Origin of the sequence: Mesorhizobium sp. B2-5-4, assembly GCF_006441095.1 — a bacterium.
GTDB classification, from domain to species: domain Bacteria; phylum Pseudomonadota; class Alphaproteobacteria; order Rhizobiales; family Rhizobiaceae; genus Mesorhizobium; species Mesorhizobium salmacidum.
Map to the genome: position 1 here is coordinate 227339 of NZ_VFUR01000001.1, position 55250 is coordinate 282588.

General features: G+C 62.1%; 61 protein-coding genes, 2 tRNA genes and 1 pseudogene (2 of these 64 running past the window's edge). 57 read left to right on the forward strand and 7 right to left on the reverse strand.

What is annotated here, in order from left to right; all coding sequences use genetic code 11:
* On the forward strand, positions 1–688 hold the 3' portion of the coding sequence (locus FJ492_RS01115; protein ID WP_140768106.1) for a xanthine dehydrogenase family protein subunit M. It extends 335 nt beyond the left edge of the window; 688 of the gene's 1023 nt are visible here — the last part of the coding sequence; its start codon lies off the left edge, out of view; it ends in the stop codon at positions 686–688.
* Between the two features lie 3 nt (positions 689–691).
* Positions 692–2971 carry a xanthine dehydrogenase family protein molybdopterin-binding subunit gene (locus FJ492_RS01120; RefSeq protein WP_140768108.1) on the forward strand — a complete coding sequence of 760 codons (2280 nt, stop codon included), beginning with the start codon at positions 692–694 and terminating at the stop codon, positions 2969–2971.
* Between the two features lie 126 nt (positions 2972–3097).
* On the opposite strand, the gene FJ492_RS01125 is transcribed toward FJ492_RS01120, so the two are convergent.
* Together FJ492_RS01125 and FJ492_RS01130 are read right to left on the reverse strand one after the other, a co-directional pair.
* Positions 3098–3517, reverse strand: coding sequence for a GNAT family N-acetyltransferase (locus FJ492_RS01125; protein WP_140508865.1), 420 nt, complete (start codon positions 3515–3517; stop codon positions 3098–3100).
* 70 nt (positions 3518–3587) lie between these two features.
* A complete protein-coding gene (locus FJ492_RS01130; RefSeq protein ID WP_140508867.1) occupies positions 3588–4217 on the reverse strand; it encodes a LysE family translocator in 630 nt (209 codons plus the stop codon).
* A gap of 175 nt (positions 4218–4392) precedes the next feature.
* On the opposite strand from FJ492_RS01130, the gene FJ492_RS01135 reads away from it, so the two are divergent.
* Positions 4393–4466, forward strand: a tRNA-Gly gene (locus tag FJ492_RS01135).
* 78 nt (positions 4467–4544) lie between these two features.
* On the opposite strand, the gene FJ492_RS01140 is transcribed toward FJ492_RS01135, so the two are convergent.
* Complete coding sequence (locus FJ492_RS01140) at positions 4545–5009, reverse strand: YidB family protein (protein ID WP_027146890.1); 465 nt, start codon at positions 5007–5009, stop codon at positions 4545–4547.
* 131 nt (positions 5010–5140) lie between these two features.
* Between FJ492_RS01140 and FJ492_RS01145 the strand changes: the two genes are divergently transcribed.
* Positions 5141–5398, forward strand: coding sequence for a GlsB/YeaQ/YmgE family stress response membrane protein (locus FJ492_RS01145; RefSeq protein ID WP_140768110.1), 258 nt, complete (start codon positions 5141–5143; stop codon positions 5396–5398).
* Between the two features lie 110 nt (positions 5399–5508).
* Here the strand turns inward: FJ492_RS01145 and FJ492_RS01150 are convergent, their stop codons facing one another.
* Positions 5509–6396 (reverse strand): DMT family transporter, encoded by an 888-nt coding sequence (locus tag FJ492_RS01150; protein ID WP_140768112.1) that lies wholly within the window; start codon positions 6394–6396, stop codon positions 5509–5511.
* A 292-nt stretch (positions 6397–6688) separates the two neighbouring features.
* Here FJ492_RS01150 and tuf (FJ492_RS01155) point away from each other — a divergent pair, with 292 nt between their 5' ends.
* The 13 genes and pseudogenes from tuf (FJ492_RS01155) (at position 6689) to FJ492_RS01215 (ending at position 23829) form a co-directional block, all read left to right on the forward strand.
* On the forward strand, positions 6689–7864 hold the full coding sequence (gene tuf / locus FJ492_RS01155) for an elongation factor Tu (protein ID WP_013895701.1): 1176 nt from the start codon (positions 6689–6691) through the stop codon (positions 7862–7864).
* A 161-nt stretch (positions 7865–8025) separates the two neighbouring features.
* Complete coding sequence (locus FJ492_RS01160) at positions 8026–9678, forward strand: hypothetical protein (protein WP_140768114.1); 1653 nt, start codon at positions 8026–8028, stop codon at positions 9676–9678.
* 93 nt (positions 9679–9771) lie between these two features.
* Positions 9772–10254, forward strand: coding sequence for a group II truncated hemoglobin (locus tag FJ492_RS01165; protein ID WP_140711502.1), 483 nt, complete (start codon positions 9772–9774; stop codon positions 10252–10254).
* A 239-nt stretch (positions 10255–10493) separates the two neighbouring features.
* Positions 10494–10569 (forward strand) — tRNA-Trp (locus tag FJ492_RS01170).
* Positions 10570–10926: 357 nt separating this feature from the next.
* Entirely contained in the window at positions 10927–11130 is a 204-nt protein-coding gene (secE, locus tag FJ492_RS01175) for a preprotein translocase subunit SecE (protein ID WP_027146633.1), read from the forward strand.
* A 27-nt stretch (positions 11131–11157) separates the two neighbouring features.
* The gene (gene nusG / locus FJ492_RS01180) at positions 11158–11685 is read left to right on the forward strand and encodes a transcription termination/antitermination protein NusG (protein WP_015317996.1); all 528 of its coding nucleotides are present in this window, start codon (positions 11158–11160) and stop codon (positions 11683–11685) included.
* Between the two features lie 175 nt (positions 11686–11860).
* Positions 11861–12289, forward strand: coding sequence for a 50S ribosomal protein L11 (gene rplK, locus FJ492_RS01185; protein WP_010909262.1), 429 nt, complete (start codon positions 11861–11863; stop codon positions 12287–12289).
* 4 nt (positions 12290–12293) lie between these two features.
* The gene (gene rplA, locus FJ492_RS01190; RefSeq protein WP_027146632.1) at positions 12294–12992 is read left to right on the forward strand and encodes a 50S ribosomal protein L1; all 699 of its coding nucleotides are present in this window, start codon (positions 12294–12296) and stop codon (positions 12990–12992) included.
* A gap of 411 nt (positions 12993–13403) precedes the next feature.
* The gene (gene rplJ / locus FJ492_RS01195; RefSeq protein ID WP_027146631.1) at positions 13404–13922 is read left to right on the forward strand and encodes a 50S ribosomal protein L10; all 519 of its coding nucleotides are present in this window, start codon (positions 13404–13406) and stop codon (positions 13920–13922) included.
* A gap of 54 nt (positions 13923–13976) precedes the next feature.
* Positions 13977–14354, forward strand: coding sequence for a 50S ribosomal protein L7/L12 (gene rplL / locus FJ492_RS01200; protein ID WP_027146630.1), 378 nt, complete (start codon positions 13977–13979; stop codon positions 14352–14354).
* 264 nt (positions 14355–14618) lie between these two features.
* Positions 14619–18755, forward strand: a complete 4137-nt coding sequence (rpoB, locus tag FJ492_RS01205; protein WP_027146629.1) for a DNA-directed RNA polymerase subunit beta — start codon at positions 14619–14621, stop codon at positions 18753–18755.
* 130 nt (positions 18756–18885) lie between these two features.
* Entirely contained in the window at positions 18886–23082 is a 4197-nt protein-coding gene (gene rpoC / locus FJ492_RS01210) for a DNA-directed RNA polymerase subunit beta' (RefSeq protein WP_027146628.1), read from the forward strand.
* A gap of 82 nt (positions 23083–23164) precedes the next feature.
* A pseudogene (locus FJ492_RS01215) lies at positions 23165–23829 on the forward strand (O-methyltransferase).
* A gap of 21 nt (positions 23830–23850) precedes the next feature.
* Here the strand turns inward: FJ492_RS01215 and FJ492_RS01220 are convergent.
* Complete coding sequence (locus tag FJ492_RS01220) at positions 23851–24774, reverse strand: Gfo/Idh/MocA family oxidoreductase (protein ID WP_181166562.1); 924 nt, start codon at positions 24772–24774, stop codon at positions 23851–23853.
* 144 nt (positions 24775–24918) lie between these two features.
* On the reverse strand, positions 24919–25200 hold the full coding sequence (locus FJ492_RS01225) for a transcriptional regulator (RefSeq protein WP_127277968.1): 282 nt from the start codon (positions 25198–25200) through the stop codon (positions 24919–24921).
* A gap of 465 nt (positions 25201–25665) precedes the next feature.
* Here FJ492_RS01225 and rpsL point away from each other — a divergent pair, with 465 nt between their 5' ends.
* The 40 genes from rpsL to FJ492_RS01430 all read left to right on the forward strand — a co-directional run bounded on the left by rpsL (position 25666) and on the right by FJ492_RS01430 (position 55169).
* Entirely contained in the window at positions 25666–26037 is a 372-nt protein-coding gene (gene rpsL / locus FJ492_RS01230) for a 30S ribosomal protein S12 (protein WP_006333356.1), read from the forward strand.
* A gap of 73 nt (positions 26038–26110) precedes the next feature.
* Entirely contained in the window at positions 26111–26581 is a 471-nt protein-coding gene (gene rpsG, locus FJ492_RS01235) for a 30S ribosomal protein S7 (protein WP_008875664.1), read from the forward strand.
* 29 nt (positions 26582–26610) lie between these two features.
* Positions 26611–28701 (forward strand): elongation factor G, encoded by a 2091-nt coding sequence (gene fusA / locus FJ492_RS01240; protein WP_027146624.1) that lies wholly within the window; start codon positions 26611–26613, stop codon positions 28699–28701.
* Positions 28702–28767: 66 nt separating this feature from the next.
* Positions 28768–29943, forward strand: coding sequence for an elongation factor Tu (gene tuf / locus FJ492_RS01245; RefSeq protein ID WP_013895701.1), 1176 nt, complete (start codon positions 28768–28770; stop codon positions 29941–29943).
* A gap of 69 nt (positions 29944–30012) precedes the next feature.
* Positions 30013–30321: a 30S ribosomal protein S10 gene (gene rpsJ, locus FJ492_RS01250; protein WP_010909272.1), complete on the forward strand. Its 309-nt coding sequence runs from the start codon at positions 30013–30015 to the stop codon at positions 30319–30321.
* A 61-nt stretch (positions 30322–30382) separates the two neighbouring features.
* Positions 30383–31105, forward strand: coding sequence for a 50S ribosomal protein L3 (gene rplC / locus FJ492_RS01255; protein ID WP_023757978.1), 723 nt, complete (start codon positions 30383–30385; stop codon positions 31103–31105).
* Positions 31105–31725 (forward strand): 50S ribosomal protein L4, encoded by a 621-nt coding sequence (gene rplD / locus FJ492_RS01260; RefSeq protein ID WP_015317984.1) that lies wholly within the window; start codon positions 31105–31107, stop codon positions 31723–31725. The genes rplC and rplD overlap by 1 nt, the downstream gene beginning before the upstream one ends.
* Positions 31722–32015: a 50S ribosomal protein L23 gene (locus FJ492_RS01265; RefSeq protein WP_010909275.1), complete on the forward strand. Its 294-nt coding sequence runs from the start codon at positions 31722–31724 to the stop codon at positions 32013–32015. Before rplD ends, FJ492_RS01265 begins: the two co-directional genes overlap by 4 nt.
* A 22-nt stretch (positions 32016–32037) precedes the next feature.
* Positions 32038–32871: a 50S ribosomal protein L2 gene (rplB, locus tag FJ492_RS01270; protein WP_140505210.1), complete on the forward strand. Its 834-nt coding sequence runs from the start codon at positions 32038–32040 to the stop codon at positions 32869–32871.
* Positions 32872–32887: 16 nt separating this feature from the next.
* The gene (gene rpsS, locus FJ492_RS01275; protein ID WP_006205463.1) at positions 32888–33166 is read left to right on the forward strand and encodes a 30S ribosomal protein S19; all 279 of its coding nucleotides are present in this window, start codon (positions 32888–32890) and stop codon (positions 33164–33166) included.
* Between the two features lie 2 nt (positions 33167–33168).
* Positions 33169–33558: a 50S ribosomal protein L22 gene (gene rplV, locus FJ492_RS01280; protein WP_006205462.1), complete on the forward strand. Its 390-nt coding sequence runs from the start codon at positions 33169–33171 to the stop codon at positions 33556–33558.
* A complete protein-coding gene (gene rpsC, locus FJ492_RS01285) occupies positions 33558–34283 on the forward strand; it encodes a 30S ribosomal protein S3 (RefSeq protein ID WP_013895697.1) in 726 nt (241 codons plus the stop codon). Before rplV ends, rpsC begins: the two co-directional genes overlap by 1 nt.
* Positions 34284–34310: 27 nt before the next feature.
* Positions 34311–34724, forward strand: coding sequence for a 50S ribosomal protein L16 (rplP, locus tag FJ492_RS01290; protein WP_006205460.1), 414 nt, complete (start codon positions 34311–34313; stop codon positions 34722–34724).
* Between the two features lie 13 nt (positions 34725–34737).
* Positions 34738–34938: a 50S ribosomal protein L29 gene (gene rpmC / locus FJ492_RS01295; RefSeq protein ID WP_006205459.1), complete on the forward strand. Its 201-nt coding sequence runs from the start codon at positions 34738–34740 to the stop codon at positions 34936–34938.
* Between the two features lie 11 nt (positions 34939–34949).
* Positions 34950–35189 (forward strand): 30S ribosomal protein S17, encoded by a 240-nt coding sequence (rpsQ, locus tag FJ492_RS01300; RefSeq protein WP_010909280.1) that lies wholly within the window; start codon positions 34950–34952, stop codon positions 35187–35189.
* 84 nt (positions 35190–35273) lie between these two features.
* Positions 35274–35642: a 50S ribosomal protein L14 gene (gene rplN / locus FJ492_RS01305; protein ID WP_006205457.1), complete on the forward strand. Its 369-nt coding sequence runs from the start codon at positions 35274–35276 to the stop codon at positions 35640–35642.
* Between the two features lie 12 nt (positions 35643–35654).
* Positions 35655–35969: a 50S ribosomal protein L24 gene (gene rplX, locus FJ492_RS01310; protein ID WP_006205456.1), complete on the forward strand. Its 315-nt coding sequence runs from the start codon at positions 35655–35657 to the stop codon at positions 35967–35969.
* Entirely contained in the window at positions 35962–36540 is a 579-nt protein-coding gene (rplE, locus tag FJ492_RS01315) for a 50S ribosomal protein L5 (RefSeq protein ID WP_032935916.1), read from the forward strand. The genes rplX and rplE overlap by 8 nt, the downstream gene beginning before the upstream one ends.
* 27 nt (positions 36541–36567) lie before the next feature.
* Positions 36568–36873 (forward strand): 30S ribosomal protein S14, encoded by a 306-nt coding sequence (rpsN, locus tag FJ492_RS01320; RefSeq protein ID WP_010909282.1) that lies wholly within the window; start codon positions 36568–36570, stop codon positions 36871–36873.
* Positions 36874–36885: 12 nt separating this feature from the next.
* The gene (rpsH, locus tag FJ492_RS01325; RefSeq protein ID WP_013531431.1) at positions 36886–37284 is read left to right on the forward strand and encodes a 30S ribosomal protein S8; all 399 of its coding nucleotides are present in this window, start codon (positions 36886–36888) and stop codon (positions 37282–37284) included.
* Positions 37285–37372: 88 nt separating this feature from the next.
* Complete coding sequence (rplF, locus tag FJ492_RS01330) at positions 37373–37906, forward strand: 50S ribosomal protein L6 (RefSeq protein ID WP_013895694.1); 534 nt, start codon at positions 37373–37375, stop codon at positions 37904–37906.
* Positions 37907–38045: 139 nt separating this feature from the next.
* Positions 38046–38405 carry a 50S ribosomal protein L18 gene (gene rplR / locus FJ492_RS01335; RefSeq protein WP_140505212.1) on the forward strand — a complete coding sequence of 120 codons (360 nt, stop codon included), beginning with the start codon at positions 38046–38048 and terminating at the stop codon, positions 38403–38405.
* A 128-nt stretch (positions 38406–38533) separates the two neighbouring features.
* Positions 38534–39097 (forward strand): 30S ribosomal protein S5, encoded by a 564-nt coding sequence (rpsE, locus tag FJ492_RS01340; protein ID WP_032933400.1) that lies wholly within the window; start codon positions 38534–38536, stop codon positions 39095–39097.
* A gap of 24 nt (positions 39098–39121) precedes the next feature.
* Positions 39122–39319, forward strand: a complete 198-nt coding sequence (gene rpmD, locus FJ492_RS01345; RefSeq protein WP_006205449.1) for a 50S ribosomal protein L30 — start codon at positions 39122–39124, stop codon at positions 39317–39319.
* Positions 39320–39341: 22 nt separating this feature from the next.
* The gene (gene rplO / locus FJ492_RS01350) at positions 39342–39815 is read left to right on the forward strand and encodes a 50S ribosomal protein L15 (RefSeq protein ID WP_140505214.1); all 474 of its coding nucleotides are present in this window, start codon (positions 39342–39344) and stop codon (positions 39813–39815) included.
* Between the two features lie 194 nt (positions 39816–40009).
* Complete coding sequence (gene secY, locus FJ492_RS01355) at positions 40010–41350, forward strand: preprotein translocase subunit SecY (protein ID WP_027145578.1); 1341 nt, start codon at positions 40010–40012, stop codon at positions 41348–41350.
* The gene (locus FJ492_RS01360; protein ID WP_140768119.1) at positions 41347–41943 is read left to right on the forward strand and encodes an adenylate kinase; all 597 of its coding nucleotides are present in this window, start codon (positions 41347–41349) and stop codon (positions 41941–41943) included. Before secY ends, FJ492_RS01360 begins: the two co-directional genes overlap by 4 nt.
* A 216-nt stretch (positions 41944–42159) precedes the next feature.
* On the forward strand, positions 42160–42528 hold the full coding sequence (gene rpsM, locus FJ492_RS01365) for a 30S ribosomal protein S13 (RefSeq protein ID WP_006205445.1): 369 nt from the start codon (positions 42160–42162) through the stop codon (positions 42526–42528).
* Between the two features lie 143 nt (positions 42529–42671).
* Positions 42672–43061, forward strand: coding sequence for a 30S ribosomal protein S11 (gene rpsK / locus FJ492_RS01370; protein WP_006205444.1), 390 nt, complete (start codon positions 42672–42674; stop codon positions 43059–43061).
* A gap of 102 nt (positions 43062–43163) precedes the next feature.
* Positions 43164–44174, forward strand: coding sequence for a DNA-directed RNA polymerase subunit alpha (locus tag FJ492_RS01375; RefSeq protein WP_006205443.1), 1011 nt, complete (start codon positions 43164–43166; stop codon positions 44172–44174).
* A gap of 101 nt (positions 44175–44275) precedes the next feature.
* On the forward strand, positions 44276–44704 hold the full coding sequence (rplQ, locus tag FJ492_RS01380; protein WP_027145580.1) for a 50S ribosomal protein L17: 429 nt from the start codon (positions 44276–44278) through the stop codon (positions 44702–44704).
* A 176-nt stretch (positions 44705–44880) separates the two neighbouring features.
* Positions 44881–46374, forward strand: coding sequence for a DegQ family serine endoprotease (locus FJ492_RS01385; RefSeq protein ID WP_140711506.1), 1494 nt, complete (start codon positions 44881–44883; stop codon positions 46372–46374).
* 146 nt (positions 46375–46520) lie between these two features.
* Positions 46521–47828, forward strand: a complete 1308-nt coding sequence (locus FJ492_RS01390; RefSeq protein WP_140752473.1) for a replication-associated recombination protein A — start codon at positions 46521–46523, stop codon at positions 47826–47828.
* A 107-nt stretch (positions 47829–47935) separates the two neighbouring features.
* Positions 47936–48397 (forward strand): DUF930 domain-containing protein, encoded by a 462-nt coding sequence (locus FJ492_RS29040; protein WP_246675848.1) that lies wholly within the window; start codon positions 47936–47938, stop codon positions 48395–48397.
* A 272-nt stretch (positions 48398–48669) separates the two neighbouring features.
* On the forward strand, positions 48670–49491 hold the full coding sequence (locus tag FJ492_RS01400) for an aspartyl/asparaginyl beta-hydroxylase domain-containing protein (protein ID WP_181166124.1): 822 nt from the start codon (positions 48670–48672) through the stop codon (positions 49489–49491).
* A 421-nt stretch (positions 49492–49912) separates the two neighbouring features.
* On the forward strand, positions 49913–50287 hold the full coding sequence (gene crcB / locus FJ492_RS01410; RefSeq protein ID WP_140768121.1) for a fluoride efflux transporter CrcB: 375 nt from the start codon (positions 49913–49915) through the stop codon (positions 50285–50287).
* A 103-nt stretch (positions 50288–50390) separates the two neighbouring features.
* Positions 50391–51371 (forward strand): RluA family pseudouridine synthase, encoded by a 981-nt coding sequence (locus FJ492_RS01415; protein ID WP_140768123.1) that lies wholly within the window; start codon positions 50391–50393, stop codon positions 51369–51371.
* 47 nt (positions 51372–51418) lie between these two features.
* On the forward strand, positions 51419–52291 hold the full coding sequence (locus FJ492_RS01420) for a DMT family transporter (protein WP_181166563.1): 873 nt from the start codon (positions 51419–51421) through the stop codon (positions 52289–52291).
* A 12-nt stretch (positions 52292–52303) separates the two neighbouring features.
* Positions 52304–53095 (forward strand): ATP12 family chaperone protein, encoded by a 792-nt coding sequence (locus FJ492_RS01425; protein ID WP_140768127.1) that lies wholly within the window; start codon positions 52304–52306, stop codon positions 53093–53095.
* A 184-nt stretch (positions 53096–53279) separates the two neighbouring features.
* Positions 53280–55169: an MFS transporter gene (locus FJ492_RS01430; RefSeq protein ID WP_140505228.1), complete on the forward strand. Its 1890-nt coding sequence runs from the start codon at positions 53280–53282 to the stop codon at positions 55167–55169.
* A gap of 79 nt (positions 55170–55248) precedes the next feature.
* On the opposite strand, the gene FJ492_RS01435 is transcribed toward FJ492_RS01430, so the two are convergent.
* Positions 55249–55250: a 2-nt sliver of a DUF2735 domain-containing protein gene (locus FJ492_RS01435; protein WP_140505229.1), read on the reverse strand. It continues 193 nt past the right edge of the window; only 2 of the gene's 195 nt are visible here; its start codon lies off the right edge, out of view — the gene reads right to left on this strand; its stop codon straddles the right edge of the window (only 2 of its three bases are visible, at positions 55249–55250).

Here is a 55250-nt window from a genome sequence, read left to right on the forward strand (position 1 = left end):
CCAGCTTCGCAATATGGCCAGCCTAGCCGGCAATATCCTGCAGCGAACGCGGTGCGAGTATTTTCGCGAAACCTCCTGGCCGTGCAACAAGCGGGAGCCCGGCTCCGGCTGTGCGGCGATGGAAGGGGTAAACCGCCAACATGCCGTGCTCGGCGTCAGCGATGCCTGCATCGCTACCTATCACGGTGATTTCGCGCAGGCGCTGATTGCGCTCGACGCGGTCGTTGAAGTGGAAGGGCGGCGTGGCCAGCGCAAGATCCCGATCGCCGAGCTGCATCGGCTTCCCGATGACACGCCCAACATCGAGACGGATCTGGCCGCCGATGAAGTCATCGTCGCCATCGATGTTCCGCTTGGCGCATGGAGCCGTCGCTCGCGCTACCTGAAGATACGCGACCGCGAATCCTACGCATTCGCGCTGGCTTCGGCGGCGGTTGCGCTGGAGATGGATGGAAACACGGTCGGGCAAGCGCGCATCGCGCTCGGCGGCGTCGCGACGGTGCCGTGGCGCGCGAGGGCGGCGGAGGATGCGCTGCGCGGCAATGCCCTTGACGACAAGACCGCGGCAGCTGCGGCCGAAGCCGCATTCGCCGATGCCAGGCCACGAGAACACAACGCATTCAAGATACCGCTGGGAAAGCGCACGCTGGTGCGAGCGCTGCTCGAAACCCGTGACATGAAGGTCTGAGCCATGAATCAAGCCGCGCCAGTTCCAAAAGAAAACCAAGGCCAACCGGTTGTCCGCATCGACGGCAGGCTGAAGGTTACCGGACAAGCCAGCTATCCGGCCGACATCGCCACGGCCAATGTCGCTTATGGCGCTCTTGCCACCAGCAGCATCGCTCGGGGCAAGGTTTCCAAACTCCATACCGATGATGCCAGGGCCGTGCCCGGAGTGCTGGACATCATCACCTATGGCGACATGGATCAGACGGACACTCCGAAATTTGGCAACACCGGTGCGAGCTCTATCGCACCCCTGCATGACAAGACGATTTTCCACGACGGCCAGATCATCGCTCTGGTCGTTGCCGAGACATTCGAGGCGGCGGAGGAAGCGTCGATGTTGATCCGCGCCGACTACGAAGACGAACCGCCCAGCGCCAGCTTCGATTCCAAAGGCGTGAAAGTGGAACCGGCGGCCGGCAAAAGCCCGATGTTGCAGGAGGATGTCAAAGCAGGCGACTTCGACGCTGCCTATGCATCCGCTGCCGTCAAGATCGACCAAAAATACTCCACGCCGACCCAGCATCACAATCCGATCGAACTGTTCTCGACCACGGCGATGTGGCAAGGCGATCAACTCATCGTCCATGAGCCAAGCCAGAATGTCACCGGCTGGAAAATCGAACTTGCCCGGCAGTTGAAGGTCGACCCTGCCAATGTGCGGATTGTCAGCCCTTATGTCGGGGGCGCCTTTGGTTCCAAGGGACCGATGACGGCTCGCACGGCAATTGTCGCGGTTGCCGCGCGTCGTGTTGGGCGGCCGGTACGCTGCGTCGTCAGCCGCATGCAGGCCTTCAACACCCAAACCTATCGCGCCGAGACCAGGCATCGAATTCGCATAGGCGCCAGCAAGGACGGCCGCATCACGGCGTTCGGACATGAGGGCTGGGAGGTGACGTCACGCCCTGACCCTTATGTCGTCGGCGGCACGTCCGCCACCGGCCGCATGTACAATTACGGTTCGGTGCTCACTCATGTTTCGGTCGTCCATGCCGACCGCAACACACCGGGCTACATGCGCTCACCGCCGGAGACGCCCTACGTCTACGCGCTTGAGAACGCCATGGACGAAATGGCTGTGGCGCTCGGCATGGATCCCGTCGAGTTTCGGCGCATCAACGAGCCTGAAAGAGAGCCTATCGGCGGCAAGCCATTCTCCAGCCGGTCGCTGGTCAAATGCTACGACCAGGCTGCGGAGGCCTTCGGCTGGTCGAAGCGTAATGCGGCGGTCGGATCGATGCGGGAGGGCGACTGGCTGGTCGGCATGGGGTGCGCGACCGCAATCTATCCCACGGCAAGCGCGCCATGCGCGGCCCGTGTTCGCCTGACCGCCGATGGACAAGTTCGCGTTCAGTGCGGCTCGCATGAGATCGGCACTGGTGTGCGCACCATCGCCGGGCAGATGGCCGCCGAACGTCTGGGGATAGGGATGGACAAGATCAGCGTCGAGATGGGCGACAGCGCCCTGCCGCCGGCGCCGGTCTCGGGCGGCTCGATTTCGACAGCGAGCGTCTGCTCGGCGGTTCTGAAGGCCTGTGACGCGGTGCGTGCCAAACTTTTCGCGGCAGCCGTCGCTGGAGACGGGCCGCTGGCCGGTTCCGGCAATGCCAAGCTGGAGATGGAGCAGGAGAAGATCGTGGCAAGCGGCGGCAAATCCGCCAAGCTGTCGGATGTCTTCAAGGCGATGCAGATCGGCGCGATAGAGGAGTACGCCGAGTTTGCGCCAAAGGGTTCGACCCCGGAAGCACTGAAGAAGCTCTATGCCGGGCAAGCGGAGTTCCACGGCGGCGATCAGGACAAGGACTCTGTGAAATATGCCTTTGGCGCTGAATTCGTCGAAGTGCGCGTCAACAGCTACACACGCGAAATCCGGGTGCCGCGCGTGGTCGGTGCCTTTGCGGCGGGACGCATCATGAACACGCGCACCGCGCGCAGCCAACTGATGGGCGGCATGATCTGGGGTATCGGCCAAGCCCTTCACGAGGCGACGGAAATCGACCGACGCAACGCCCGTTACGTCAATCGTGATTTGCAGGACTATCTGGTGCCGGTCAACGCCGACATCAAACAGGTCGACGTCATCCTCGTTCCCGAGGTCGACCTGGACGTCAATCCGGCCGGCGTCAAAGGCTTGGGGGAGCTCGGCAATGTCGGGACCGCGGCGGCGGTGGCGAGCGCCGTGTACCATGCCACGGGCAAGCGCATTCGAGACTTGCCGATCAGGATAGACGATTTGATAAGCTGACGATCACAGGTCGCGACAGGGGGGTGGCTGACGCGTAGGCGCAAAGATCCTGCGGTTTTTCAAGAGCAACCCTCGTCGCGCGACCATGCCTGCCGATCAGGGGTATCGCGGCTTCTTGCGCCAGCATCAGAGGGTTTTGCGCAGGAAGATGCGGGCAGTGCCCTGAAGGCCGAACTCAACCCTGCCAAATTCCTCGTAGCCGTGGCGGACATAGAAGCCGGGCGCCTGGAAGCTGCTGGTCTCGACCACCGCACGTTGGCAACCGCGCTTCCTCGCTTCCGCTTCCACGGCAGCGAGCAGGCGGCTGCCATGTGATCTGCCCCGAATGCTTTCAGGCACGAAGAACATATCGAGGAACAGCAAGCCGAGTTCGGTCCTGCCCCACAGGCCGCCAAGGATGTTTCCCGAGGTGTCGCGCAATACGGCGCCGATCGGCACGCGGTCGTCAACGCCGGTTTTGGCCACATTGTAGCGATAGAGGGCGGCGCCCGCCTCCGCCTTGGCGCGCCCATTCCCCCTGACCAGCTGAACGTGGATGTCTGGCATTTGGTGTTCCGTGGCCGCAGCCTCGAGACCGATGTCGGATCTGATCCTGTTCTCTCTTGAAAGGTCCGTGCTATTTACCGCCTCCGACGGCCATCCGGACGCCAAGACCGACGATGCAGCAGCCAGCTATCCGTTGCTGCCAAAGCCTGATGCCCGGCCGCCGCATGATCCATTCACCCAGTGTGCCGGATGCGACCGCATAGGTTCCCAGAACCAGTACGCCGGTCAGTTTCTGGGTCGCGCCAAGCAACAGCATCTGCAGCCAGACCGAGCCGCGGGTCGGATCGACGAACTGAGGCAGAAAGGCGATCATGAAGGTCATGGGCCAGGGATTTATGAGATTGGCGATCATGCCTTCGCGCATCGCGGCGAGCGGCCCCACGCGCCTGATCTGATCGACCTCCAGGTCCTCCTTCGTCCCGGACAGTAAACGTATGCCCAACCAGACCAGATAGGCTGCTCCGGCCCAGCGGAGCGCATCGAACGCCAGTGGTGATGCACGCAACAGCGAGGAGACACCCAGGGCGATTAGAGGCAATTGCACCAACCCGGCGCCCAATGTCATTCCCACGACCGTAAACAGCGCCGTGCCACGCCCTTGCCCGATGCCACGGGCCATCACAAGCATGCTGTCGGGCCCAGGTGGCATCTGCAACAGGATCACGGTACCGACAAAGGCAAACCAGAGATGGGTATCCATTCTCGTTCCTCCGCCTTGAACCTAGCTTACTTTTCAACCTTCGGGCTCTGCTCCCATGCTTTTTTGCAGGGAATGTTGATCGGACAATGAGGTCGAGCCTGGCCTGCAATTTCGGCGGGGTCGCGAGAGGCTCCTTGACCTTGGGAACCTTGTCGAATAGCTAGGGCATGCGTGCGCGGGTATGGTGAAATGGTATCACATGAGCCTTCCAAGCTCTTGGTGCGGGTTCGATTCCCGCTACCCGCTCCAGGTTTCCAGCGACACCGTCGGCAAGCCGAAACACTGCGCGGCAAGCGCGCAGCGCTTCAGGCTTCGGTGTGCGCCGCGCTAGCTGTTGAACGCTGACGCGACCTGGTGCTGTTGCGGCATCTGGCCGTTCGGCGTCAGCTTGTCGACGATGCCGGGTAGGGCCGCGGATAGTTGCTTGAGCAGTTCCTGCTCGTCGAGCCCTGTCCGTTGGGCGATCTCGCGAATGACCTGCGGTCCGATCGCGTTGCCCAGCTCATTGGCGTTGATCGACTGGTTCTGCCCTGTGCCGACCCAGGAGTCGGCGACATTGCCATGGCCGGCGTTCTTGAGCTTGTCGAGCAGGCCGCCCAGTCCGCCGAGCAGGCCGCCGTCACCGGACGCGGTTCCGACGGGTGTAGGATCGGCCGGCGCGGGAGCTTGAGGCTGCTCCGGCTGTTCGGCACTTCTGCCGCTCAGCATCTTTCCGACCAGCAGGGCACCGAGCGCGATCATCAGCGGTTTGGTGATGTTGCCGCCGGGAACGGCGTTGTCAAAAAGTCCCATAGTGGATCCCTCCATCTGGCCAAGCCCGGCCCATCTTCAACAATGACGCAATCGGGCGGAATTTCAACCTGGCTTGTGGTTTTGACATTCATATGAAAATGTCCGGTTGGCGGAGGAATGGAGAGGAAAAAATGGGTATCATCAGCTGGATCATTCTCGGCGTCATCGCCGGCTTCATCGGCAGCAAGATCGTCAACAAGACCGGTCAGGGCATGATCATGGATATCGTGCTCGGCATTGTCGGTGCCGTCGTCGGGGGCCTGATCTTCAGTGCCTTCGGTGCTTCGGGCGTCACCGGCCTCAACATCTACAGCCTGATCGTCGCGGTCGTGGGTGCCGTCGTGGTGTTGTGGGCCTACCATCAGTTCGCGGGCAAGCGCACCATCTAGACGTGTCGGCAGATTACCAGCTCTGCCGAAATCCTGAATTGCGATAATCCGCCGTTGGTGCTGCCTGCACTCACGGTGTTGGAACCTACAATGCCGGTGCGCCCCGCCGATCAGGCGACCACGGCCAGCCGGCGCTTGCGCTGGTCCAGCGACACGATGGTCAACCCACTGCAGACGACCAGCAGGATGCCGCAGACCGCCAGTGCATTGGGGAATTGCCTGAACACCAGCAGGCCCGAAATGACGGCCCAGACCGTGAAGCAGTAGTAGAAAGGCGCTACCGCTCCGGTCGGCCCGACGCGATAGGCCATGAAGATGAAGAAGTGGCCGAAGATCAGGAAGAAACCGGCTCCCGCCATCAGCAGCAGGTGGTGCGCCTCCGGCGCTACCCAGCGCTCGGAAACCAGATGCGCGGCGCCGGCGCCGATCAGGACCACGACGACCGCCGAGATCGCCACGATCATTCCTGGCACTTCGGCGGTGATCTTGCGGCCGGCCAGATCGCGGGCGGCGGCAAATGTCGCGTTGCCTAGCGCCAGCAAGGCGTAGACCGAAATGCCTTGCATGGTCGGCTGCGCCACCATCAGCGCGCCGATGAAGCCCAGCCCGATCAGCGCCATGCGCTGGCCGCCGATGCGCTCGCCAAACAGGATCGAGGATCCGACCAGCATCAGCAGCGGCGTGATCTGCCCCAGCGCGGTGGAATCGGCGATCTGCATGTTGGCGAGCGCGACGACGTAACAGAGGATCGCCGCCAGTTCGAGCAGGTTCCTGCGCAGCACCCGCTTGTCGAAGATCAGGGGGATCTGCTTGCCGTAGCCGAGCGCAAACAGCAGCGGAAAGCCCCACAGCGTTGCCGCGGCACCACGCAGGAAGAGCACTTCGTAGGACGGCAAGCCCGCAGTGGCGAGCTTCATCATCGTGTCGTTGACCAGATATGACCCGGTCGAGACGATCATGAACAGCGGGCCGCGAATGGCAGTCGGGATGAAATGCATCGGCGCAGGAAATCAGACCCGGATCGCCGCCGCAATGGGCCATGGGCCGCCGGCAGATCCGACAGCGACAGATACGCAGGCCTCGGAATCCTCCAATTGTTCCGTCGGACCTTCGCCCATTCCCTTTTCAACGGCGGGACCCTATATCAGCGCCATATCCCCGCAATCGGATCATGGGTTCTGGCCGAGTGAGATGGCGTCCGGGCAAAAGACGCTTGTGTTTTTTGGCCTTTCTCGCTAATCGCCCCGCATTCGACTGAACTGAAGTCCAGGCCGTCCAAGGAAAGAGACTATGGCAAAAGGTAAATTCGAGCGCACTAAGCCTCATGTGAACATCGGCACGATTGGTCACGTCGACCATGGCAAGACGTCGCTGACGGCTGCGATCACCAAGTATTTTGGCGAATACAAGCGCTATGACCAGATCGACGCGGCGCCGGAAGAGAAAGCGCGCGGCATCACGATCTCGACGGCTCACGTCGAATACGAGACGGCCAACCGCCACTACGCGCATGTCGACTGCCCCGGCCACGCCGACTATGTGAAGAACATGATCACCGGTGCCGCGCAGATGGACGGCGCGATCCTGGTCGTGTCGGCCGCCGACGGCCCGATGCCGCAGACCCGCGAGCACATCCTGCTTGCCCGTCAGGTCGGCGTGCCGTCGATCGTGGTGTTCCTGAACAAGGTCGACCAGGTCGACGACGCCGAGCTGCTCGAACTGGTCGAGCTCGAGGTTCGCGAACTTTTGTCGAAGAACGAATTCCCCGGCGATGACATTCCGATCGTCAAGGGTTCGGCGCTGGCAGCGCTTGAGGATTCGAACAAGACGATCGGCGAGGACGCGATCCGCGAGCTGATGGCTCAGGTCGACGCCTACATCCCGACGCCGGTTCGTCCGCTCGACAAGCCGTTCCTGATGCCGATCGAGGACGTGTTCTCGATCTCGGGCCGTGGCACGGTCGTGACCGGCCGCGTCGAGCGCGGCGTGGTCAAGGTCGGCGAGGAACTGGAAATCATCGGCATCCGCCCGACGACCAAGACGACCTGCACGGGGGTCGAGATGTTCCGCAAGCTGCTCGATCAGGGCCAGGCCGGCGACAACATCGGCGCGCTGCTGCGCGGCGTCGACCGTGAAGGTGTCGAGCGCGGCCAGGTTCTGGCGAAGCCCGGCACGGTGAAGCCGCACAAGAAGTTCGTGGCCGAAGCCTACATCCTGACCAAGGACGAAGGTGGCCGTCACACGCCGTTCTTCACCAACTACCGTCCGCAGTTCTACTTCCGCACGACCGACGTGACCGGCATCGTGTCGCTGCCGGAAGGCACCGAGATGGTGATGCCCGGCGACAACATCACGGTCGATGTCGAGCTGATCGTGCCGATCGCCATGGAAGAGAAGCTGCGCTTCGCCATCCGTGAAGGCGGCCGCACCGTCGGTGCCGGCATCGTCGTCACCATCAAGGAATAATCGAGACCGGCTCTGCCGGATCGAGGAAAGGGCGGTCTTCGGGCCGCCCTTTTTCGTTTACTTGCGCTTGGCAGCGCAAGTATTGCCAGGGTTGGTTCAAACCTGTTGCAAGCGCCATGGCTGCAACTAGTATAGGTTGCACTGAGGGAGCTTTGCCAACAGTGGTTCCAAGGCGCTGTTTTGATGGGAAGGCATGGCGGTTGTGGGCACTGGTTTGCCTCGTCGTCGTTATGCTGCTGCCTGTTCTGACAGCGCGAGCGGAGGATGGGCCTCCCGACATCCCGCCCATGCGCTTCGTCGTCGTGCGCAGCAACGCTCCGGGATGCGAACCCAACTGTCCTGAGTGGATATCGGCGGACGGCACCATCGCCGCGGGCACGCCGGCGCTCCTCAAACGCACGCTCAAGGCGCTCAAGGGAAGGCAATTGCCGGTGGTCGTCAATTCGCCCGGCGGTAATGTCGATGCGGCGCTGGCACTTGGCCGGATGATCCGCAAGAACAAGCTCGATGTCGCCGTCGGCGTGACGGTTTTTTCCGGTTGTCAGCCGGAAATTAAGAACTGCAAGGACAACAAGGGCAAGAGCGCCGACTATTTCGGGATAGTCCATGACGACGGAGCCATGTGCAATTCGGCCTGTCCGCTGATGTTTTCCGGCGGTGTCCGCCGCGTGATCGGAGATTTCGGCTATCTCGGCGTCCACCAGATCACCACCATATATCACCGGGAGAAACTGCTCTACCGGACCACGTACCGGATCGTGAACGGCAAGAAGAAGATCATCAGCACCAAGGTGGTCAGCCGTAAAAGCGCAGGCAGCTATAAAACCTACGAGATGAGCAGGGCCGTCGAGAAGACGCTTTCGGCGTACCTGAGGGAAATGGGGATAGGCGACGGCGTGCTGGAAATCATGAAGGCTACGCCGGCCAGCGAGATTCGTCAGATTCCGCTCGACGCCATGTTGACGATGAAGCTGGTCACCAGCCGGGACGCAGTGGATGTGTTGACCACGGCAAGCCTCTGCGGGCTTGGCCAGCCGGCCACCAACTGCCGGGAAATAGCTGGATCTGCAAACAAGACGACGCCGTCGGCCACCCTCAAGCCCATGATTGCCGTACCGGTTCAACCGGACGCCGCGAAGGCCGGCGGGGACATGCGCTTTGTCGTGGTTCGCGGCAGCAATCCGCTGTGCAACCCCGATTGTCCGGAATGGATATCGGCGGAAGGTGCGATCACCGGCCAGACGCCGCAGAAGCTGCGGCAGTTGCTGGCCACGCTTGGCAATCGGCGACTGCCTATCGTCATCAGTTCACGCGGAGGCGACCTGTCCAGCGCTCTCGCAATGGGACGACTTGTCCATGAAAGAAAGCTCGACATAGCCGTTGCCCGGACAGATTTCGTCGACTGCGACCCCGGCGTGTGGAATTGCCTCGCCACCGAAGGAGCCTATGCCGGATTGAGCATCGATGCGGGGGCGGAGTGCGATTCTGCCTGTGCGCTCGTGTTTGCCGGCGGCGCCAGACGGCTTGTCGGTCCCCGGGCGCGGCTCAGCCTGTATCCGATGGGACAGAAGCTGGTGGTCAAGGCGTATCTCGACGAAATGGCGATCGGTCCTGCTCTGTTCGCCGCGGTCGAGCGACGCTCGGCCGAGGGGCAACTTGACGCAGACATGATGCGCAGGGTTGGACTGACAACGGGACCGCAATCGGTCGACGCGTTGACCGGCTCCACGATTTGCAAAGCCGTTGCCAAGCCCGACAATTGCCGAGGCCTGCCAGCCGCCAATGCACAGGCCGACGCACCTGCCAGGCTGTAGAGCACGGCGACGTCGAAACTGCCCATCGAGGCAGGTTGAGCCATATCCGATTTCCGCTATCGTCGCGGCCGCGGGGCCGGCGAAGGATCAAGAATGAGCCAGGACGTTCCGACACTCTACGAATGGGCCGGCGGCGCCGAGGCGCTGAACCGGCTGACGCAAACCTTCTATGACAAGGTGGCACAAGACCCGGTCGTTGGCCCGGTGTTCAAACATATGTCGCCGGATCACCCCGCCCATGTCGCCGCCTTCATCGGCGAGGTCTTCGGCGGACCGAAAACCTACAGCCAAAACTTTGGCGGCCATCGCGAAATGGTCATGCATCATCTGGGCAAGCATTTGACCGAGGAGCAGCGCCGCCGCTGGATCAATCTTCTCGCCGACGCGGCGGATGAGGTTGGTTTGCCGGACGATCCCGAATTCCGTTCCGCCTTCATGGGCTACATCGAATGGGGATCGCGGCTGGCCAAGATGAATTCCAATCTCGGCGAGACCTGCGATCCCGAGACCGAACCGATGCCCGCCTGGGGCTGGGGCGTGCCCGGCGGGCCGTACCGGGTGCCGGACGAAAAATAGCTTCCGGTTGCCGGGGAGGTGGATGACTGGTGCCGCAGATGCCAAGGTCGTGCGCCGGCGCGAGTGGGATGGAACGGGCTTCGAACATCTTGTGCCGCGGGGGGCAGGCGGGGCGGTTTCTGGCTGAGTTGCCGACTATCCCGATTTCTGGCGCAGGGTTAAGGCATGTTTGCTTGCAAACCGCTCTTTACAGAGCGTGCGGAAGCTTTTAGGAAGCGCCTGCGCCGAGGCGCACGTGTACGGGCATAGCTCAGTTGGTAGAGCGGCGGTCTCCAAAACCGCAGGTCGTAGGTTCGAGCCCTGCTGCCCGTGCCATTTTCCAAGATGGCATCACAACGATTTTGCAGGCGGCCTTTGAAAATCGGTGACCCGCTTGCCATATTAGGCTCATTGGGGCATAAAGGTGCCATAGCCGGAACGGAACGACTGGATGGTTCCGAGGCGGCGTTTGGTCATAAAGCGGACACTTGCCACTTGCGTGGACCAAGAATCGGTTTTATGTAGACGAAACAGACACGCGACGCGTGAAGCTGGGAAGCCGGCTTTACGCGTCTGATTTGCATGGGCGAAATGATTGCGCTGATTCGGCGCGAGATTGGGCTCAGGCGGCACGTCCCGGCCAGCGGGATCATCCAGGGGACCCGGCCAACGGGTCTTGAAGACAGGCGGCATATGGCTTCGAAAACCACAAATCCTTTCGTCTTTCTCCAGCAGGTGCGCGCGGAGACAGCCAAGGTGACTTGGCCGTCGCGCCGCGAGACGATGATCTCGACGATCATGGTCCTGGCCTTCGCTGTGATCGCGATGATCTTCTTCTTCACCGCCGATCAGCTCATGGGCCTCGCGGTCGAGCAGATTCTGGGCATTGGACGCTAAGTCCGGCGATTAGGAGAAGTCGTAAAAATGGCTACGCGCTGGTACATAGTCCACGCCTATTCGAACTTCGAGAAGAAGGTTGCCGAGGACATCGAGAACAAGGCCAAGCAGAAGGGTCTGTCCGCCGATATCGAGCAGATCGTGGTGCCGACCGAGAAGGTCGTCGAGGTTCGTCGCGGCCGTAAGGTCGACGCCGAGCGCAAGTTCTTCCCGGGCTACGTGCTCTTGAAGGCTAATTTGACCGACGCCGTGTTCTCGCTGGTCAAGAACACGCCGAAGGTCACCGGTTTCCTCGGCGACTCCAAGCCGGTGCCGATCACCGAGGCGGAAGCGCAGCGCATCCTGAACCAGGTGCAGGAAGGCGTCGAGCGGCCGAAGCCCTCGGTCACCTTCGAGATCGGCGAGGCGATCCGCGTTTCGGATGGTCCCTTCGCGTCATTCAACGGTTTCGTCCAGGAAGTGGACGAGGAGCGGGCGCGGCTCAAGGTGGAAGTTTCGATCTTCGGGCGCGCCGTGCCTGTCGATCTGGAATTCGGGCAGGTCGAAAAGGGCTGATCCGAAATCCCTGATGCCGGTCTGGCGATCAGGTGAGGCGGTGCGGCAACGCGCGGCCTTGAGAACGGTGGGAGGCGAAGGCGGCTTTAGCCGGCCGCAAGAACCGCACCACCAGACTGCAACCGCCGGTGTTTCCCAGATCGTGGGGCCGGCATAGACAAAGGCAGGAAAAGAGATGGCTAAGAAAATTGCAGGCCAGCTCAAGCTCCAGGTCTCCGCGGGATCGGCTACGCCGTCGCCCCCGATCGGCCCGGCGCTTGGTCAGCGCGGCATCAACATCATGGAGTTCTGCAAAGCGTTCAACGCGCAGACCCAGGAAATGGAAAAGGGATCGCCGGTTCCGGTCGTCATCACCTATTACCAGGACAAGTCGTTCACCTTCGTCATGAAGACGCCGCCGGTGAGCTACTTCCTGAAGAAGGCCGCGAACCTGAAGTCGGGCTCGAAGGAGCCGGGCAAGGTCAAGGCTGGCACCGTTTCGCGCGACAAGGTTCGCGAAATTGCGACCGCCAAGATGAAGGATCTGAACGCGAACGATGTCGAAGCGGCCATGCGTATGGTCGAGGGCTCGGCCCGCTCGATGGGTCTGGAAGTGGTGGGCTAAGATCATGGCAAAGATTGCAAAGCGTGTATCGAAGACCCGTGAAGGCATCGATCCCAACAAGGCTTACGCGCTCGGTGATGCGCTGAAGTTGCTCAAGGATCGCTCCTCGGTCAAGTTCGATGAGACCGTCGAAGTCGCCATGAACCTCGGCGTCGACCCGCGTCACGCGGACCAGATGGTCCGCGGCGTGGTCAACCTGCCGAACGGCACCGGCCGCTCGGTCCGTGTTGCCGTGTTCGCCCGTGGCGACAAGGCTGAAGAGGCCAAGGCCGCCGGTGCCGACATCGTCGGTGCCGAGGATCTGGTCGACATCGTCCAGAAGGGCACGATCGATTTCGATCGCTGCATTGCCACGCCGGACATGATGCCGCTCGTCGGCCGTCTCGGTAAGGTGCTCGGCCCGCGCGGCATGATGCCGAACCCGAAGGTTGGCACCGTCACCACCGACGTCGCCGCGGCCGTCAAGGCATCGAAAGGCGGCGCTGTCGAGTTCCGCGTCGAAAAGGCCGGCATCGTTCATGCCGGCGTCGGCAAGGTCTCGTTCGACGTCAAGGCGCTGGAAGAGAACATCCGTGCCTTCGCCGATGCGGTGACCAAGGCAAAGCCGACCGGCGCCAAGGGCAACTACGTCAAGAAGGTGTCTGTCACCTCGACGATGGGCCCAGGCCTCAAGCTCGACGTCTCGACGCTCGCCGCGTCATGATTGGACCATTTGGATCGGCCTCTCGAAGGCCGGTCCGTGACTGAATTCCGGGCCTTGGATTAATCCTGGGCCCGGTACCGGAAGCCGGAAGGCTTCCGGACATCCTGTCCGAGATTGCGGGCGGCCCGAACCTTGATTCAAGAGGAGGGCCTTAATTCATGTGGGCCTGCATGAGACGGGTGAAAACCGGACAACGGAGCAACAAGCTCCAATGAAAGGTTCGAACCGTGTTTGCCTTTTGTCTGCGCATCGCCGGCTTGGCCGTCGATGTGGCGAAAGGGGGCAGGATCCTCGAGCGTCGTTCGGGAGATCCGTTACTGGATGGCCCGGCCGGCAAAAGGCAACCCGACGCCTGTCCTCGAAAATGGGAATGTTCCCATTAACGGGACTGGGGTCAACTGGAGATAGGCAGTGGACAGAGCGGAAAAACGCGAACTCGTCACGGGCCTGAATGATGCGTTTTCGGGCGCAGGTTCAGTCGTCGTGGCCCACTATGCCGGTATCACCGTCGCGCAAATGAACGACCTTCGGTCGAAAATGCGCGCCGCCGGTGGCACCGTTAAAGTCGCGAAGAACCGTCTCGCCAAAATCGCTCTTCAGGGCACGGACTCCGCATCGATCATCGACCTGTTCAAGGGACAGACGCTGATCGCCTATTCGGAGGATCCGATTGCGGCGCCGAAGGTCGCGTCCGATTTCGCCAAGGGGAATGACAAGCTCGTCATCCTCGGCGGCGCAATGGGCACCACCTCGCTCAACGCCGACGGTGTGAAGGCACTCGCCACACTTCCGTCGCTCGATGAGCTGCGCGCCAGGCTGGTTGGCATGATCGCCACGCCGGCAACCCGGATCGCCCAGATCGTCAATGCGCCAGCGGCCTCGGTCGCGCGCGTCATCGGCGCTTACGCCCGGAAGGACGAGGCGGCATGAGGCCGTTCCTCGCTATCAAAAACACACGTTCGAACCTAACGAAGGAATACAACAATGGCTGATCTCGCAAAGATCGTAGACGACCTTTCGAAGCTGACCGTCCTCGAGGCGGCTGAGCTGTCGAAGCTTCTGGAAGAAAAGTGGGGCGTTTCGGCTGCTGCTCCGGTCGCGGTTGCCGCTGCCGGCGGTGCTGCCGCTGCTGCTGCTCCCGTCGAGGAAAAGACGGAATTCGACGTCGTCCTCACCGACGCCGGCGCTCAGAAGATCAACGTCATCAAGGAAGTCCGCGCCATCACCGGTCTTGGCCTCAAGGAAGCCAAGGACCTGGTCGAAGCGGCTCCGAAGCCGGTCAAGGAAGCCGTTTCCAAGGCCGACGCCGACAAGTTCAAGGCCCAGCTGGAAGCAGCCGGCGCCAAGGTCGAGCTGAAGTAAGCGTATCAAGCGGCGGGCGGCCTCGCGCCGTCCGCCACTCCCTTGGGTGACCAGGGAGGCTGCGTGACGCGAGATGTACGAAAACCTCTTTCCTGAGGGCCGAAACCGGCCTTCAGGAAACGGGTTTTCTCCCGTTTTAGCCGGTAGCCGCCAAGCAATTGGAAAGGCGGCCGGAGAACAGACAGAGAGCCGCCGGCCAGGTGGCTCAGTATGCAAGGCGAACCGCGGCGAGGTTCGTCCCGAGTTTAGAGCTAAGGAGCGACGATGGCCCAGACCCAGACTTTCAATGGCCGCAGACGCGTACGCAAATTTTTCGGAAAGATCCCGGAAGTTGCGGAGATGCCGAACCTCATCGAGGTCCAGAAGGCGTCCTATGACCAGTTCCTGATGGTGGACGAGCCCAAGGGCGGACGTCCCGACGAAGGGCTGCAGGCTGTTTTCAAGTCGGTCTTCCCGATCTCCGATTTTTCCGGCTCCTCCATGCTGGAGTTCGTGAAGTACGAGTTCGAAGGACCGAAATTCGACGTAGACGAATGCCGTCAGCGCGATCTGACCTATGCCGCGCCGCTGAAGGTGACGCTGCGCCTCATCGTGTTCGATATCGACGAGGATACCGGTGCCAAGTCGATCAAGGACATCAAGGAGCAGGACGTCTACATGGGCGACATGCCGCTCATGACGCTCAACGGCACCTTCATCGTCAACGGCACCGAGCGCGTCATCGTCTCGCAGATGCACCGCTCGCCGGGCGTCTTCTTCGACCATGACAAGGGCAAGTCGCACTCGTCGGGCAAGCTTCTGTTTGCCGCCCGCGTCATCCCCTACCGTGGCTCGTGGCTCGACATCGAGTTCGATTCCAAGGACGTCGTGCACGCCCGCATCGACCGCCGCCGCAAGATCCCCGTGACTTCGCTGCTGATGGCGCTCGGCATGGACGGCGAGGAGATCCTGTCGACGTTCTATAACAAGATCACCTATAAGCGCGCCGGCGACCATTGGCGCATTCCGTTCAACGTCGAGCGTTTCCGCGGCCTCAAGGCCGTCGGCGACCTGGTCGACGCCGACACCGGCGAGATCGTCGTCGAGGCGGGCAAGAAGATCACCGCCCGCCAGGCACGTCAGCTCGGCGAGAAGGGTCTCAAGGCGATCAAGGCGACCGACGAGGATCTGCTCGGCAACTACCTTGCCGAGGACATCGTCAACTATGCCACCGGCGAGATTTTCCTCGAGGCCGGCGACGAGATCGACGACAAGACGCTCAAGGTGCTGCTCGGCACCGGCGAGCAGGAGATCCAGGTCCTCGACATCGACCATGTCAATGTCGGCGCCTATATCCGCAACACGCTCGCCGTCGACAAGAACGAGAGCCGCCAGGACGCGCTGTTCGACATCTACCGTGTCATGCGCCCGGGCGAGCCGCCGACGCTCGAGACCGCCGAAGCCATGTTCAACTCGCTGTTCTTCGACAGCGAGCGCTACGACCTGTCTGCCGTCGGCCGTGTCAAGATGAACATGCGTCTCGAGCTCAAGGCCGAGGACACCGTGCGCGTGCTGCGCAAGGACGACATCCTGGCCGTGGTCAGGACGCTGGTCGAACTGCGTGACGGCAAGGGCGAGATCGACGACATCGACAATCTCGGCAACCGCCGCGTGCGTTCGGTCGGCGAGCTGATGGAGAACCAGTACCGCGTCGGCCTGCTTCGCATGGAGCGCGCGATCAAGGAACGCATGTCCTCGATCGAGATCGACACGGTCATGCCGCAGGACCTGATCAACGCCAAGCCGGCGGCAGCCGCCGTGCGCGAGTTCTTCGGTTCCTCGCAGCTGTCGCAGTTCATGGACCAGACCAATCCGCTGTCGGAGATCACCCACAAGCGTCGCCTGTCGGCGCTTGGACCGGGCGGCCTGACCCGCGAGCGCGCCGGCTTCGAAGTGCGCGACGTGCACCCGACGCATTACGGCCGCATCTGCCCGATCGAGACGCCGGAAGGCCCGAATATCGGTCTGATCAACTCGCTGGCGACCTTCGCGCGCGTCAACAAGTACGGCTTCATCGAAAGCCCGTACCGCAAGATCGTCGACGGCAAGCTGACCAATGACGTCGTCTATCTCTCGGCGATGGAAGAGGCCAAGCACCATGTCGCGCAGGCCAACGCCGAGCTCGACAAGAACGGCGGCTTCGTCGACGAGTTCGTCATTTGCCGCAGCGCCGGCGAAGTGATGATGGCGCCGCGCGAAAACGTCGACCTGATGGACGTGTCGCCCAAGCAGATGGTGTCCGTTGCCGCGGCGCTCATCCCGTTCCTCGAGAACGATGACGCCAACCGCGCTCTGATGGGCTCGAACATGCAGCGTCAGGCCGTGCCGCTGGTGCGCGCCGAGGCGCCGTTCGTCGGCACCGGCATGGAGCCGATCGTCGCCCGTGACTCAGGTGCCGCCATCGGCGCCCGTCGTGGCGGCATCGTCGACCAGGTGGACGCGACGCGTATCGTTATCCGCGCCACCGAGGATCTCGACCCGGGCAAGTCCGGCGTCGACATCTACCGGCTGATGAAGTTCCAGCGTTCGAACCAGAACACCTGCATCAACCAGCGTCCGCTGGTGCGTATGGGCGACCGGGTCAACAAGGGCGACATCATCGCCGACGGTCCGTCGACCGAGCTCGGTGATCTGGCGCTCGGCCGCAACGTGCTGGTCGCGTTCATGCCGTGGAACGGCTACAACTACGAGGACTCGATCCTGCTCTCCGAGCGTATCGTGGCCGACGACGTCTTCACCTCGATCCACATCGAGGAATTCGAGGTCATGGCCCGCGACACCAAGCTCGGTCCGGAGGAAATCACGCGCGATATTCCCAACGTCTCGGAAGAAGCGCTGAAGAACCTGGACGAAGCCGGAATCGTCTATATCGGTGCGGAAGTTCAGCCTGGCGATATCCTGGTCGGCAAGATCACGCCGAAGGGTGAAAGCCCGATGACGCCGGAAGAGAAGCTTCTGCGCGCCATCTTCGGTGAAAAGGCTTCCGACGTGCGCGACACTTCGATGCGCATGCCTCCGGGCACCTTCGGCACCGTCGTCGAGGTGCGCGTGTTCAACCGCCACGGTGTGGAGAAGGACGAGCGCGCCATGGCGATCGAGCGCGAGGAGATCGAACGCCTCGCCAAGGACCGTGACGACGAGCAGGCGATCCTGGATCGCAACGTCTATGCGCGTCTTTCCGACGTTCTCGTCGGCAAGGAAGCGATCGCTGGACCGAAGGGCTTCAAGAAGGGCTCTACGCTGTCCAAGGACACGCTGGACGAGTATCCGCGTTCGCAGTGGTGGCAGTTCGCGGTGGAGAACGAAAAGCTCCAGAGCGAACTGGAAGCCCTGCGTGGCCAGTACGACGATTCCAAGAAGGCGCTTGAGCAACGCTTCATGGACAAGGTCGAGAAGGTGCAGCGCGGCGACGAAATGCCTCCGGGCGTCATGAAGATGGTCAAGGTCTTCGTGGCGGTGAAGCGCAAGATGCAGCCCGGCGACAAGATGGCCGGCCGTCACGGCAACAAGGGTGTCGTGTCGCGCATCGTTCCGGTCGAGGACATGCCTTTCCTCGAGGACGGCACGCATGCCGATATCGTGCTCAACCCGCTGGGTGTGCCGAGCCGCATGAATGTCGGCCAGATCCTGGAAACGCATCTAGGCTGGGCTTGTGCCGGCATGGGCAGGAAGATCGGCGAGCTGATCGACACGTATAAGGCTGCCGGCGATATCAAGCCGCTGCGCAAGACGTTGGAAAGCTTCATGCCGGCCAACGACCGCAACGAGCCGGTCCGCGAGTATGACGACGAGAGCATCGTTCGCCTCAGCGAGCAGATGCGCCGCGGCGTCTCCATCGCGACCCCGGTGTTCGACGGCGCGCATGAGGCTGACATCAACATCATGCTGGAGCAGGCGGGCCTGCATACCAGCGGTCAGTCGCAGCTCTATGACGGCCGCACCGGCGAGCCGTTCGATCGCAAGGTGACGATGGGCTATATCTACATGCTCAAGCTTCACCACCTGGTGGACGACAAGATCCACGCGCGTTCGATCGGCCCGTACTCGCTCGTCACCCAGCAGCCGCTGGGCGGCAAGGCGCAGTTCGGTGGCCAGCGCTTCGGCGAAATGGAGGTCTGGGCGCTGGAAGCCTATGGCGCCGCCTACACGCTGCAGGAAATGCTGACGGTGAAGTCGGACGACGTCGCCGGCCGCACCAAGGTCTACGAGGCGATCGTGCGTGGCGACGACACGTTCGAGGCAGGCATTCCCGAGAGCTTCAACGTGCTCGTCAAGGAAATGCGGTCGCTTGGCCTCAATGTCGAGCTGGAGAACACCAAGCTCGACGAAGCTCCGGTTCGACTGCCGGACGCAGCCGAGTAACGGCTACGGCGCGTCGCGGAATGCCGCGGCGCGTCCACGAAATTCGACGGCCGGTGGGCCGACCACTCAGCGGGCATTCGGCCCGCGTTAGATGCAAGGGGTTTTCGAGGACCCCGAAAAGGAGAACGGCATGAACCAAGAGGTCATGAATCTCTTCAATCCGCAGGCGCCTGCGCAGGTGTTCGATTCCATCCGGATTTCGCTTGCCAGCCCTGAGAAGATTCTGTCCTGGTCGTTCGGCGAGATCAAGAAGCCGGAGACCATCAACTACCGCACCTTCAAGCCGGAGCGTGACGGTCTGTTCTGCGCGCGCATTTTTGGCCCGATCAAGGACTACGAATGCCTGTGCGGCAAGTACAAGCGCATGAAGTACAAGGGCGTCATCTGCGAGAAGTGCGGCGTCGAAGTCACGCTGTCGCGCGTTCGCCGCGAGCGCATGGGCCATATCGAGCTGGCGGCACCCGTCGCCCATATCTGGTTCCTGAAGTCGCTGCCCTCGCGCATCGGCACGCTGCTCGACATGACGCTGAAGGACATCGAGCGCGTCCTCTACTTCGAGAACTACATCGTCACCGAGCCTGGCCTCACCGCGCTGAAGGAGCACCAGCTGCTCAGCGAGGAAGAGTACATGATCGCCGTCGACGAGTATGGCGAGGATTCGTTCACCGCCATGATCGGCGCCGAGGCCATTCATGACCTTCTGGCCGGCATGGACCTGGAGAAGATCGCCGGCGACCTGCGTTCGGAATTGGCTTCGACCACGTCCGAGCTGAAGCAAAAGAAGTATCTGAAGCGGCTCAAGGTCGTCGAGAACTTCATGGAATCCGGCAACCGTCCGGAATGGATGATCATGAAGGTCGTTCCGGTGATCCCGCCGGACCTGCGCCCGCTGGTTCCCCTGGATGGTGGACGCTTCGCGACGTCCGACCTGAACGATCTCTATCGCCGCGTCATCAACCGCAACAACCGCCTGAAGCGGCTGATCGAGCTGCGGGCGCCGGGCATCATCGTGCGCAATGAAAAGCGCATGCTGCAGGAAGCCGTCGATGCGCTGTTCGACAACGGCCGTCGCGGCCGCGTCATCACCGGCGCCAACAAGCGTCCGCTGAAGTCGCTGTCCGACATGCTCAAGGGCAAGCAGGGCCGGTTCCGTCAGAACCTGCTCGGCAAGCGCGTCGACTATTCCGGCCGTTCGGTCATCGTCACCGGTCCGGAGCTCAAGCTGCATCAGTGCGGCCTCCCGAAGAAGATGGCGCTCGAACTGTTCAAGCCCTTTATCTACGCCCGTCTCGACGCCAAGGGTTACTCCTCGACGGTCAAGCAGGCGAAGAAGCTGGTCGAGAAGGAGCGTCCGGAAGTCTGGGATATCCTCGACGAGGTGATCCGCGAGCATCCGGTTCTCTTGAACCGCGCGCCGACGCTGCACCGCCTCGGCATCCAGGCGTTCGAGCCGATCCTGATCGAAGGCAAGGCGATCCAGCTTCACCCGCTGGTCTGCACGGCCTTCAACGCCGACTTCGACGGCGACCAGATGGCCGTTCACGTGCCGCTGTCGCTTGAAGCGCAGTTGGAAGCCCGCGTGCTGATGATGTCGACCAACAACATCCTGCACCCGGCCTCCGGCGCGCCGATCATCGTGCCGTCGCAGGACATGGTTCTGGGTCTCTACTACCTCTCGATCGTCAACCAGAACGAGCCGGGCGAGGGCATGGTGTTTGCCGATATGGGCGAACTCCAGCACGCGCTCGAGACCAAGGCCGTGACCTTGCACGCCAAGATCAAGGGCCGCTTCCGCACGGTCGACGCCGAAGGCAAGGTCGTGTCGAAGATCCATGACACCACGCCTGGCCGCATGATCATCGGCGAGCTCTTGCCGAAGAACGTCAATGTGCCTTACGAGACCGCCAACCAGGAGATGACCAAGAAGAACATCTCCAAGATGATCGACACCGTCTACCGCCATTGCGGTCAGAAGGAGACGGTCATTTTCTGCGATCGCATCATGGCGCTCGGCTTTGCTCATGCGTGCCGTGCCGGCATCTCGTTCGGCAAGGACGACATGCTGATCCCGGACACCAAGATCAAGCTGGTGTCGGACACCGAGGCCTTGGCCAAAGAGTACGAGCAGCAGTACAATGACGGCCTGATCACGCAGGGCGAAAAGTACAACAAGGTCGTCGACGCCTGGGCCAAGTGCTCGGAAAAGGTCGCCGACGAAATGATGGCCCGCATCAAGGCGGTCGAGTTCGAAGACAATGGCCGTCAGAAGCCGATGAACTCGATCTACATGATGTCGCACTCCGGGGCGCGTGGCTCGCCCACCCAGATGCGCCAGCTTGCCGGCATGCGCGGCCTGATGGCCAAGCCGTCGGGTGAAATCATCGAGACGCCGATCATCTCGAACTTCAAGGAAGGCCTGACCGTGCTCGAGTACTTCAACTCGACCCACGGCGCCCGCAAGGGTCTGGCCGACACCGCCTTGAAGACGGCGAACTCGGGTTACCTCACCCGTCGTCTGGTCGACGTGGCGCAGGACTGCATCGTCAACTCCGTGGATTGCGGCACCGACAAGGGCCTCACCATGCAGCCGATCGTCGATGCAGGTCAGGTTGTCGCTTCGGTCGGCCAGCGCGTGCTGGGCCGTACATCGCTCGACGATATCACCCATCCGGTGTCGGGCGAGGTTCTGGTCAAGGCCGGAACGCTCATGGACGAACGTGACGTCGAGCAGATCGAAAAGGCCGGCGTGCAGTCGGTCCGCATCCGCTCGGCCCTGACCTGTGAGGTCAGGATCGGCGTCTGCGCGGTCTGCTACGGACGCGATCTGGCCCGCGGCACCCCGGTCAACCAGGGTGAAGCCGTCGGCGTCATCGCGGCGCAGTCGATCGGCGAGCCGGGCACGCAGCTCACCATGCGCACCTTCCACATGGGCGGTACCGCGCAGGTGGTGGACAGCTCGTTCCTTGAAGCCTCCTATGAGGGCAAGGTCGAGATCCGCAACCGCAACGTGGTGCGCAACTCGGACGGCCAGCAGATGGTCATGGGCCGCAACATGGCGGTGCTGATCCTCGACGAAGCCGGCAAGGAGCGCGCGACGCACCGTGTCACCTATGGTTCACGCATCTTCGTGGACGATGGCGACAAGGTGAAGCGCGGTCAGCGTATCGCCGAGTGGGATCCCTATACCCGTCCTGTCCTCACTGAAATCGAGGGCAAGGTGTCTTATGAGGATCTGGTCGACGGCATTTCCGTTCAGGAAACGGCCGACGAGTCGACCGGCATCACCAAGCGTGAGGTCATCGACTGGCGGTCGACGCCGCGCGGCAACGACCTCAAGCCTGCGATTGCCATCCTGGACTCCAAGGGCAAGGTCGGCAAGCTGTCGAAGGGTGGCGATGCCCGCTTCCTGCTCTCGGTCGAGGCCATTCTCTCGGTCGAGCCGGGTTCCCAGGTTCGCCCCGGCGACGTCCTGGCGCGTATCCCGATGGAAAGCGCCAAGACCAAGGACATCACCGGCGGTCTGCCGCGTGTCGCCGAACTGTTCGAGGCACGTCGTCCGAAGGATCACGCCATCATCGCCGAGATCGATGGCACGATCCGCTTCGGCCGCGACTACAAGAACAAGCGCCGCATCATCATCGAGCCGCACGACTCGACGCTTGAGCCGGTCGAGTACCTGATTCCGAAGGGCAAGCCGTTCCATCTCCAGGACGGCGACGTCATCGAGAAGGGCGATTACATCCTCGACGGCAATCCGGCGCCGCACGACATCCTGGCGATCAAGGGCGTGGAGGCACTTGCTTCCTATCTCGTCAACGAGATCCAGGAAGTCTACCGCCTGCAGGGCGTGTCGATCAACGACAAGCACATCGAGGTGATCGTTCGCCAGATGCTGCAGAAGGTCGAGATCACGGTGCAGGGCGACTCGACCTACATCCCGGGCGATCATGTCGACGTGATCGAACTGGAAGAGGTCAACGAGCGTCTGGTCGAGGACGGCAAGAAGCCGGCCGAGGGCCAGCCGGTGCTGCTCGGCATCACCAAGGCATCGCTGCAGACGCCGTCCTTCATCTCGGCCGCCTCCTTCCAGGAGACGACCAGGGTGCTGACGGAAGCCGCGGTTGCCGGCAAGACCGACATGCTGCAGGGCTTGAAGGAAAACGTCATCGTCGGCCGGCTGATCCCGGCCGGTACCGGCGGCACGATGAGCCAGATCCGGCGCATCGCCACCTCGCGCGACGAACTCATCATCGACGAGCGCCGCAAGGCCTCCGGTGTGGAAGTCGCCGAGCCGATGCTGGCGGACATGACAACCGCCGCGCAGTAAGCGAGGCGGCAAAAATCTCAGGCAACAGAAGCCGTCGGGGCAACCCGGCGGCTTTTTCATTTCTATAATCGGAGGAAAACAGATGAGCACGAAGATCTGGACGGCTGTCGATAACTACATCGTCTCCTCGCTCTTCGAGGCGGATCCCGTTCTCGACGCGGTTCTGGCGGCCAACCGCGACAACGGCCTGCCGGCGATCGACGTCTCGGCGGCGCAAGGAAAACTGCTCTCGCTGCTGGTGCGCATCAGCGGCGCGAAGAAGGTGCTCGAGATCGGCACGCTGGGCGGCTATTCGACCATCTGGATGGCGCGGGGATTGCCCGCCGACGGCAAGGTCGTGACGCTCGAACTCGATCCGCACCATGCCAGCGTCGCGCGTTCGAATTTCGTGCGGGCAGCAGTTGCGGACCGTGTGGAATTGCGCGTCGGCCCGGCGCTCCAGTCGCTTGCAGCACTGGGTGGCGAGAACGCCGGTCCGTTCGACCTCATCTTCATCGATGCCGACAAGCCGAACAACCCGAACTATCTGTCCTGGGCCTTGCGGCTGTCGCGCTCCGGAACGGTCATCATCTGCGACAACGTCATCCGTGACGGCGCCGTGCTGGATGAGGATGGTCGCGATGCCAATGTCGAAGGCGCACGCGCGGCGTTTTCCTTCATCGGCGGCGACAAACGGCTGGACGGCACCGCCATCCAGACCGTGGGCGCCAAGGGCATGACGGCTTTGCCATCGCCATTGTCGACTGAGGCCAGCGCGGCCGGCGATCGTCAGTCGAAAAACGCCTCGACCACGTTGCGCTTGCCGAGCATGAACGCGTCGGCGACGTGCTGGAGCGGCGCGAGGTCCACATCCGACGTCCCGGCGTGCACGATTTCGGCAAACCGCCGGTAGAGCATCGGATATTCCGCTTCCGGCTCCTGGTGTACGACACTGCCGTCGACGGCGAGTTTCGAGCCGCCACCCGAGAGCACCATCTGTCCAGCATCCGCGTCGGCCAGGATGTCCCAGCTCTGCGGTCCGGTCTGCAACCAGTCGAGGTCCATCGTCACATCAGATCCGTTCGCCGCGCGGAAGGCGACCTGCGCCGCGATCGGTGCATCACGGTTCTTGGGAAAATCGAGCACGGCCGAAGTGATGTACATGGCCGGCAGGATGTAGGTTGCGATCGACAGCGCGTTGATACCGGGATCGAAGACGCCGAAGCCGCCAGGCTGCCAGATCCAGTCCTGATTCGGATGCCAGCGCCGTACATCTTCCTTCCAGACGATCGCCGCCGATTTGATTCTGGTCGAAACCAGGAATGTCCGTGCGGCTTCCACCGCCGGCGCGTATCGCGAGTGCCAGCTGGCGAACAAAGAGACGCCTTGTTTCGTCGCGAACGCCTTCAGGTCCTCGACTTCGCTGACCGTGGCACCCGGGGGCTTCTCCAGGAAGACGTGCTTTCCGGCCTCGAGCGCCTTGCGCGCGGCGTCATAGCGGAACTGCGGCGGCATGCACAGCGACACGGCGTCGAGTTCGGGAACCGCGCCAAGCATCGTCTCAATATCAGGGTAATTCGCGATGCCGTCGACCTTGCCGTGCCGGCTGGCCGCCGCGATCAGCTGGTAGTCCCGATCCTTGGCCAGTGCCGGAAGGTGTTGGTCGCGGACGATCTTGCCGACGCCGACAATGCCGATTCTTATGGGCGAGATGGATGAGGACATGAGGCTCCGCCGGGTTTGGACGACTGCGCGTCTCTTAGCAGATCGGACATGACGGGCAAGCACCGGCCATACCAGTTATCCGAACGAATCGGCACTGCGGCGCAGGGCAGGTGAGGGGCATCACGCTTGCGATCAGATCGGAACGTCGAAGGTCACGATCGACACTTCGCCTTCGAGCGCGCCCTGAAAGGCCGAAAGATGCGGCTCATCGTCGGGCTCGCCCTCCATGTCGCCGATCTGGTCGAGTTCGGCTTCGGCATAGCCTTCCGCCGCGAGCGATTCGAGCGCGCGGCGCACCGCCGAATCGTCATCGGGCGCCACCAGCATGACATGCACGCCTTCCGGCTTGCCGCCTTTCTTCTTCCACACCCGGCCGGTGATGATGGTGACCGGGCGTTCTTCATTGTCGTTCACGGGCCGATTCCTCCGCGGCGAGGGATTGTCAGTGTTCATGCGGCCTTTTTCGCATGAAGCAAGGCCCCGCAACAGCCAAAGGCCGGTCACTTTCTTCCCCGCCCTTGCAAAACGGCGAAAGAAAATTACTTGCGGTTTTCGCATGGCTGCCAAGCCCCGCCTTCAATGCAATATTTGCCACTGCGGGCTTGACGGTTCGCGGGCTTACGAGTAGAAGCCGCCCAGTCAGAACCGATGTGAGGCTCTTGCTTCCGAAGCGACACGCTTTGGAGTTTGCCTCAAACAGGGTTCGTTTTACGAGCGAAAAGACATCTCCGGCGTGCACGAAGCGGTTTCCGCTTCCTCTGCGATTTGTTCGGGCAAGACCGCAAGGCGCGGTTTGTGGCCCGAATTTGCGTATGGAAATGACGCTTTGAGCGAGCCTTGACCGGCACGAGACACGGAATTGAGAGACAAGAGGGTTTAATGCCTACCGTCAACCAGCTGATCCGCAAGCCGCGCATTGCGCCGGTGAAGCGCAACAAGGTCCCGGCCATGCAGCAGAACCCGCAGAAGCGGGGCGTCTGCACGCGCGTCTATACGACGACGCCGAAGAAGCCGAACTCGGCGCTGCGCAAGGTGGCCAAGATCCGCCTGACCAATGGTTTTGAAGTGATCGGTTACATCCCCGGCGAAGGTCACAACCTTCAGGAACACTCCGTGGTCATGATCCGCGGCGGCCGCGTCAAGGATCTTCCGGGCGTGCGCTATCACATCATCCGCGGCGTGCTCGACACGCAGGGCGTGAAGAACCGCAAGCAGCGCCGTTCGAAGTACGGCGCCAAGCGTCCGAAGTAAGGGGCGTCCGAAGTAAGGTTTTCCGGCCTTGTCGCTTTCCGGCGCAAGGCTACGAGATTGAGAGACAAAAGCCATGTCGCGTCGTCACAGTGCAGAAAAGCGTGAGATCAACCCGGATCCCAAGTTCGGTGATCTGATCGTCACCAAGTTCATGAACGCCGTCATGTATGACGGCAAGAAGTCGGTCGCCGAGACCATCGTCTATGGCGCGCTGGACCAGGTCCAGTCGAAGACCAAGCAGGAGCCGGTCACCGTCTTCCACCAGGCGCTCGACAATGTCGCGCCGCATGTGGAAGTGCGTTCGCGTCGCGTCGGCGGCGCCACCTACCAGGTTCCGGTCGACGTGCGCCCCGAGCGCCGCCAGGCGCTGGCGATCCGCTGGCTGATTGCCGCGGCCCGCAACCGCAACGAGACCACCATGGTCGACCGCCTCTCCGGCGAGCTGATGGACGCGGCCAACAACCGCGGCACTGCCGTGAAGAAGCGTGAAGACACCCACAAGATGGCTGAAGCCAACCGCGCTTTCGCACACTACCGCTGGTAAAGCGCGAACAGGACTGAGAGGCAGCTACGATGGCCCGCGAATACAAAATCGAAGACTACCGCAATTTCGGTATCATGGCGCATATTGACGCCGGCAAGACGACGACTACCGAGCGCGTCCTCTATTACACGGGCAAGTCGCACAAGATCGGCGAAGTGCACGACGGCGCTGCCACCATGGACTGGATGGAGCAGGAGCAGGAGCGCGGCATCACCATCACGTCCGCTGCGACCACGACCTTCTGGAAGGCTCGTGACGGCAAGATGCACCGCTTCAACATCATCGACACCCCTGGACACGTCGACTTCACCATCGAGGTCGAGCGTTCGCTGCGTGTGCTCGACGGAGCCATTGCGTTGCTCGATGCCAACGCCGGTGTCGAGCCGCAGACGGAAACCGTCTGGCGTCAGGCCGATAAGTACCGCGTGCCGCGCATGATCTTCTGCAACAAGATGGACAAGATCGGCGCGGACTTCTACCGCTCGGTCGAGATGATCGGCTCGCGCCTCGGTGCGCAGGCTGTCGTCATGCAGCTGCCGATCGGCGCCGAGACCGAATTCAAGGGCGTCGTCGACCTCGTCGAGATGAACGCGCTTGTCTGGCGCGATGAAACCCTGGGTGCTGCCTGGGACGTCGTCGAGATCCCGGCCGACCTCAAGGCGCGTGCCGAGGAATATCGCGAGAAGATGATCGAAGCCGCCGTCGAAATGGACGAGACGGCGCTCGAGAACTACCTCGAAGGCAAGATGCCGTCGAATGACGAGATCCGTTCGCTGATCCGCAAGGGCACGATCGCGGTCAAGTTCTACCCGATGTTCTGCGGCTCGGCCTTCAAGAACAAGGGTGTGCAGCCGCTGCTCGACGCCGTTGTCGAATACCTGCCGTCGCCGGCCGACGTTCCGGCCATCAAGGGTGTCGATGCCAAGACCGACGCCGAGATCGAGCGTCATGCGGACGACAACGAGCCGCTGTCGATGCTCGCCTTCAAGATCATGAACGACCCGTTCGTCGGTTCGCTGACCTTTGCCCGCATCTATTCGGGCAAGCTCACCAAGGGCGTCTCTGTCGACAACACCGTGAAAGGCAAGAAGGAGCGCATCGGCCGCATGCTCCAGATGCATGCGAATTCGCGCGCCGACGTCGAAGAGGCTTTCGCCGGCGACATCGTCGCCCTGGCCGGCCTCAAGGACACCACCACCGGCGACACGCTGTGCGATCCGTTGCACCCGGTGATCCTCGAGCGCATGGAATTCCCCGATCCGGTTATCCAGATCGCCATCGAGCCGAAGACCAAGAACGACCAGGAAAAGATGGGGCTCGCCCTTCATCGCCTGGCTGCCGAGGACCCGTCCTTCCGCGTCAAGACGGACGAGGAAAGCGGCCAGACCATCATCTCCGGCATGGGCGAACTGCACCTCGACATCATCGTCGACCGCATGCGTCGCGAGTTCAAGGTCGAAGCCAATGTCGGCGCGCCGCAGGTGGCTTATCGCGAGACGATCACCCGCAAGCACGAGCAGGACTACACGCACAAGAAGCAGACCGGCGGTACCGGCCAGTTCGCGCGCGTCAAGGTTGTGTTCGAGCCGAATTCCGAGAGCGAGGACTTCGTATTCGAGTCCAAGATCGTCGGCGGCGCGGTGCCGAAGGAATACATTCCGGGCGTTGAAAAGGGCATCCAGAGCGTCATGGGCGCTGGTCCGTTCGCCGGCTTCCCGATGATCGGCGTCAGGGCAACGCTCATCGACGGAGCCTATCACGATGTCGACTCCTCGGTTCTTGCCTTCGAAATCGCGTCCCGTGCTTGCTTCCGTGAAGCTGCTCCCAAGCTTGGCGTGCAGTTGCTCGAGCCGATCATGAAGGTCGAGGTGGTGACGCCGGAAGATTACGTCGGCAGCGTCATCGGTGACCTGAACGGCCGTCGCGGCCAGATCCAGGGCCAGGAAGCGCGCGGCGTGGCCGTCGTCATCAACGCGATGGTGCCGCTCGCCAACATGTTCAAGTACGTCGACAACCTGCGCTCGATGAGCCAGGGCCGCGCGGCTTACACGATGCAGTTCGATCACTATGAGCCGGTCCCGACCGCGGTCGCTCAGGAAGTCCAGAAGAAATACGCGTAACTCGAAAGAGCTGCCGCGGTAACGCAATTCAAAGCCCGCATGGGCGAGCAGGAATGGAGACATCACATGGCAAAAGGTAAATTCGAGCGCACTAAGCCTCATGTGAACATCGGCACGATTGGTCACGTCGACCATGGCAAGACGTCGCTGACGGCTGCGATCACCAAGTATTTTGGCGAATACAAGCGCTATGACCAGATCGACGCGGCGCCGGAAGAGAAGGCGCGCGGCATCACGATCTCGACGGCTCACGTCGAATACGAGACGGCCAACCGCCACTACGCGCATGTCGACTGCCCCGGCCACGCCGACTATGTGAAGAACATGATCACCGGTGCCGCGCAGATGGACGGCGCGATCCTGGTCGTGTCGGCCGCCGACGGCCCGATGCCGCAGACCCGCGAGCACATCCTGCTTGCCCGTCAGGTCGGCGTGCCGTCGATCGTGGTGTTCCTGAACAAGGTCGACCAGGTCGACGACGCCGAGCTGCTCGAACTGGTCGAGCTCGAGGTTCGCGAACTTTTGTCGAAGAACGAATTCCCCGGCGACGACATTCCGATCGTCAAGGGTTCGGCGCTGGCAGCGCTTGAGGATTCGAACAAGACGATCGGCGAGGACGCGATCCGCGAGCTGATGGCTCAGGTCGACGCCTACATCCCGACGCCGGTTCGTCCGCTCGACAAGCCGTTCCTGATGCCGATCGAGGACGTGTTCTCGATCTCGGGCCGTGGCACGGTCGTGACCGGCCGCGTCGAGCGCGGCGTGGTCAAGGTCGGCGAGGAGCTGGAAATCATCGGCATCCGTCCGACGACCAAGACGACCTGCACGGGCGTGGAAATGTTCCGCAAGCTGCTCGATCAGGGCCAGGCCGGCGACAACATCGGCGCGCTGCTGCGCGGCGTCGACCGTGAAGGTGTCGAGCGCGGCCAGGTTCTGGCGAAGCCCGGCACGGTGAAGCCGCACAAGAAGTTCGTGGCCGAAGCCTACATCCTGACCAAGGACGAAGGTGGCCGTCACACGCCGTTCTTCACCAACTACCGTCCGCAGTTCTACTTCCGCACGACCGACGTGACCGGCATCGTGTCGCTGCCGGAAGGCACCGAGATGGTGATGCCCGGCGACAACATCACGGTCGATGTCGAGCTGATCGTGCCGATCGCCATGGAAGAGAAGCTGCGCTTCGCCATCCGTGAAGGCGGCCGCACCGTCGGTGCCGGCATCGTCGTCACCATCAAAGAGTAATTTGGACTTAAACCGATCTGTCGCGGGCGCCGCAGTTGCCCGCGCCGCGCCAGAACAAGGAAGTGACGCATGAACGGACAGAATATCCGCATCCGCCTGAAGGCGTTTGACCACCGCGTGCTCGACGCCTCGACGAAGGAAATCGTGTCGACGGCCAAGCGCACCGGTGCAAACGTCCGCGGGCCCATTCCGCTGCCGACGCGGATCGAAAAGTTCACGGTCAATCGGTCGCCTCACGTCGACAAGAAGAGCCGCGAGCAGTTCGAGATGCGCACGCACAAGCGTCTGCTCGACATCGTCGATCCGACCCCGCAGACCGTCGATGCTTTGATGAAGCTCGATCTGGCCGCCGGCGTCGACGTCGAGATCAAGCTCTAAGGGAATGAGAGCGCGGTAGGGGGCGGTGTCCCTGGCCCGGAACTCTAAAGGAATTGAACCGATGCGTTCAGGTGTGATTGCAAAGAAGGTGGGAATGACCCGCATCTATAATGATGCCGGGGAACATGTTCCCGTCACCGTTCTCCAGATGGAGAACTGCCAGGTCGTGGCACAGCGCACGCAGGAGAAGAATGGCTACACCGCCGTTCAGCTCGGCGTTGGCCTCGCCAAGGTGAAGAACACGTCGAAGGCGATGCGCGGCCATTTCGCGACCGCTTCCGTCGAGCCGAAGGCGAAGGTTGCCGAGTTCCGCGTCTCCGCCGACAACATGATCGATGTTGGCGCCGAGATCACCGTCGAGCACTTTGTCGCCGGCCAGAAGGTCGATGTGACGGGCACGACGATCGGCAAGGGTTTCCAGGGCGTCATCAAGCGCCACCACATGGGTGGTGGCCGTGCGACGCACGGTAACTCGGTCTCGCACCGTACTCACGGTTCGACTGGCCAGCGTCAGGACCCGGGCAAGGTGTTCAAGGGCAAGCATATGGCTGGCCACATGGGCGACACCCGCGTCACCACGCAGAATGTCGAGATCGTCTCGACCGACGCCGACCGCGGCCTGATCCTGATCCGCGGTGCGGTTCCCGGATCGAAGGGCGCCTGGATCCTGGTCCGCGACGCGGCCAAGGTGGCGCTGCCGGCCAATGCGCCGAAGCCCGCCGCGATCCGCGCTGTTGCGGCAGCTGCGAAGAACGAGGCTCCGGCCACAGAGGGAGCGGAATAATGGATCTCAAGATCACAACGCTCGGCGGTAAAGACGCCGGCAAGGTGGAACTTTCCGACGGAATTTTCGGCCTTGATCCGCGCGAAGACATCCTCCAGCGCGTCGTGCGCTGGCAGCTTGCCAAGAAGCAGCAGGGCACGCACAAGGCAAAGGGCCGCGCCGAAATCGCGCGCACCGGCGCCAAGATGTACAAGCAGAAGGGTACGGGCCGCGCCCGTCACCACTCGGCACGCGCTCCGCAGTTCCGCGGCGGCGGCAAGGCCCACGGCCCGGTCGTTCGCAGCCACGAGCATGAACTGCCCAAGAAGGTTCGTGCGCTTGGCCTCAAGCATGCTCTCTCCGCCAAGGCCAAGAGCGCGTCGATCATCATCATCGACGAGCTGAAGCTGACCGAGGCCAAGACGAAGGCGCTGATCGCGAATTTCGCGACGCTGGGCCTGACCAACGCCCTGGTGATTGGCGGTGCCGAGCTTGACAAGAACTTCAAGCTGGCAGCCACCAACATCCCCAACATCGACGTGCTGCCCATCCAGGGCATCAACGTCTACGACATTCTGCGCCGCGGCACGCTGGTCCTTTCGAAGGCCGCCGTCGAGGCTCTCGAGGAGCGCTTTAAATGACCGACCTTCGTCACTACGACGTGATCGTCTCGCCGGCGATCACCGAAAAGTCGACCATGGCCTCCGAGCAGAACCAGGTCGTCTTCAACGTCGCCAAGAAGGCGTCGAAGCCGGAAATCAAGGCCGCCGTCGAAGCGCTGTTCGGCGTCAAGGTGATGGCCGTGAACACGCTTGTCCGCAAGGGCAAGATCAAGCGCTTCCGCGGCACGATCGGCCGCCAGAGCGACGTCAAGAAGGCGATCGTGACGCTGGCCGACGGCCAGTCGATCGACGTCGCGACGGGTCTCTGAGCAAGGCCGCGAGGACAGGACAATGGCACTTAAGAAATTCAACCCGATAACGCCGAGCACCCGCCAGCTGGTCATCGTCGACCGCTCGGGCCTCTACAAGGGCAAGCCCATCAAGGGCCTGACCGAAGGCCTGACCAAATCGGGCGGTCGCAACAATCACGGCCGCATCACCGCCCGCTTCATCGGCGGCGGTCACAAGCGTTCGTATCGCATCATCGACTTCAAGCGTCGCAAGTTCGACGTTGTCGGCACGGTCGAGCGCATCGAATATGATCCGAACCGCACCGCCTTCATCGCGCTGATCAAGTATGATGATGGTGAGCTGTCCTACATCATCGCTCCGCAGCGTCTGGCTCCCGGCGACAAGATCGTGGCAGGCGAAGCGGTCGACGTGAAGCCGGGCAATGCGATGCCGCTGGCCTCGATGCCGGTCGGCACCATCGTCCACAACATCGAGCTGAAGCCGGGCAAGGGCGCCCAGGTCGCCCGTTCGGCAGGTGGTTACGGCCAGCTGGTCGGCCGCGACCAGGGTATGGCGATCCTGCGCCTCAACTCGGGCGAACAGCGTGTCGTTCACGGCTCCTGCATGGCCACCGTCGGTGCCGTGTCCAATCCGGACCACGGCAACATCAACGATGGCAAGGCCGGCCGCACGGTTTGGCGTGGCAAGCGTCCGCACAATCGCGGCGTGACCATGAACCCGGTCGACCATCCGCACGGCGGCGGCGAAGGCCGCACCTCCGGTGGCCGCCATCCGGTCAGCCCGTGGGGCAAGCCGACCAAAGGCAAGAAGACGCGGTCCAACAAGGCGACCGACAAGTTCATCCTGCGCTCGCGCCATCAGCGCAAGAGCTAAGAAGAGGTAACGCCAAGTGACTCGTTCTATTTGGAAAGGCCCCTTCATCGACGGCTACCTTCTCAAGAAGGTGGACAAGGTTCGTGAAGGTGGTCGCAATGAGGTGATCAAGATGTGGAGCCGTCGCTCCACCATCCTGCCGCAGTTCGTCGGCTTCACCTTCGGTGTCTACAACGGCCAGAAGCATGTTCCCGTCTCGGTGAACGAGGACATGGTCGGTCACAAGTTCGGTGAATTCGCTCCGACGCGGACCTATTACGGTCACGGCGCGGATAAGAAGGCGAAGAGGAAATAATCATGGGCAAGGCCAAAGCTCCGCGCAGGCTTGCTGACAACGAAGCGCGCGCCGTGTTGCGCACGATCCGTATCAGCCCGCAGAAGCTGAACCTGGTTGCCGCGCTGATCCGCGGCAAGAAGGTCGCGACAGCGCTTTCCGATCTCGAATTCTCGGCCAAGCGGATTTCCGGCACGGTCAAGAAGACGCTGGAATCGGCAATCGCCAACGCGGAAAACAACCACGACCTCGACGTCGATGCTCTGATCGTGGCGGAAGCCTATGTCGGCAAGTCAATCGTCATGAAGCGGTTCCACGCTCGTGGCCGTGGTCGCGCCAGCCGTATCGAGAAGCCGTTCTCGCACCTCACGATCGTCGTTCGTGAAGTCGAAGAAAAAGGGGAGGCCGCATAATGGGCCAGAAAGTCAATCCGATCGGTCTTCGCCTCGGCATCAACCGCACCTGGGATTCGCGCTGGTTCGCGAACACCGGCGAGTACGGCAAGCTGCTGCATGAGGACATTAAGATCCGCAAGTATCTTGAGAAGGAGCTCAAGCAGGCCGCGATCTCGAAGGTCGTGATCGAGCGTCCGCACAAGAAATGCCGCGTCACCATCCATGCCGCGCGCCCGGGTCTGATCATCGGCAAGAAGGGCGCCGACATCGAGAAGCTTCGCAAGAAGCTGATGGAGATGACGAAGTCCGAGACGCACCTCAACATCGTCGAAGTGCGCAAGCCGGAAATCGACGCGACCCTGGTCGCCCAGTCGATCGCCCAGCAACTCGAGCGTCGCATCGCGTTCCGCCGCGCCATGAAGCGTGCCGTGCAGTCGGCCATGCGCCTCGGTGCCGAAGGCATCCGCATCAACTGCGCCGGCCGCCTTGGCGGCGCCGAGATCGCGCGCATGGAATGGTACCGTGAAGGTCGCGTGCCGCTGCATACGTTGCGCGCCGATGTCGACTACGGCACGGCCGAGGCGAATACGGCCTACGGCATTTGCGGCGTCAAGGTCTGGGTATTTAAGGGCGAAATCCTCGAGCACGATCCGATGGCTTCGGAGCGTCGTGCGACCGAGGGTGATGCTGCGCATGGCGGTGGTGGTGATCGCGAACGCGGTCGTCGTCGCGAAAACGCCTGAGACATTTAGGAATTTGGAGTTAGAACGATGCTGCAGCCAAAGCGCACAAAGTTCCGCAAGCAGTTCAAGGGCCGTATCCATGGTACCGCAAAGGGCGGCACCAACCTGGATTTCGGTGGTTTCGGGCTGAAGGCGCTTGAGCCGAACCGTGTCACCGCGCGTGAGATCGAGGCGGCCCGCCGCGCGATCACTCGCGAAATGAAGCGCGCCGGCCGCGTGTGGATCCGTATTTTCCCGGATGTGCCGGTCACGTCGAAGCCGACCGAAGTCCGCATGGGCAAGGGCAAGGGCGCGGTCGACTACTGGGCGGCGCGCGTCAAGCCGGGCCGCATCATGTTCGAGATCGATGGCGTCAATGAAGAAACCGCCCGTGAGGCGCTGCGTCTCGGCGCGGCCAAGCTCTCGGTCAGGACGCGCTTCGTACAGCGCATCGCAGAATAAGGACGGGCTGATCATGAAAGCCGAAGACATCCGGACCAAGACCCAGGACCAGCTGACCGACGACCTGGCCAGCCTGAAGAAGGAGCAGTTCAACCTGCGCTTCCAGAAGGCCACCGGCCAGCTCGAGAAGACCGCGCGCGTGAGGCAGGTTCGCAAGGACATTGCGCGTATCAAGACCATCGCTGCGGAAAAGTCCGCGGCCAAGAAGGCTTAAGGACGAAAACCATGCCAAAGCGCATTCTGCAGGGCACCGTCGTCAGCGACAAGAACGAGAAGACGGTTGTCGTCAAGGTCGAACGGCGCTTCACGCATCCCGTGATGAAGAAGACCGTGCGCATGACCAAGAAGTACAAGGCGCACGACGAGAACAACGCCCACAAGGTCGGCGATCAGGTGTTCATCCAGGAATCGAAGCCGATTTCCAAGGACAAGCGCTGGATCGTCGTGTCCTCGGACCAAGCCTGACCTCCGGGCGTAAACAACGAATTTTGGACAGACCGGGGAGGGGCTTCGAGCCCGTCCCGTTAGAAAAGAAGAAGGCGGCCAGTCATGATTCAGATGCAAACAAACCTCGACGTGGCGGATAATTCCGGCGCGCGTCGTGTCATGTGCATCAAGGTGCTGGGCGGCTCGAAGCGGAAATACGCTTCCGTGGGCGACATCATCGTGGTGTCGATCAAGGAAGCCATTCCGCGCGGCCGCGTTAAGAAAGGCGATGTGATGAAGGCGGTCGTGGTTCGCACGGCCAAGGACATCCGCCGCCCGGACGGCAGCGTGATCCGTTTCGACAAGAACGCGGCCGTTCTCGTCGACAACAAGAAAGAGCCGATCGGCACGCGTATCTTCGGACCGGTTCCGCGCGAACTCCGCGCCAAGAACCACATGAAGATCATCTCGCTCGCGCCTGAAGTGCTGTAAGGAGCCGGACCAATGCAAAAGATTAGAAAAGGCGACAAGGTCGTCGTGCTGGCCGGCAAGGACAAGGGCCGTTCGGGCGAAGTCCTCTCGGTTCAGCCGAAGGATGACACCGCATTGGTGCGCGGCGTCAACATGATCCGTCGTCACCAGAAGCAGTCCCAGTCCCAAGAGGGCGGGATCATCACCAAGGAAGCGCCGATCCAGCTGTCGAACATCGCGCTGGCCGACCCGAAGGATGGCAAGCCGACCCGCGTCGGTTTCATCTTCCAGAAGGACGGCAAGAAGGTGCGCGTCGCCAAGCGCTCGGGAGAAGTCATCAATGGCTAAGGCTCAAACCAAGCAGGCGACTGCCAACAACACGCCGCGCCTCAAGCAGGTCTACAACGAGACCATCCGCAAGGCGCTGCAGGAGCAATTCGGCTACGACAACGAGATGCAGGTTCCGCGCATCGACAAGATCGTGCTGAACATGGGTGTGGGCGAAGCGACCGCCGATTCGAAGAAGCCTTCGGTCGCGGCCGAGGACCTGGCGATGATCGCCGGCCAGAAGGCCGTCGTGACCCGCGCCCGCAATTCGATCGCGGGCTTCAAGGTTCGCGAGAAGATGCCGATCGGCGCCAAGGTCACGCTGCGCAAGGAACGCATGTACGAGTTCCTCGATCGCCTCGTGAACATTGCGCTGCCGCGCGTCCGCGACTTCCGCGGATTGAATCCGAAGAGCTTCGATGGCCGTGGCAACTACGCCATGGGCATCAAGGAACACATCGTGTTCCCGGAGATCAACTACGACAAGGTTGATCAGATCTGGGGCATGGACGTCATCGTTTGTACGACTGCGAAGACGGACGACGAAGCCAGGGCTTTGCTCAAGGCTTTCAACTTCCCCTTCCGCCAGTAACGGCAGCGAGAAAAGGAAAAATCTGAAATGGCAAAGACCAGCTCAGTCGAGAAGAACAACAGGCGCCGCAAGCTTGCCGACCAGTACGGTCCCAAGCGCGCCGCGCTGAAGGCGATCATCATGGATCAGTCCAAGCCGATGGAAGAGCGCTTCCGCGCTCAGCTGAAGCTTGCTGCCCTGCCGCGCAACTCGGCCAAGATCCGCATCCGCAACCGCTGCGAAGTCACCGGCCGTCCGCGTGCCTACTATCGCAAGCTCAAAGTATCGCGCATCGCGCTTCGGGACCTCGGCAATAACGGCCAGATCCCGGGCCTGGTCAAGTCGAGCTGGTAAGGAGGACATAACATGTCATTGAGCGATCCTCTCGGCGATATGCTGACCCGCATCCGCAACGCCTATGGCCGCAAGAAGTCGAGTGTCTCAACGCCGGCCTCGCGTCTGCGCACCCGCGTCCTCGACGTGCTGAAGGCTGAAGGCTATATCCGCGATTACAGCCAGACCGACTTCGACAACGGCAAGTCCGAGATCGAAATCGAGCTGAAGTATTTCGACGGTGCTCCGGTCGTGCGCGAAATCGCCCGCGTTTCGAAGCCCGGCCGCCGCGTTTACGTTTCGGCCAAGTCGATCCCGCAGGTCGCCAACGGCCTCGGCATCGCCATCCTTTCGACGCCGAAGGGCGTGATGGCCGACCACGAAGCACGCGAGCAGAACGTCGGCGGCGAGATCCTCTGCCAGATCTTCTGATCTGGCAGCTCACCGCAAATTGGAATCCGGTCTTCGGATCGTTCCGAAGACAGAGACCTGAAACAAGAGAAGTGACGAGGACAACAAAATGTCTCGTATTGGAAAGAAACCCGTTTCGCTGCCGCAGGGCGTGACCGCGACCGTCAACGGCCAGACCGTGACGGCGAAGGGCCCCAAGGGCGAGCTGAAGTTCGTGGTGAACGACGAAGTGCTGGTCAAGATGGAAGGCAGCGAGATCGCTGTCCAGCCGCGCGACCAGACCAAGACAGCTCGCTCCAAGTGGGGCATGTCGCGCACGCAGATCGTCAACATCCTGCAGGGTGTCAAGGACGGCTTCGAGAAGAAGCTCGAGATCACCGGCGTCGGCTATCGCGCTGCCTTGCAGGGTAAGAACCTGCAGCTGGCTCTTGGCTTCAGCCATGATGTCGTCTACGAGACGCCGGCCGGCATCACGATCACCGTGCCCAAGCCGACCGAAATCACCGTGGCCGGCATCGACAAGCAGCAGGTCGGCCAGGTTGCCGCGGAAATCCGCGAATACCGCGGTCCCGAGCCCTACAAGGGCAAGGGTGTCCGTTACGCCGGCGAGAAGATCGTCCGCAAGGAAGGCAAGAAGAAGTAGTCTGCTTGGCCCTGAAAAGTTGCAGACTTTTCGGACAGGGCCAGGCCACGGAAGTGGTAACGCCGCGGGGAGCGGTCGCGGGAGGCGCTTCGCCTGCCGCATATGGCGGCCCCCGTTTTTTGAAGGCAAGGAAGACATCATGGGTACCAAGGAAGCCATCCAGCGCCGTGCGCAACGCGTCCGCCGCCAGATCAAGAAAGTCGCCGGCGAGCGTCCGCGCCTTTCTGTGCACCGCACATCGAAGAACATCTACGTCCAGGTGATCGACGACGCCAAGGGGCACACTATCGCTGCCGCCTCGACGCTCGAGAAGGACCTCAAGGGTTCACTCAAGACCGGCGCCGACACCGCCGCCGCCGCCGCGATCGGCAAGCTGATCGCCGAGCGCGCCGCCAAGGCCGGCGTCAAGGAAGTCGTCTTCGACCGCGGCCCGTACATCTATCACGGCCGCGTCAAGGCGCTGGCCGAGGCTGCCCGCGAAGGCGGTCTCAGCTTCTAATGCATGATCCCGAAAAGTTGCAGACTTTTCGGACAGGATCATGCAAAGGAGAAGTTCACCGCTGATGACCCAAAAGCGGCATCAGCAATCAGCAACCCGTGCTTCCGGAAAAGAACAAGGAACAGGATATGGCACAGGAACGTAGGGAAGGCGGCCGCGGCCGCGAGCGTGAAGAGCGCGATGACGGCATGGTGGACAAGCTCGTCCACATCAATCGCGTCGCCAAAGTCGTCAAGGGTGGCCGCCGCTTCGGCTTCGCCGCACTCGTCGTCGTCGGCGACCAGAAGGGCCGTGTCGGCTTTGGTCACGGCAAGGCGCGCGAAGTGCCGGAAGCCATTCGCAAGGCAACCGAATCGGCCAAGCGCGACATGATCTTCGTGCCGCTGCGCTCGGGCCGCACGCTGCATCACGACGTCGAAGGACGCTGGGGTGCGGGGCGCGTGCTGCTGCGCGCCGCCAAGCAGGGTACCGGCATCATCGCCGGCGGCCCGATGCGCGCCGTCTTCGAGACGCTCGGCATGCATGACGTGGTCGCCAAGTCGATGGGTTCGTCGAACCCCTACAACATGGTTCGCGCCACCTTCGACGCGCTGAAGAGCCAGATGCATCCCAAGGATGTGGCTGCGGCGCGCGGCATCAAGTATTCGACCCTTCAGGCCCGCCGCGGCACCGCCGTTGCGGCTGAAGAATAGTCGACCTGACCAGGGATTTTGACCATGGCCAAGAAAGCAACCAAGACCATCACCGTTGAGCAGATCGGCTCGCCGATCCGCCGTCCGAAGGAACAGCGCGCGACGCTGGTCGGCCTCGGCCTCAACAAGATGCACAAGCAGCGCACGCTGGAGGATACGCCCTCCGTGCGCGGCATGATCGCTGCCGTCCAGCATCTCGTCCGCGTCGTGGACGAGGGCTGAGCCAAAGCGCAGGAGAAGCAAGATGAAACTCAACGATCTGCGTGACAAGGACGGCGCGACGCACTCCAAGAAGCGTCTCGGCCGTGGCATCGGCTCAGGTTCCGGCAAGACCGCCGGTCGCGGCGTCAAGGGGCAGAAGGCGCGCTCCGGCGTTGCCGTCAATGGCTTCGAGGGTGGCCAGATGCCGCTCTACCGGCGCCTGCCGAAGCGTGGCTTCAACAACATCTTCGCCAAGAGCTTCGTTGTCGTCTCGCTGGCCCGCATCCAGGAAGCCGTCGATGCCAAGAAGCTTGACGTCAAGGCAACCGTGACGGCCGAAACGCTTGTCGCCGCCGGCGTCATCCGTCGCGTCAAGGATGGCGTGCGCGTGCTGTCCGACGGCGAACTCAAGGCCAAGCTTGCCTTCGACGTCGCCGGCGCCTCCAAGGCCGCGATCGAGAAGATCGAAAAGGCCGGTGGTTCGGTCAAGCTGCCGGAAAAGGCAGCTGCCGAGTAACGGCAATTTGAAGCGCGGTCGGCAAGTGTGGCATTCGCTTTTTGCTTTCGATCGCGCTTTGATCTGCTCAATTTAGCGGCCGCGTCAACGCGGCCGCTTGCATGTTTACAGCCCGGAGCTTATCTCGTGAGCTTCGGTGAAACGCACCGCCTGACCCCACGGGCCATCAAGCGTTACCAAGCGGAGAATCAGGCATGGCTTCGGCTGCTGAACAACTAGCCTCGAATCTGAATTTCTCGGCCTTCGCCAAGGCGGAGGACCTGAAGAAGCGCATCTGGTTCACCATCGGCGCGTTGCTCGTCTATCGCCTCGGCACCTATATCCCGCTTCCCGGCATCAATCCCGACGCCTTCGCCCAGGCTTTCTCCTCGCAGAGCAAGGGCGTGCTCGGCATGTTCAACATGTTCGCCGGCGGTGCCGTGCAGCGAATGGCGATCTTCGCGCTCGGCATCATGCCCTATATCTCCGCCTCCATCATCATGCAGCTGATGACCTCGGTCATTCCCTCGCTGGAAGGGCTTAAGAAGGAAGGCGAGCAGGGCCGCAAGGTCATCAACCAATACACGCGCTACGGCACCGTGCTCCTGGCGCTGGTGCAGGCTTACGGCATTTCGGTCGGGCTGGAGAACGGTAACGGCATCGTCAATGATCCCGGCATGTTCTTCCGTCTCTCGACCGTCGTCACGCTGGTCGGCGGCACCATGTTCCTGATGTGGCTTGGCGAACAGATCACCGCGCGCGGCATCGGCAACGGCATTTCACTGATCATCTTCTCCGGCATCGTCGCCGGCCTGCCGCGTGCCATTTCCGGCACGCTGGAACTTGGCCGCACCGGCGCGCTGTCGACCGGCCTGATCCTGGCGATCATCGTGCTGGCCATTGTCGTCATCGCGCTCATCGTCTTCTTCGAGCGCGCGCAGCGCCGCCTGCTGATCCAGTATCCGAAGCGCCAGGTCGGCAACCGCATGTTCCAGGGCGATACCTCGCACCTGCCGCTCAAGCTCAACACGTCGGGCGTCATCCCGCCGATCTTCGCGTCGTCGCTGCTCCTGCTGCCGGCCACCGTCGCCGGCTTCTCGCAGACGACCAACATGCCGGCCTGGGCGAGCACCATCCTGGCCTCGCTCGGCCACGGCCAGCCGCTCTACATGGCTTTCTACGCGGCGATGATCGTGTTCTTCGCCTTCTTCTATACCGCGATTGTCTTCAATCCGAAGGACACCGCCGACCAGCTCAAGAAGCATTCGGGCTTCATCCCGGGCTACCGCCCGGGCGAGCGCACCGCCGACTACATCGATTACGTTCTCACCCGCATCACCGTCGTCGGCGCCATCTACCTGGTGCTGGTGTGCCTGCTGCCGGAGTTCCTGATCTCGGCGACTGGCGTACCATTCTACCTTGGTGGCACATCGCTTCTGATCGTGGTCAGTGTCACGCTCGATACGGTTGCGCAGATTCAGGGTCACCTGATCGCGCACCAGTATGAAGGGCTGATCAAGAAGTCGAAGCTGCGCGGGGGGAAGAAAGCCAGATGAGGTTGATTTTGCTTGGGCCGCCGGGGGCGGGCAAGGGGACACAAGCACAAAGACTGGTAGAAAAACACGGCATACCCCAGCTCTCGACGGGTGACATGCTGCGTGCCGCCGTCCAGGCGGGTACCGAGGTCGGCAAGCGCGCCAAGGCGGTGATGGATGCCGGCGAGCTGGTCTCGGACGCCATCGTCAACGCCATTGTCGCTGAGCGTATTGATCAGGCCGACTGCGCCAGGGGTTTCATCCTCGATGGTTATCCGCGTACGCTGGTGCAGGCCGATGCGGTCGAATCGATGCTCTCGGAGCGCGGCATTAGTCTCGATACGGTCATCGAACTTGTCGTCGACGACAGGGCCCTGGTCGGTCGGATCGTCAAGCGCGCCGATGATGCCAAGGCGGCTGGCCAGCCGGTGCGCAAGGACGACAATCCCGCTGTGTTCGAAGAGCGCCTGCGGGAGTACTACAAGAAAACCGCTCCGCTGACGGGCTACTATTACGCCAAGGGCAAGCTCAAGACCGTGGACGGCATGGCCAGTATCGACGCGGTGACCGCGGAGATCGAAGCCGTGGTCGTGGCGGCGGCGAAGGCGCGGTAAGGGAATTTAAAGATTAAGCTTGACGGAGGCGGCTCGCTGCGGTATGGCGGCCCGTCTTCCTATCAGGTGCGCACTTTGCTTGCCCGCAAGGGCAAGGCAGTCGCTTTGAACTGGAAACTCCCGCAAGGGCCGGCCTCCACCGGACGCGGGGCAATGTGGATAGCGCCGGATCTGCCTTTTTGAGGGTTGGCCGGCCCATATGGAGAAGAGAAGAACATGGCTCGTATAGCCGGCGTCAACATTCCGACCAACAAGCGCGTCGTCATCGCGCTTCAGTACATTCACGGCATTGGCAAGAAGTTCGCCCAGGAGATCGTCGACAAGGTCGGCATCCCGGCCGAGCGCCGCGTCAACCAGCTGACCGACGCGGAAGTGCTGCAGATCCGCGAGACCATCGACCGCGATTACCAGGTCGAAGGCGACCTGCGCCGCGAAGTGTCGATGAACATCAAGCGCCTGATGGATCTCGGCTGCTATCGCGGCCTGCGTCACCGCCGCTCGCTGCCGGTTCGCGGTCAGCGCACGCACACCAATGCACGTACCCGCAAGGGCCCGGCCAAGTCGATCGCCGGCAAGAAGAAGTAATTGGGGGTGAGTATAGCTGTTAGTGAGTAGTGAGAACCGGCGTTAACGCCTGCACCTCGTCACTACTCACCAATTCACTATTCACTTTTCCAGGTGGAGCCGCTGGCATTACGGCGGTGTAGAGATCAACTGAAAGGACTACCATGGCCAAGGAAGCCGCACGTGTTCGCCGCCGCGAACGCAAGAACATCTCGTCGGGCGTTGCCCATGTCAATTCGACCTTCAACAACACGATGATCACCATTACCGACGCGCAGGGCAATTCGATCGCCTGGTCGTCGGCCGGTGCCCAGGGCTTCAAGGGTTCGCGCAAGTCGACCCCGTTCGCCGCCCAGATGGCTGCCGAGGACGTTGCCAAGAAGGCCCAGGAACACGGCATGCGCATGCTTGAAGTCGAGGTCTGCGGACCGGGCTCCGGTCGTGAATCGGCGCTGCGCGCCCTGCAGGCGGCTGGCTTCACCATCACCTCGATCCGTGATGTGACGCCGATCCCGCACAATGGCTGCCGCCCGCGCAAGAAGCGCCGCGTCTAAGCAATTTATCGAACGCCGCGTGAGCGCCCAAGGCGCTCCTCCGCGGTATTCCAGGTCGCCCGCCACGATTGGATGGTGGTGGGTCAACGGAAGGAAAGCATCATGATCCAGAAAAATTGGCAGGAACTGATCAAGCCGAACAAGATCGAGTTCTCGTCGAAGAAGAAGACGCTGACCACGCTGGTCGCTGAGCCGCTCGAACGCGGCTTTGGCCTGACGCTCGGCAACGCGCTGCGCCGCGTGCTCCTGTCTTCGCTGCGCGGTGCGGCTGTCACCGCCGTGCAGATCGACGGTGTTCTGCATGAATTCTCGTCCATCGCCGGCGTGCGCGAGGACGTGACCGACATCGTCTTGAATATCAAGGAAATCGCCATCCGCATGGAAGGCGATGGCCCCAAGCGCATGGTCGTGCGCAAGCAGGGCCCGGGCGCGGTTCTGGCCGGCGACATCCAGACGGTTGGCGACGTCGAGATCCTCAACCCCGACCACGTCATCTGCACGCTGGACGAAGGCGCTGAAATCCGCATGGAATTCACCGTCGACACGGGCAAGGGCTATGTGCCTGCGGAGCGCAACCGCGCCGAAGACGCGCCGATCGGCCTGATCCCGGTCGATAGCTTGTATTCGCCGGTCAAGAAGGTCTCCTACAAGGTCGAGAACACCCGCGAGGGCCAGGTTCTCGACTATGACAAGCTGACCATGACCATCGAGACCGACGGTTCGATCTCGGGCGAGGATGCGGTGGCTTTCGCCGCCCGCATCCTGCAGGACCAGCTTGGCCTGTTCGTCAACTTCGACGAGCCGCAGAAGGAAGTCGCCGCGGAAGCCGTCACCGAGCTCGCCTTCAATCCGGCGCTGCTCAAGAAGGTCGACGAACTCGAGCTTTCGGTGCGTTCGGCCAACTGCTTGAAGAACGACAACATCGTCTACATCGGCGATCTCATCCAGAAGACCGAAGCCGAGATGCTGCGCACCCCGAACTTCGGCCGCAAGTCGCTGAACGAGATCAAGGAAGTTCTGGCGGCGATGGGCCTGCACCTCGGTATGGAAGTGCCGGACTGGCCGCCGGAAAACATCGAAGACCTCGCAAAGCGTTACGAAGACCAATATTGAGCATGAACTCCAAGGATCGGCGGCGTGAGCCGCTCGATCCGACGGTCGTGCGGAAAACCATCAGAGGCCGTGGCCTCTTGAATTGAAGAAGGAAGAGAGCCATGCGCCACGGTTTCAAAGGCCGCCGCTTCGCCCGCAGCATAAGCCACCGCAAGTCGATGTTCGCCAACCTGGCGGTGTCGCTGCTCGAGCACGAGCAGATCGTCACCACCTTGCCGAAGGCGAAGGACCTGCGTCCAATCGTCGAAAAGCTGGTGACGCTCGGCAAGCGCGGCGACCTGCACGCCCGCCGCCAGGTGATCGCGCAGATCGGCAATGAAGGCGTCGTCAAGCGCCTGTTCGATACCATCGCCCCGCGCTACGCCACCCGCAACGGCGGCTATTTGCGCATCATGAAGGCCGGCTTCCGTCACGGCGACAATGCCGCGATGGCGGTCATCGAGTTCGTCGACCGCGACACCTCGGCCAAGGGCGCCGGCGACCGCGCCCGCATCGAAGCCGAAGGCACGGACGAAGCCGCAGCCGCATAAGGTTTCGTCTTTCCAGATTGAGTTAAAGGGGCCCGCGGGCCCCTTTTTCATGTTCCGCGCGCAAGGCGTACCCAAAAATATTGATTGCCGCGAAAATAATCGGATTTCAGCGGCTTAGCCTTTCATTTTGCACATTCGTCGGGACAATGCGCCCGAACTCGCTTGGAGGATTCGCAATGCGCGCCAAAAAACTGTCCCTTGTTCTGCTCTGCGCCTTCATGGTGTTCGCAGCCGCACCGGCAGTCCGGCAGGCGCTGGCCGAGGACGCCGCCAAGCCAGCAGATCCGGGGCTCTCCGATGTACTGACCGACTTGTTGCATGGCGTCGAAGGCGAGAATGCCACTTCCGGCCCGGACAAGCGCGTGCCGTTCGGCCGCGAGGAGGTCCAGCTTTCCTTCGCGCCGCTGGTCAAGCAGACGGCGCCGGCCGTGGTCAATGTCTATGCCTCGCAGACGGCCAAGGTGACCTCGCCTTTCGAAGGCGATCCCTTCTTCGAGGAGTTTTTCGGCCGCGCCCAGCCGCGTGCGCAGTCTTCGCTGGGCTCGGGCGTGCTGGTCGATCCGAGCGGTGTCATCGTCACCAACTTCCATGTCATCAAGGACGCCGACGAGGTCAAGGTGGCGACCGCCGACGGCCGCGAATTCGCCAGCAAGGTGATGCTCAAGGACGAAACGCTCGATCTGGCCGTGCTCAAGATCGAGTCCGACAAGCCGTTTCCGGTCATCGCCATCGGCGATTCCGACGCGCTCGAGGTCGGCGACCTGGTGCTGGCCATCGGCAATCCCTTCGGCGTCGGCCAGACCACCACCAGCGGTATCGTTTCCGCCCTTGCTCGCAGCCATATCGGCGTTTCGGACTCTGGCTATTTCATCCAGACCGATGCCGCCATCAATCCCGGCAATTCCGGCGGTGCGCTGATCAATATGGGCGGCCAACTTGTGGGCATCAACACCGCCATCTACAGCCGCAGCGGCGGCTCGATCGGTATCGGGTTTGCCATCCCCGCCAATATGGTGCGGGCTTTCGCCGATGCCGCCAAGGCCGGCCTCGATTTCTTCGAACGGCCCTATATCGGCGCCGAATTCGAAGCGGTGACGCCGCAGATCGCCGAATCGCTCGGCATGGAAAAGCCAATCGGGGCGCTGGTCTCCTCGGTCGACGCGACGGGTCCCGCCGGCAAGGCAGGGCTGAAGCCGGGCGATGTCGTGCTGCAGATCAACGGCAAGCCGGTCGAGAGCATCGAGGCGCTGGACTATCGCATGGCGACGCTGTCGATCGGCACCAAGGCAAATTTCGCGATCCTGACCAAGGGCCAGCAGGCGGCGATGGACATCGCGCTGGAGCGCGCGCCGGAGGGGGCAAAAGCCTCGGAAGTGACGCTGCATGGCCGCAGCCCGTTCTCGGGCGCCAAGGTCTCGGAACTGTCGCCGCGGCTTGCCCAGAAGCTCGGCCTGCGCACCGATCTCAAGGGCGTGACCGTGATCGACATCAACCGTGATTCGCCGGCCGCCGATTTCGGCTTCCAGCCGGGCGACGTCGTGCGCGAGGTCAACGGCACCAGCATCGACACCGCCGCAACGCTGGCGCAGGTAGCGCAGCAGGATACGCGCTGGTGGCGCTTTACCGTCGAGCGCGGTGGGCAGATACTGCGCCAGGTATTGCGTTACTGAGTTCGAGCCCCTGAAGGGATCGCGCTTCAAACTTACAGCGGATCAGCGTTTTGCCGAAACGCCGATCTGCTCTATCTCCTTGTTTTGACGCAATTCCGGACGGAAAACCGCTTCACGGTTTTCCTGGGATTGCTCTGAGGAAGTGCATGGCCGATCTGTTCAGCGTCGACGAACCGGATAAGGTGCCGCCCGGGCGGCCGCTGGCCGACAGGTTGCGTCCGAAGAACCTTGGCGAGGTCGTCGGCCAGGAGCATTTGACGGGCCCCGATGGCGCGCTGACCCGGCTGATCGGCTCCGGTTCGCTGGGCTCGATGATCTTCTGGGGGCCGCCCGGCACCGGCAAGACCACGGTGGCGAGGCTGCTCGCCGGCGAGACCAGCCTTGCCTTCGAGCAGATATCGGCCGTCTTTTCCGGCGTCGCCGATCTGAAGAAAGTGTTCGAGGCGGCCAAGTTGCGCCGCGCCAACGGCCGCCAAACCCTGCTTTTCGTTGACGAGATCCACCGCTTCAACCGTGCCCAGCAGGATTCTTTTCTCCCCGTCATGGAGGATGGGACGGTCGTCCTGGTCGGCGCCACAACCGAAAACCCGTCCTTCGAACTCAACGCGGCCTTGTTATCGCGCGCGCGGGTCATGGTCTTCCATTCGCTCGGCGAAGACAGTATCGCCAAGCTGATGACGCGGGCGGAGGAGACAGAGGGCAGGGCGCTGCCGCTCGATGACGAGGCGCGGGCGATGCTCATCCGCATGAGCGATGGCGACGGGCGCGCATCGCTGACGCTGGCCGAGGAAGTCTGGCGTGCCGCCAAGCCTGGCGAGATATTCGATCCCGAAGGGCTGCAGCGCATCGTCCAGCGCCGTGCGCCGATCTACGACAAGGGCCAGGATGGCCATTACAACCTGATCTCGGCGCTGCACAAGTCGGTGCGCGGCTCGGATCCGGATGCCGCACTCTACTATCTCGCGCGCATGTTCGATGCCGGCGAGGATCCGCTCTATCTCGGCCGCCGGCTGGTACGCATGGCGATGGAGGACATCGGGCTTGCCGATCCGCAGGCACTGGTCATCGCCAATGCCGCCAAGGATGCCTATGACTATCTCGGTTCTCCGGAGGGCGAACTCGCTTTCGCCGAGGCCACCGTTTATCTCGCCACCGCGCCCAAATCCAACGCCGTCTATACGGCCTTCAAGGCAGCCACGCGGGCCGCGAAGGAACATGGCTCACTGCTGCCGCCCAAGCATATCCTCAACGCACCGACCAAGCTGATGAAAGAGGAGGACTACGGCGCCGGCTACCGTTACGACCATGATGAGCCGGACGCCTTTTCAGGCCAGGACTATTTTCCCGAAAAGATGGGTCGACAGACCTTTTACGATCCGCCTGAGCGTGGTTTCGAGCGCGATATCAGAAAGCGGCTCGACTACTGGGCAAAGCTGCGCAAAGAGCGGGAATAGCCGATTTGCGTCGCCCGGTGGTCGTCACGCTTCGGGACGAGGCTTCGCCCTGGGGCATTTCAACTTCGGTCGTCCTCCATACACTGTTCGCCGCGACACTGGCATTGATGCCGTTGCCGAAGCGGCCGAAGCGGCTGGAGGAAGAGCGGGTGTCGGTCAACATCCTGGCGCCTGAACAGTTCGAGGCATCGGCGAGACCGCCGCCGGCCTCCGCCGCTGCGGCGGTGCCGGAGGCGTGGGCGGCAGAGCCACCGCCTGCTTCGAACCCGCCCAAAACTCAACCGCCCGCCGCGCCTGCCATGATTCGCCCGACGCGGATGCTGTCGGCCAAGACCCTGGCCGATCCGCGCAGCAGGCAGGCGCGCGCCGATCTCAAGACCTTCGCATCCGACGAGGGGATGGCGCAGCTTTGCAATCTCGAGGCTATGGATCAGATCCGCCAATGGCATGCGGATTTCCAGCCGGAGCGAGTGGTGCCCTACGCAACCGCCGAGGAAAAGATCACCGGCACGACGATCGCCGCTGATGGTGCGGCTTTTCGCAGCCGCAAAAACTGGTACAGTCTTTAAGTTCAAATGCCAGCTCGCACAGGACGGCGAAAGCGTCATTGGCTGTGAGTTCCTGGTCGGCGATCCCGTGGCCAGGGACAAATGGGACGAGCTTGGCTTGCCGGCGGTGCATTGACAGCCCGGCAGGCTCCACCAGGCAGCCAGCCCGGCCGGATACCATGGCCGTTGTGCGGTGACCCAAAAAACCTTATCAAGGCGCACGGTCGGGCGGTGGCCGTTGCCATGATTTGGGCACCTCATTCGCAACAGGATCGCGCATCGCGCGTGGAAAAATGACAAAAACCCTTCGCAAATCGCTTCGCAAATTCGCTATTGCCATCCCGATTCTTGCCCTTGGCTTCTATTTCATACCGATCCTGACGACGATCTTCATCGTCTGTGGTCTGATCGATGTGCTGCGCAACGACAGGAAGGATCTGGCGCTGTTCAGCGGCTACTTCCTTGGCAACGGGCTTTTCACCTGGTTGCTCTCACCCTTCAACCTGCTGGTCGATCTTCTGTGCTACAGAAATCCGGGCGTGTGGAAGCTGGAGCAGTTTCCCGCCGACTATCAGCGTGAGGTCAACGAGGTCCTTGATGTCTTCAAGGCGCGCAAGGATGAGATCATCGCCGATATCGACGCCAATTTCGGCGCCGGCCGGCGCGGCATGTATGTCTACCAGTGGTACGGCAAGCACAGGATAGACAACGTCGAGGAATTCAACAAGGATTTCAAATACATCAAGACGATCGCCGTTTCCGTCTTCAGCAAGCGCGAATCGACCTCCTGGCATTTCGGGCCGCTGCGGCTCAGCCTGCGCATCCTCTACAATCTGATCCCGGTGAAAGCTGAGATTTTCGTCGAATGCGGCAATGTCAAGAACTACTGGTACGACAATCCGCAGTTCATTTTCGACGACACGCTGCTGCATCGCTCGGTCAACGAATATGATGGCCGCCGCTACTGCGTGTTCATGGATATTATCAGGCCGTCCCCGGTGCCTCGCCTGATCGCTGGCATGCTTGCGGTCGTCTCGGTGAGCGTCGAGCGCATCAATTCGATGTTCTATAAGAACTGGAAGATGATCGGCTCCACAAAGCCGAAAACCACCTGATCTGAAGAGCGGCTGAAGCTGCCTGGTCCGCCGGCAGCGCAGCCGCTTGCTGCGCAAGGAGCGGCATTTTGGTGGCCGCTCGCGCCATCTTAGTATGCATTTTGAACATTGGATCTTATGAGATCCTGTCTCTGAACGCCAGTGACCCACCTGCAGCCGGGGGCGCAGATCTGCATTACAATGCCTGCGCAATACATTGTTTCAGGGGAAAGGCATCGGAGCCGCATACAGACGCATTGCGGAATACCAGCTGTCGGGCAACGTTACCGGCTATCTCTACGAGCAGATGCGTCCGGTCAGCAAACCGGAAATCGATGCCCTGCAAGGCGAATTCAGGAAGAAATATCCAGGCTGGACAACGCCTGAGTGGTGACGGTCGATCGGCATTGACCGAGGCTACCGTGTGAGGCAGTAAACTTCCATGTTCAATCTGCTTCTCGTTATGGTCGGCGGCGGCATCGGTGCCGGCATCCGCCATTTGACCAGTATGGGCGCGCTGCGCCTTGTCGGCCCCAATTATCCCTGGGGAACGATGGCGATCAACATCCTCGGCTCCTTTGCGATGGGCCTGTTCATCGCCATTTTGGCGCGCCGCGGCGGATCGAACGAGCTCAGGCTATTCGTCGCCACCGGCATCCTTGGCGGCTTCACCACTTTTTCCGCCTTTTCGCTCGATTTCGCGGCGCTGTGGGAACGGGGAGCCACGCTGCCTGCGTTCGGTTACGCGCTTGCAAGCGTCATTGGCGCGATCATTGCCCTATTTCTGGGACTTTGGCTCGCAAGAAGCCTGTCATAAAGCACGCCATGGCATGCTTTATGGTTTTGGCCGGCATGCATTAGTGCTATTGCCGCGCCAAGCGCAGGCCAAGAGCCCTGCTCGGGAAAACGGATAGCGAAAAATGGCAGGCGTTGAACAGATCACGGTGGAGGCCGGCGAGGCGGGCATGCGGCTCGATCGCTGGTTCAAGACGCATTTCCCGGGACTTGGCTTCGGCCATCTGCAGAAGCTGCTGCGCTCCGGCCAGATCCGCGTCGATGGCGGCCGGGTCAAGGCCGACACCCGCGTCGAGCCGGGCCAGATGGTGCGTGTGCCGCCGCTCGAGGTGGACAAGAAGGGCGAGAGCGCGCTCACGGGCCACTCGATCCGCAACCAGGGCGACGCCGATGTGCTCGCCAAGATGCTGCTCCATGAGGACCCGAAGGTCTTCGTCTTCAACAAGCCGGCGGGCCTTGCGGTTCAGGGCGGCTCCGGCGTCACGCGCAATGTCGACGACATGCTGGAAGCCTGGCGCAGCCAGAAGGGCGAGAAGCCGCGGCTGGTGCATCGGCTCGACCGCGATACGTCGGGCGTGCTGGTTGTCGCCCGTACCAGGCTTGCCGCCATGAAGCTCTCGGAGGCGTTCCGGGCGCGAGAAACCAAGAAGACCTACTGGGCGTTGGTCAAAGGCGTGCCGCCCAAGCGCGAGGACAAGATCTCGACCTGGCTGATCAAGGAGCCGACAGAGGATGGTGACCGCGTGCGCGTGGCCGCGCATGGTGAAAAGGGCGCCGACCATGCCGTGTCCTACTACCGCATCATCGAGCAGGCGGCGCAGACCATGACCTGGCTGGAGATGGAGCCCTATACGGGCCGCACCCACCAGCTCCGCGTCCATGCCGCCTATGTCGGCTGCCCGATCATCGGCGACCCGAAATACTTCGAAGCCGACACCAACTGGGATTTTCCCGGCGGCATTCAAAACCGCCTGCACCTGCACGCACGCCGCATCATTATCCCGCACCCGGACAAGGGCGTTATCGACGTCACCGCGCCGATGCCGCCGCACATGCGCCAGAGCTGGAACCTGATCGGCTTCGACGACGCCAGCGCCGAGGATTGACCGTGAGCGGCGCCACCGACGCGCTCGATCGGCGCGACACGGTCGATATGGCCGCCGCCGCCATCATGGTCGGGCTGACCTTTTCCTGGGGCCTGAACTACGTCGCCGCCAAGATCTCCTACGCCGGCTACGACCCAGTCTTCCTGTCAATCGCACGCTCGGTCATTGGCGGCTTCTGCGTCTTCCTCTGGTGCCGCTGGCGCCGCATTGCGCTGTTCACCAGGGATGGGACATTGCTGGCCGGCATCGCGGTCGGCGTGCTTTTCGGCGTCGAGTTCCTTTGCCTCTATGTCGGGCTGGAGCACACCACCGTTGCCCGCAACACGCTGCTGGTCAACTCAATGCCGTTCTGGATGCTGATCGGCGGCCACTTTCTGCTCGGCGAACAGATCACCACGCGCAAGTTCCTTGGCCTGCTGTTGGCTTTCGCGGGTCTCGCCACCGTTTTTTCCGACAAGCTCGGCGGTAGCGGAGACATGCTGTTCGGCGATCTCCTGAGCCTTGGTTCCGGATTTTTCTGGGCCCTGACCAACATTCTCATCAAACGATCGAAACTGGTCGAGGCAAGCGCGGAGAAGCTGCTGCTCTATCAACTCGCCGGCGCGGCGATCGTTGGCGTGTTGGTAATGCCTCTCGCTGGCCCACCCGTTCGCGATCCAGCCTTGCTGCCGACATTGGCGCTGCTTTTCCAGGCGATCTATATCGTCGCCTTTACATACGTGCTGTGGTTCTGGCTGCTGCGCCGCTATCCGGCCTCAGGGCTGTCGAGCTTCACCTTCCTGTCGCCGGTCTTCGGAGTTTTATGCGGTGCGATCATCTTGAACGAGTCGCTGACCATTCGCATTTTTCTGGCACTTGGCTTGATTGCGGCGGGGCTGATCATCGTCAACCGGCCGGCACGCAAGCTGACACCGGTGTGAGAAAGAGACTTCATGCGTGACATCCTCAACGACCTTGAAGCGGGCAAGTATCTTTCCGATCCGGATCCGGTACGTCGCGCCCAGATCCAGATGAAGACGCCGCTGCCCAAGCGCTTCTACAACGAGGTCTCGGTCGTGCCGGTGGAAGCTGGTTTTGCGGTGCAACTCGACGGGAGGCCGGTGCGCACGCCGGGCAAGGCGCTGCTGGCGCTGCCGACTGAAACGGCCGCGGCGCTGGTTGCCGGCGAGTTCGCGGAACAGGGCGAGACGATCAATCCGGTGACGATGCCGGTGATGCGGCTGGTCAACACCGCCATCGATGGCGTGGCCAGCGATCCTCAGGCGGTGCTGGAAGACATTCTGCGTTTTGCCTCGTCGGATCTGCTCTGTTACCGCGCCGATGCCCCGCAAGGGCTGGTCGCGCGGCAGAACGAGCAGTGGGATCCCGTCATCGACTGGGCACGCGCCGCGCTTGGGATTCGCTTCAACCTTGCCGAGGGTATCATCCATGTCGAGCAGCCGCGCGAAACCATTGCCGTGCTGGGCAGCCATCTGGCGCAGCGCGCCGAGCCGCTGCGCCTGGCCGCCATTCATGTCATGACATCGCTGACCGGATCGGCATTGCTGGCGTTGGCGGTCGATTTCGGCGAGCTCGATGGCGAGGAGGCCTGGGCCGCCGGCCATGTCGACGAGGACTGGCAGATCGCGCATTGGGGACAGGACGCCGAAGCAGCCGCGCGTCGTGCCGCCCGCAAACGAGACATGATGGCCGCTGTCAGCTTGCTCGAAGCGCTGCGGGCCTGAGCGCTTCGCTCCGCCTTCGCACTGCACCTAATACGAAAGTCATAATCCCATCGTCGCGGTGCCTTTCCCCGGCGCTTTCTGCCATTTTTCATGTGCTGGCTGCGCTTTTCGAGTCCGCGTTCGGAGGAGAACGCGGACGTTGGCGCACAGCATCTAGGGCTGGGTCTCACGGGAGGATAACTCAATGGCAATGGCATCGACCGTCGGCGGAAGGAGCCGGGGCATGACACGGGAGGAGAAGAAAGTCATCTTCGCTTCCTCGCTCGGCACCGTTTTCGAATGGTATGATTTCTATCTCTACGGCTCGCTGGCGGCTTTCATCGGCTCGACCTTTTTCAGTCCGACGATTCCCGAGGCAACGCGCAACATCTTCGCGCTGCTGGCCTTTGCCGCAGGTTTCCTGGTGCGTCCGTTCGGCGCGCTGCTGTTCGGTCGCATCGGCGACCTCGTCGGCCGCAAATACACATTCCTGGTCACCATGACGATCATGGGCCTGTCGACCTTCCTGGTCGGCCTGTTGCCCGGCTATGCAACCCTGGGCATCGCTGCTCCGGTGATCCTGATTGCCCTGCGCATGCTGCAGGGTTTGGCGCTGGGCGGCGAATATGGTGGTGCGGCGACCTATGTCGCCGAGCACGCGCCCGATGACCGCCGCGGCTTTTACACCTCTTGGATCCAGACGACAGCGACGCTCGGCCTGTTCCTGTCGCTGATCGTCATCCTGATTGTGCAGGGATCGCTGAGCAAGGAGAGCTACGCCGCCTGGGGTTGGCGCATTCCTTTCATCGTCTCTTTCCTGCTGCTCGCCATTTCGATCTGGATCCGGTTGTCTCTCTCGGAGTCCCCGACCTTCCAGAAGATGAAGGACGAGGGCAAGGGCTCCAAGGCGCCGCTCTCGGAAGCCTTTGGTCAGTGGAAAAACGCAAAGATCGCTCTCCTGGCGCTGCTCGGCCTCACCGCCGGTCAGGCCGTCGTCTGGTACAATGGCCAGTTCTACGCGCTGTTCTTCCTGCAAAACGTGCTGAAGGTCGACGCGCAGTCGGTCAACATCATGATCGCCGTCGCGCTGGCGCTCGGCTCGATCTTCTTCGTCGTGTTCGGCTGGCTCTCCGACAAGATCGGCCGCAAGCCGATCATCATGGCTGGCCTGGCGCTTGCCATAGTCTGCACCTTCCCGCTGTTCAAGGCATTGACCTGGGCCGCCAATCCGGCGCTCGCCAAGGCACAGCAGAGCACTCGGGCAACTGTGACGGCAGCACCCGGCGACTGCAGGTTCCAGTTCAATCCGGTCGGAACCGCGAAATTCACGACGTCCTGCGACATCGCGACTTCGTTCCTGACCAAGAACTCGGTTCCGTACGATGTGGTGTCGACGGCCGCGCCCGGGACGGCCGCGTCAGTCAAGATTGGTACAGAGACGGTGGCGTCCTACGACGCGGTCGCCGCCGGCGATCAGGCCAAGGCCAAGGACGCGGCCTTCGCCAAGGCTGTCAACATGTCCCTGCGGGACGGCGGTTATCCGCTGAAGCGTGCGGCGATCAAGGTTGCGGACCCGAAACTCGATGCGTTTGTTGCCGCCAACCCGGAACTGAAGCTGGACGCTGCCGCGATCCGTGCCGGTGAGAAGGCGACTGTGCCGATTGATCAGGCGGTCAAGGACAAGCTCTTGACTACCGAGGAGGCAGCGGGCGCACCCGAGGTCACCGTCTACAACATACCGGGCGGCGGCGCCTTCGCCATGTTCGCCGATCCGGCGGCGGTGAACTGGCCGATGACAATCGGTATCCTGTTCATCCTGGTGCTGTTCGTGACCATGGTCTACGGGCCGATCGCGGCGATCCTTGTCGAGATGTTCCCGACTCGCATTCGCTACACTGGCATGTCATTGCCCTACCACATCGGCAATGGCTGGTTCGGCGGCCTGCTGCCGGCGACGGTGTTCGCGCTCAGCGCCTACAAGGGCGATATCTATTATGGCCTCTGGTATCCGGTGGTAATCGCGGCAATGACGCTGATCATCGGCATGATCTTCGTCAAGGATACGCTCGGTACCGACCTGCACGCCAAGGAGTAGCCGATCGGCCGATACGAGCGAAAAGCCCGGCGCGAGCGATCGCGCCGGGCTTTTTCATGTGAGATCGACGTGGAGGGCTTC

Coding starts and splice junctions, on each gene's coding strand:
- FJ492_RS01120 (WP_140768108.1), top strand. CDS start 692: ATGAATCAAGCCGCGCCAGTTCCAAAAGAAAACCAAGGCCAACCGGTT.
- FJ492_RS01125 (WP_140508865.1), bottom strand. CDS start 3,517: ATGCCAGACATCCACGTTCAGCTGGTCAGGGGGAATGGGCGCGCCAAG.
- FJ492_RS01130 (WP_140508867.1), bottom strand. CDS start 4,217: ATGGATACCCATCTCTGGTTTGCCTTTGTCGGTACCGTGATCCTGTTG.
- FJ492_RS01140 (WP_027146890.1), bottom strand. CDS start 5,009: ATGGGACTTTTTGACAACGCCGTTCCCGGCGGCAACATCACCAAACCG.
- FJ492_RS01145 (WP_140768110.1), top strand. CDS start 5,141: ATGGGTATCATCAGCTGGATCATTCTCGGCGTCATCGCCGGCTTCATC.
- FJ492_RS01150 (WP_140768112.1), bottom strand. CDS start 6,396: ATGCATTTCATCCCGACTGCCATTCGCGGCCCGCTGTTCATGATCGTC.
- tuf (WP_013895701.1), top strand. CDS start 6,689: ATGGCAAAAGGTAAATTCGAGCGCACTAAGCCTCATGTGAACATCGGC.
- FJ492_RS01165 (WP_140711502.1), top strand. CDS start 9,772: ATGAGCCAGGACGTTCCGACACTCTACGAATGGGCCGGCGGCGCCGAG.
- secE (WP_027146633.1), top strand. CDS start 10,927: ATGGCTTCGAAAACCACAAATCCTTTCGTCTTTCTCCAGCAGGTGCGC.
- nusG (WP_015317996.1), top strand. CDS start 11,158: ATGGCTACGCGCTGGTACATAGTCCACGCCTATTCGAACTTCGAGAAG.
- rplK (WP_010909262.1), top strand. CDS start 11,861: ATGGCTAAGAAAATTGCAGGCCAGCTCAAGCTCCAGGTCTCCGCGGGA.
- rplA (WP_027146632.1), top strand. CDS start 12,294: ATGGCAAAGATTGCAAAGCGTGTATCGAAGACCCGTGAAGGCATCGAT.
- rplL (WP_027146630.1), top strand. CDS start 13,977: ATGGCTGATCTCGCAAAGATCGTAGACGACCTTTCGAAGCTGACCGTC.
- rpoB (WP_027146629.1), top strand. CDS start 14,619: ATGGCCCAGACCCAGACTTTCAATGGCCGCAGACGCGTACGCAAATTT.
- rpoC (WP_027146628.1), top strand. CDS start 18,886: ATGAACCAAGAGGTCATGAATCTCTTCAATCCGCAGGCGCCTGCGCAG.
- rpsL (WP_006333356.1), top strand. CDS start 25,666: ATGCCTACCGTCAACCAGCTGATCCGCAAGCCGCGCATTGCGCCGGTG.
- rpsG (WP_008875664.1), top strand. CDS start 26,111: ATGTCGCGTCGTCACAGTGCAGAAAAGCGTGAGATCAACCCGGATCCC.
- fusA (WP_027146624.1), top strand. CDS start 26,611: ATGGCCCGCGAATACAAAATCGAAGACTACCGCAATTTCGGTATCATG.
- tuf (WP_013895701.1), top strand. CDS start 28,768: ATGGCAAAAGGTAAATTCGAGCGCACTAAGCCTCATGTGAACATCGGC.
- rpsJ (WP_010909272.1), top strand. CDS start 30,013: ATGAACGGACAGAATATCCGCATCCGCCTGAAGGCGTTTGACCACCGC.
- rplC (WP_023757978.1), top strand. CDS start 30,383: ATGCGTTCAGGTGTGATTGCAAAGAAGGTGGGAATGACCCGCATCTAT.
- rplD (WP_015317984.1), top strand. CDS start 31,105: ATGGATCTCAAGATCACAACGCTCGGCGGTAAAGACGCCGGCAAGGTG.
- FJ492_RS01265 (WP_010909275.1), top strand. CDS start 31,722: ATGACCGACCTTCGTCACTACGACGTGATCGTCTCGCCGGCGATCACC.
- rplB (WP_140505210.1), top strand. CDS start 32,038: ATGGCACTTAAGAAATTCAACCCGATAACGCCGAGCACCCGCCAGCTG.
- rplV (WP_006205462.1), top strand. CDS start 33,169: ATGGGCAAGGCCAAAGCTCCGCGCAGGCTTGCTGACAACGAAGCGCGC.
- rpsC (WP_013895697.1), top strand. CDS start 33,558: ATGGGCCAGAAAGTCAATCCGATCGGTCTTCGCCTCGGCATCAACCGC.
- rplP (WP_006205460.1), top strand. CDS start 34,311: ATGCTGCAGCCAAAGCGCACAAAGTTCCGCAAGCAGTTCAAGGGCCGT.
- rpmC (WP_006205459.1), top strand. CDS start 34,738: ATGAAAGCCGAAGACATCCGGACCAAGACCCAGGACCAGCTGACCGAC.
- rpsQ (WP_010909280.1), top strand. CDS start 34,950: ATGCCAAAGCGCATTCTGCAGGGCACCGTCGTCAGCGACAAGAACGAG.
- rplN (WP_006205457.1), top strand. CDS start 35,274: ATGATTCAGATGCAAACAAACCTCGACGTGGCGGATAATTCCGGCGCG.
- rplX (WP_006205456.1), top strand. CDS start 35,655: ATGCAAAAGATTAGAAAAGGCGACAAGGTCGTCGTGCTGGCCGGCAAG.
- rplE (WP_032935916.1), top strand. CDS start 35,962: ATGGCTAAGGCTCAAACCAAGCAGGCGACTGCCAACAACACGCCGCGC.
- rpsN (WP_010909282.1), top strand. CDS start 36,568: ATGGCAAAGACCAGCTCAGTCGAGAAGAACAACAGGCGCCGCAAGCTT.
- rpsH (WP_013531431.1), top strand. CDS start 36,886: ATGTCATTGAGCGATCCTCTCGGCGATATGCTGACCCGCATCCGCAAC.
- rplF (WP_013895694.1), top strand. CDS start 37,373: ATGTCTCGTATTGGAAAGAAACCCGTTTCGCTGCCGCAGGGCGTGACC.
- rplR (WP_140505212.1), top strand. CDS start 38,046: ATGGGTACCAAGGAAGCCATCCAGCGCCGTGCGCAACGCGTCCGCCGC.
- rpsE (WP_032933400.1), top strand. CDS start 38,534: ATGGCACAGGAACGTAGGGAAGGCGGCCGCGGCCGCGAGCGTGAAGAG.
- rpmD (WP_006205449.1), top strand. CDS start 39,122: ATGGCCAAGAAAGCAACCAAGACCATCACCGTTGAGCAGATCGGCTCG.
- rplO (WP_140505214.1), top strand. CDS start 39,342: ATGAAACTCAACGATCTGCGTGACAAGGACGGCGCGACGCACTCCAAG.
- secY (WP_027145578.1), top strand. CDS start 40,010: ATGGCTTCGGCTGCTGAACAACTAGCCTCGAATCTGAATTTCTCGGCC.
- FJ492_RS01360 (WP_140768119.1), top strand. CDS start 41,347: ATGAGGTTGATTTTGCTTGGGCCGCCGGGGGCGGGCAAGGGGACACAA.
- rpsM (WP_006205445.1), top strand. CDS start 42,160: ATGGCTCGTATAGCCGGCGTCAACATTCCGACCAACAAGCGCGTCGTC.
- rpsK (WP_006205444.1), top strand. CDS start 42,672: ATGGCCAAGGAAGCCGCACGTGTTCGCCGCCGCGAACGCAAGAACATC.
- FJ492_RS01375 (WP_006205443.1), top strand. CDS start 43,164: ATGATCCAGAAAAATTGGCAGGAACTGATCAAGCCGAACAAGATCGAG.
- rplQ (WP_027145580.1), top strand. CDS start 44,276: ATGCGCCACGGTTTCAAAGGCCGCCGCTTCGCCCGCAGCATAAGCCAC.
- FJ492_RS01385 (WP_140711506.1), top strand. CDS start 44,881: ATGCGCGCCAAAAAACTGTCCCTTGTTCTGCTCTGCGCCTTCATGGTG.
- FJ492_RS01390 (WP_140752473.1), top strand. CDS start 46,521: ATGGCCGATCTGTTCAGCGTCGACGAACCGGATAAGGTGCCGCCCGGG.
- FJ492_RS29040 (WP_246675848.1), top strand. CDS start 47,936: ATGCCGTTGCCGAAGCGGCCGAAGCGGCTGGAGGAAGAGCGGGTGTCG.
- FJ492_RS01400 (WP_181166124.1), top strand. CDS start 48,670: ATGACAAAAACCCTTCGCAAATCGCTTCGCAAATTCGCTATTGCCATC.
- crcB (WP_140768121.1), top strand. CDS start 49,913: ATGTTCAATCTGCTTCTCGTTATGGTCGGCGGCGGCATCGGTGCCGGC.
- FJ492_RS01415 (WP_140768123.1), top strand. CDS start 50,391: ATGGCAGGCGTTGAACAGATCACGGTGGAGGCCGGCGAGGCGGGCATG.
- FJ492_RS01420 (WP_181166563.1), top strand. CDS start 51,419: ATGGCCGCCGCCGCCATCATGGTCGGGCTGACCTTTTCCTGGGGCCTG.
- FJ492_RS01425 (WP_140768127.1), top strand. CDS start 52,304: ATGCGTGACATCCTCAACGACCTTGAAGCGGGCAAGTATCTTTCCGAT.
- FJ492_RS01430 (WP_140505228.1), top strand. CDS start 53,280: ATGGCAATGGCATCGACCGTCGGCGGAAGGAGCCGGGGCATGACACGG.